Below are 57525 nucleotides of genomic sequence, written 5' to 3' on the forward strand. Positions count from 1 at the left end.
GGCTTACGGCCGCTTCAGCTCGACGGCGCGCAGGAGGGTCACGGCCTCTTCAGCTCGAACCACACCTGCTTGCCCGTGGCCGTCCGCTCCGCGTCCCACAGGTCGGCGACGGCCGCCAGCAGGACCAGCCCGCGCCCGTCCTCGTCCAGCAGGTCCCCGGTGACCCGGATGTAGGGCATATCCCGGCTTCTGTCGTGCACTTCGATTCGTACGGCGTCGGTCCCGAGGCACCGGAGGGTGACCGTGCAGGCCCGGTCCGGCACATGTCTCAGCACGTTGGACAGCAGCTCCGTCACGCCCAGTTCGGCCGCGTCCGACAGCTCGGGCAGCTCCCAGTGGTGCAGATGCGCTCGTACGATGCGCCGGACGTGCCGCAAGCTGTGCTCGCCGACGGTCGGTAGGTGCAGGCGGTAGAAGTCGAGAGTCTTGATGTCGGTTTTCATGGCTCAGCCTCCGGCCTGACGGCAACGCTGTGCTGTGGGAAGTGATGTGGCCCTGATGCGGCGAGGGCGCGCGCGGTGCGAGGCGTCGGCAGTTCGCGCGGCCGGCCCCGTGGTGCCACCCGGTGCCGGATATTCGATGCGGATGCCCCCGCGGGCACACGCGGCAGGGCAGACACACGCGGCAGGGCCGACCCGACGCGAAACGTGGCTGCCTTGGAGCACCGAGTCGACGAAGGCGTCCAAAACCGCCGACCCGCACTGGGGCCGCCCTGGCCTGGGTGTGGTGCCCTCACCGCCGTGTACGCCGCGAGCTGCGCCCAGGCCGTAGCCGCGCTGCCCCGGAGGGCGCGCGATCCTGGCACGTTTCGCGGATGTCTCGCCGGCCGTCAGTCCGGCGTACGACTCCTCGGGCGCGGCGACTTCACGGCGGGTGTTCCTCCGCCGACGAGCGCGGGCTGTCTCCCTGAGGGGCGCGGCATGTGGTCCAAGGAACTTCCTCTTCATGGGGGGTGAGCGATTGACGGGAGCATGTCCGGCATATACCGGAGAAACGTTTCGTCACTCGCATGTTGGATTATCCGGAGCCCGTTCACTCTTCAACAAGAGTCACTTTTCGGCCACATACCCGGATCTTCCGACCGCGACCAAACGGATTCACGGATGCCGACGGCGCACCAGCGCTTCCGCGCGGCGCTCCGGTTAGGCTCAAGTCGGACGACCTTGATCGAACGGGAGACCGCGAGATGAACGTGCCGCAGGGGCGGAGGAGCAGTACCTTCACACGGCTGCTGCGGCATGGTTTCACCGACCCGTCCGCCGCCGAGCGGCTGCTCGACAGCGCCGAACTGTCGCCCGTCCGCGCCGATCCCGTACTGCTGGACGCCCTCGGCGCGACCGCCGACCCCGATCAGGCGCTGCTCGGGCTCGTACGGCTGCTCGAGGCGCAGCCCGAGCGCACAGCCCGGCGGGAGCTGCTCGACACGCTGACAGCGGCGAAGCCGCTGCGTGACCGGTTGCTGGGGGTGCTCGGCGCCTCGGCGGCGCTCGGCGACCATCTGGCGCGGCATCCGGGGGACTGGCACGCCCTCGTCATGTACGAGCCGGAGGATCTGCACCCGGGCGTCGAGGAGTTCGAGCGGGGGCTCGCGGAGGCCGTCGATCCCGTGTCGCTGCGCGTCGCCTACCGGCGCTGTCTGCTGTCGATCGCCGCGCGCGACGTGTGCGGGACGACCGATGTCGCCGAGACGGCCGCCGAGCTCGCGGACCTGGCGACGGCCACGCTGCGCGCCGCGCTCGCCATCGCGCGCGCCGCGGCGCCCGAGGACGCGGCGCTGTGCCGGCTCGCCGTCATCGCGATGGGCAAGTGCGGCGGCCACGAGCTCAACTACGTCTCCGACGTGGACGTGATCTTCGTGGGCGAGGCCGCCAACGGCGCGGACGAGGGCAAGGCGCTGCAGGCCGCCACCCGGCTCGCCTCGCACCTGATGCGGATCTGCTCCGAGACGACCGTCGAGGGGACGATCTGGCCTGTCGACGCCAACCTGCGGCCCGAGGGGCGCAACGGGCCGCTCGTACGGACGCTCTCCTCGCACCTCGCGTACTACCAGCGCTGGGCCAAGACCTGGGAGTTCCAGGCACTGCTGAAGGCCCGGCCGGTCGCCGGGGACCTCGAACTGGGGGAGGCGTACGTCGCCACGCTCGCGCCCCTCGTCTGGCAGGCGGCCGAGCGCGAGAACTTCGTCCCCGACGTGCAGAAGATGCGGCGGCGGGTGGTCGCGAACATTCCGGTCGCCGAGATCGAACGGGAGCTGAAGCTCGGTCCCGGCGGGCTGCGGGACGTCGAATTCGCCGTCCAGTTGCTGCAGTTGGTGCACGGGCGGTCCGACACGACGCTGCGCAGCGGCACGACGCTCGACGCGCTGAAGGCCCTGGCCGCGGGAGGGTACGTCGGCCGGGCCGACGCCGCGCAGCTCGACGAGGCGTACCGTTTCCTCCGCTCCATGGAACACCGCATCCAGCTCCACCGGCTGCGCCGCACCCATCTCGTGCCGGAGGACGAGGCCGACCTGCGGCGCATCGGCCGCTCCCTTGGCCTGCGGACCGAGCCGGTCACCGAGCTGCACCGGGCCTGGCGGCGGCACGGCTCCGTCGTACGACGGCTCCATGAGAAGCTCTTCTACCGGCCGCTGCTCGACGCGGTCGCCCAACTCGCGCCCGGCGAGACCCGGTTGAGCGCCGACGCGGCGCGGGAGCGGCTGGTCGCGCTCGGCTACGCCGACCCGGCGGCCGCCCTGCGCCACCTGGAGGCCCTCGCCTCCGGCGTGACACGGAAGGCGGCCATCCAGCGCACGCTGCTGCCGGTGCTGCTGGGCTGGTTCGCGGACTCCGCCGACCCGGACGCGGGCCTGCTGGGCTTCCGCCAGGTGTCGGACGCACTCGGCAAGACGCCCTGGTACCTGCGGCTGCTGCGTGACGAGGGCGCGGCCGCCCAGAACCTCGCGCGGGTGCTGTCCGCCGGGCGCCTCGCCCCCGACCTGCTCATGCGCGCCCCCGAGGCCGTCGCCCTGCTGGGCGACCCCAGCGGGCTCGAACCGCGCGACCGAAGCCATCTGGAGCAGGAGATCCTCGCCGCGGTCGGCCGTGCCGACGACGGCGAGCAGGCGGTCACGGCGGCCCGCGGCGTACGGCGGCGTGAGCTGTTCCGCACCGCGGCCGCCGACATCGTCGCCTCCTACGGCACGGAGGAGAGCCCCGCCGAGGCCGACGCCGGGGCGCTGGTGGACAGGGTCGGCGACGCCGTCTCCGACCTCACAGCCGCGACGATCGCCGGTGCGCTGCGGGCGGTGGTGCGCGACAGCTGGGGGGACGAGCTGCCCACCCGCTTCGCCGTCATCGGCATGGGCCGCTTCGGCGGGCACGAACTGGGCTACGGCTCGGACGCGGACGTGGTGTTCGTGCACGAGCCGCGTGACGGCGTGGACGAACGGGAGGCCGCCGAGGCCGCGAACACCGTGGTCGCCGAGATGCGGCGGCTCCTCCAGCTGCCCAGCCTGGACCCGCCGCTGCTGATCGACGCCGACCTGCGCCCCGAGGGCAAGTCCGGGCCGCTGGTGCGCACCCTGAAGTCGTACGAGGCGTACTACCGCCGCTGGTCGCTGGTGTGGGAGTCGCAGGCGCTGCTGCGCGCCGAACAGGTCGCCGGGGACGAGGACCTGGGCCGCCGCTTCATCGAGCTGATCGACCCGCTGCGGTTCCCCGCCGAGGGGCTCGGCGAGGACGCCGTACGCGAGATCCGCCGTCTGAAGGCCCGCATGGAGTCGGAACGGCTGCCGCGCGGTGCCGATCGGACACTGCACACCAAGCTCGGGCGCGGCGGCCTGTCCGACGTCGAGTGGACGGTGCAGCTGCTGCAGCTTCGCCACGGCTGGGCGGAGCCGGGGCTGCGCACCACGCGCACCCGCGAGGCGCTGGCCGCGGCGTGCGCGGCCGAACTGATCTCCAGCGAGTACGCGGCGATCCTCGACGACGCCTGGGTCCTCGCCACGCGCGTACGCAATGCCGTGATGCTCGTCCGCGGCCGCGCCGGCGACACGTTCCCGTCGGACGGCCGTGAACTCGCCGCGGTCGGGCGGTACCTCGGCTTCGGGCCGGGGCCCACGCGGCGGGAGCCGCATATCGGGCAGAGCGGGGACATGCTGGACCACTACCGGCGTACGACTCGGAGGGCTCGGGCGGTGGTGGAGGAACTCTTCTACGGGGCGTAGCGCGGTTCCACGGGTCGCGGAACCGCGCGGGTGATTCTCCGGGCCGGGCGCGGCCCGTCAGCCGCTTGGCCCTGCGGAAGCCGATGGACCGCCGGTTGCGCCGGTTCGGCGCCGCCGGACTCCACCGTCGTGGTTGCGCGCCGCTGCGGCGGGACATTCCTTCCCGCCGTGGTAGCGGGCGGGGACTTGCGGGCGTTGCCGCCGGGCGCCCGCAGGCGGCGGACGGCCGCCGAAGCGGCGAGCGCCGACTACGGGCGGTTCGCACTCGGTAGCGCCTGGGTGCCCCAGCGTGGGGGCTCCCCGGTGCGGTGGGACACCCACCGCGGCAGTGCATGCGGAAGCGCCCCGTACCACGTGCGCGCCACCGCGTAACCGAACGCCAGGCAGCCGATGCCGCCCACCGCGTCCAGCCAGAAGTGGTTGGCCGTGGCGACGATGACGACCAGGGTGCCGACCGGGTAGAGCAGGCCCAGGACGCGGGCCCAGGGGACCGTGGCCAGGGCGAAGATGGTCAGCCCGCACCAGACGGACCAGCCGATGTGCATCGAGGGCATCGCGGCGTACTGGTTCGACATGTTCTTCAGGTCGCCGGACGCCATCGAACCCCACGTCTGATGGACCAGCACCGTGTCCACGAAGTGGCCGCCGTTCATCAGCCGGGGCGGCGCCAGCGGATACAGGTAGTAGCCGAGCAGGGCCACACCCGTGGTCGCGAACAGGGCCGTGCGCGCCCCCGCATACCGGCCGGGGTGGTGGCGGTAGAGCCACACCAGCACTCCCAGCGTCACCACGAAGTGCAGTGTGGCGTAGTAGTAGTTCATGCCGACGATCAGCCACTTCACCGAGTTCACGGCGTGGTTGACGGTCTGCTCGACCGCGATCCCGAGCTGCCGTTCCAGGCTCCAGATCCAGTCGGCGTTGCGCAGCGCCTGTGCCTTCTGCTCCGGTACGGCGTTGCGGACGAGCGAGTACGTCCAGTAACTCACCGCGATCAGCAGGATCTCGAACCAGAGCCGTGGCTGCCGAGGCGCTCGCGCCCGGTGCAGCAGGCCCTGCTCCGCACGGCTCTCGGCCTCGCCCGCGACGGGTGACGGAACGGCCGCCCGGCGGCCCTCCGAAGTCGTCACGGTCGTCTCACCCATAGGGACAGAGTCTGCCAGAAACGGCCCTCTGACCGATCATCCTCTGGTCGAGTTCCGTTCGTATTTTCTACGCCCTACGGACGACGGCGTGCCGTACGGGCTACTGCGTGCGTTGCGGCTGAACCGTGTGCCTCACCGGCGAGCCGCGTTCTCCGGGCGCCGAGGCGGTCGAGCCCCGCACCACCAGCTCCGGCATGAAGACGAACTCGCTGTGCGGAGCGGGCGTACCGCCGATCTCCTCGAGCAGGGTCCGGACCGCCGCCTGGCCCATCGCGGGTACCGGCTTGCGGATGGTGGTGAGCGGCGGGTCGGTGAAGGCGATGAGCGGCGAGTCGTCGAAGCCGACCACCGAGATGTCGTCGGGCACCTCCAGGCCGTGCTGCCGCGCCGCGCGGATGGCGCCGAGCGCCATCATGTCGCTCGCGCACACGATCGCCGTGCAGTCCCGGGAGATGAGCGCGGAGGCCGCGGCCTGGCCGCCCTCCAGCGTGTAGAGGGAGTGCTGGACGAGTCGCTCCTCGACGTCGTCGGGGCTGAGGCCCAGCAGGTCCTGCATGGTGCGGACGAATCCCTCGATCTTCCGCTGCACGGGCACGAACCGCTTCGGGCCCAGCGCGAGCCCGATCCCGGTGTGCCCGAGCGAGACGAGGTGCGTGACGGCGAGCTGCATGGCGGCCCGGTCGTCGGGCGAGATGAACGGCGCCTGCACCTTGGGCGAGAACCCGTCGACGAGCACGAACGGCACGCCCTGGGCGCGCAGCTGCTCGTAGCGCTGCATGTCGGCGGTGGTGTCGGCGTGCAGCCCGGAGACGTAGATGATGCCGGAGACGCCGCGGTCCACCAGCATCTCGGTGAGCTCGTCCTCCGTGGAGCCGCCCGGAGTCTGCGTCGCAAGCACCGGCGTATACCCCTGACGGGTCAGGGCCTGGCCGATGACCTGGGCCAGCGCCGGGAAGATCGGGTTCTCCAGCTCGGGGGTGATCAGCCCGACGAGGCCGGCGCTGCGCTGCCGCAGGCGCACGGGCCGTTCGTAGCCGAGGACGTCGAGCGCGGCCAGCACGGACTGGCGGGTGGTCGCCGCGACTCCCGGCTTTCCGTTGAGAACACGGCTCACCGTCGCCTCGCTGACCCCCGCCTGCGCTGCGATGTCGGCGAGCCGCGCGGTCACGGGAGTGGACCCTACCGGGCGGATGTCGGGCTGCCCACCAACCGGACGCCGTATCCGGGCACTTGGACCGCCCGCTCGGGGCTGCTGCGTCATCGTGCTCCCTCGTGTTCCTGGTGGGTGACCGGTGGCGGTGTGGCGGCCGGCGGCTGTGCGCCATCCGGAGGGGTGTCCGGTGGATGGGGTGAGGTGACCGCGGTGACCGGTGCCTGCGGTGACCGATGGGTGACCTCTGCAAGGACCGGACGGGGTGATGATTCCCGTATCGGACGATCCTGGCAAGGGCTTGCAGAGTCTTGCACAGCCCCGAGGGCCCCGCCGCAACCCCCTCGCCAGCTGCGCCGACCCACCCTCGTAGGGGCCGCGGAAGTTACGAAGCGGTAACTCGTCCTGCGTTCCTTGCACTTTTTTGCTGCAAGGTCTTTCGCAAGGCTTGCAGCGCTGTTACGTTCTGCGTCGCCCGGCGGCCGCAACGGAGCAGTCGGCAAGTCGGCCAGGGGAGCGGGCGGGACCGCATCCCCAACCACACGGGCATTCACCCTCAAGGAGATCTCATGCGGCGTGGCATAGCGGCCACCGCGCTCGCGGCGTCCCTCGCCCTCACGGCGACGGCCTGCGGCGGAAGCGACAGCGGCAGCGACAACTCGGACGGACCCGTCACCATCACCTGGTGGGACACGTCCAACGCCACCAACGAGGCCCCGACGTACAAGGCCCTGATCAAGCAGTTCGAGAAGGCCAACCCGGACATCAAGGTCAAGTACGTCAACGTCCCCTTCGACCAGGCGCAGAACAAGTTCGACACCGCCGCCGGTTCCAAGGGCGCCCCGGACGTGCTGCGCGCCGAGGTCGGCTGGACCCCCGCGTTCGCGAAGAAGAGCTACCTGCTGCCGCTCGACGGCACCGAGGCCCTCGCCGACCAGGACAAGTTCAAGTCGAACCTGATCGAGCAGGCCCAGTACGAGGGCAAGACCTACGGCGCCCCGCTGGTCACCGACACCCTCGCGCTGGTCTACAACAAGGAGCTCTTCGAGAAGGCCGGCATCGCCGAGGCGCCCGCCACCTGGGACGACCTGAAGTCCGCGGCCGCCAAGATCAAGTCGAAGACGGGCGTCGACGGCTACTGGGGCACCACGCAGGCGTACTACGCCCAGTCCTTCCTCTACGGCGAGGGCACCGACACCGTCGACGTGGACGCCAAGAAGATCACGGTCAAGAGCGACGCCGCGGTCAAGGCCTACAAGACCTGGCAGAGCCTGTTCGACGGCAAGGGCCTGCACAAGGCCGACACCACCGCCGACGCGTACGCCCACATCCAGGATGCCTTCGTCAGCGGCAAGGTCGCCGCGATCATCCAGGGCCCCTGGGAGATCACGAACTTCTACAAGGGCTCGGCCTTCAAGGACAAGTCCAACCTGGGCATCGCGACCGTCCCGGCCGGTTCCAGTGGCAAGGCGGGCGCCCCGACCGGCGGCCACAACCTCTCCGTGTACGCGGGCTCGGACAAGGCCCACCAGGAGGCCTCGCTGAAGTTCGTGAACTTCATGACGTCGGCGAAGTCCCAGGAGCAGATCGCCCTGAAGAACTCCACGCTGCCGACGCGTGACGACGCCTACACCGCCGAGGTCAAGGCCGACCCGGGCATCGCCGGCTTCCAGACGGTGCTCTCCGCCGCCCAGCCGCGCCCCGAGCTGCCCGAGTACAGCTCGCTGTGGGGCCCGCTCGACACCGAGCTGCTGAAGATCGCCGGCGGCAAGTCGTCGCTGGACAAGGGCCTGACCGACGCGGAGACCGCGATCGCCAAGCTGGTGCCCGACTTCAGCAAGTGACCTTGAGTGGCCGTCGGATCCTCCCGTCGAGGGGGCGGGAGGATCCGGCGGCCACCGGCACGCCCTCAGCAGCACCCGGTAGCACTCGCAGCACCGCATCACCCGCAGCACCGGGCAGTCAGCGAGCAGATCTCCCTCAGAAGGTGTCGAACCATGACAGTCGCCGTCGAGAGCGCGGCCTCCAAGAGCCGCGGTGACCGCGGGCCGCGCACCGGCCCGCTGCAGCGCATGAAGCGCTCGTACCAGAAGTACTGGTACGCGTACGCGATGATCGCCCCCGTCGCCGTCGTGCTCGGTGTGCTGGTGCTCTATCCCCTGGTGCGGGGCTTCTACCTCACGCTCACCGACGCCGACAGCCTCAACTCGGCGCGCACCATCGGCGTCAACCACATCGACGCCACGTACCAGTTCATCGGCCTGGACAACTACGCGGACATCCTGTGGGGCCCGACGTCCTACGACCGCTTCTGGTCCCACTTCATCTGGACCATCGTGTGGACGGCGCTCTGCGTCACCTTCCACTACGTCATCGGGCTCGGCCTCGCCCTGCTGCTCAACCAGAAGATGCGCGGCCGCACCTTCTACCGGATGCTGCTGATCCTGCCCTGGGCGGTGCCCACCTTCGTCACCGTCTTCTCCTGGCGGTTCATGCTCGCCGACTCCGGGGTCATCAACTCCATGCTCGGCTCGCTCCATCTGCCGCAGCCGCAGTGGCTGGAGGACACCTTCTTCCAGCGCTTCGCCGCGATCATGGTCAACACCTGGTGCGGTGTGCCGTTCATGATGGTCTCGCTGCTCGGCGGCCTGCAGTCGATCGACGCGTCCCTGTACGAGGCCGCGGAGATGGACGGCGCGACCCCCTGGCAGCGCTTCCGCCACGTCACGCTGCCCGGCCTCCGTGCCGTCAGCTCCACCGTCGTGCTGCTCGGCGTCATCTGGACCTTCAACCAGTTCGCCATCATCTTCCTGCTGTTCGGCGGCACCGCCCCGGAGGCCGACATCCTCGTCACCTGGGCCTACCAGCTGGGCTTCGGCCAGCAGCCGCGCGAGTACGCCGAGTCCGCCACGTACGGCGTACTGCTGCTGTCCATCCTGATCGTCTTCACCTCCGTCTACCGCCGCTGGCTGGCCCGCAATGAGCAGCTCGCCGTCTGAGGCAGGAGTCCCCATGAGCACCACGACCCTCGACACCCCGGCCGCGGCCACGGACAAGGCCCCCGCGGCGCCGGCACGCCGGGTGCGGCGGCGCGGCGAGCGCAGCACCGCCGCCTCCGTCCTCACACACGGCATACTGATCGTCGCGAGCCTGATCGCGCTGTTCCCGATCGCCTGGCTGATCTTCCTGTCGCTCGGCCCCGACAAGGACGACTATCTGCACCCGGGGCGGATCCTCGACACAGCGAGCCTGTCCAACTACTCGTTCGTGCTGCAGCACACCAACTTCTTCAAGTGGCTGGGCAGCACCCTGATCGTGTCGCTCGGCACGACGGTGATCGGCGTGCTCTTCGCCGCCACCACCGGCTACGCGGTCTCCCGCATGCGCTTCCCCGGCTACCGGAAGTTCATGTGGATCCTGCTGGTCACCCAGATGTTCCCGGTCGCCGTCCTGATGGTCCCGATGTACGAGATCCTCTCGGAGCTGGGCCTCATCGACAGCTACGGCGGCCTCATCCTCATCTACTGCACCACGGCCGTGCCGTACTGCGCATGGCTGCTCAAGGGCTACTTCGACACCATCCCCATCGAGATCGACGAGGCGGGCCGGGTCGACGGCCTCTCACCCTTCGGCACGTTCGTGCGGCTGATCCTGCCGCTGGCCCGTCCCGGCCTCGCGGTGGCCGCCTTCTACACTTGCATCACCGCATGGGGCGAGGTCGCCTTCGCGTCCGTCTTTCTGCTGGACGACACGAAGTACACCTTCGCCGTCGGTCTGCAGAGCTTCATCAGCGAACACGACGCGCAGCGCCACTACATGGCCGCCGCCGCGGTCCTGATCGCCGTCCCGATCTCGGCCCTCTTCTACCTCGTCCAGAAGAACCTGGTGACCGGCCTCACCGCGGGCGGCACCAAGGGCTGACGCACCCCCGGCTCCCGTGCGCACCGTCGCGCACGGGCAGGCGGCCGCGGCACTCATCAGACCCCGCCGCGCCGCGGCCGCCTCATTTTCCTCTTTCTCAAGCTTCTCAAGCTTCATGACCCGAACTCCGTTACGTATCAAGGACGCCATGAGCCAGCACTCCGCCGACCAGGCACCGACCGCCGCCCTCGCCACCGTCGCCCGGCACCGCGACTGGTGGCGCGACGCGGTGATCTACCAGGTCTATCCGCGCAGCTTCGCCGACAGCAACGGCGACGGCATGGGCGACCTGGAGGGCGTACGTTCCCGACTGCCCTATCTGCGTGACCTCGGCGTCGACGCCGTGTGGCTCAGCCCGTTCTACGCCTCGCCGCAGGCCGACGCCGGCTACGACGTCGCCGACTACCGGGCCGTCGACCCCATGTTCGGCAACCTGCTGGACGCCGACGCGCTGATCCGCGACGCCCACGAACTGTCCCTGCGGATCATCGTCGACCTGGTGCCCAACCACTCATCGGACCAGCACGAATGGTTCAAGCGCGCCCTGCAGGAGGGGCCGGGCTCGCCGCTGAGGGACCGATACCACTTCCGCCCCGGCAAGGGCGCCGACGGCGAACTCCCGCCGAACGACTGGGAGTCGATCTTCGGCGGCCCCGCCTGGACCCGGGTCACCGAGCCGGACGGCACCCCCGGCGAGTGGTACCTGCACCTCTTCGCGCCCGAGCAGCCGGACTTCAACTGGGAGCACCCGGCGGTCGGCGACGAGTTCCGCTCGATCCTGCGCTTCTGGCTCGACATGGGCGTCGACGGCTTCCGTATCGACGTGGCGCACGGCCTGGTGAAGGCCGAAGGCCTGCCCGACCTCGGCTCGCACGACCAGCTGAAGCTGCTCGGCAACGACGTCATGCCGTTCTTCGACCAGGACGGCGTGCACGACATCTACCGCAGCTGGCGCAAGATCCTCGACGAGTACGCGGGCGAGCGGGTCTTCGTCGCGGAGGCGTGGACGCCGACCATCGAGCGCACCGCCAACTACGTCCGCCCCGACGAGCTGCACCAGGCGTTCAACTTCCAGTATCTGAGCACTGCCTGGGAAGCCGGGGAGCTGCGCGAGGTCATCGACCGCTCCCTGGACTCCATGCGCCCGGTCGGCGCGCCCACCACCTGGGTGCTGTCCAACCACGACGTCACCCGGCACGCCACGCGGTTCGCGAACCCGCCGGGCCTGGGCACCCAGATCCGCCTCGCCGGCGACCGCGAGCTCGGCCTGCGGCGCGCCCGCGCGGCCTCCCTGCTGATGCTGGCGCTGCCCGGCTCCGCGTACATCTACCAGGGCGAGGAGCTCGGCCTGCCGGACGTCGTGGACCTGCCCGACGAGGTGCGCCAGGACCCCGCCTACTTCCGGGGCGCCGGACAGGACGGCTTCCGCGACGGCTGCCGCGTGCCGATCCCGTGGACCCGCACCGGCTCCTCGTACGGCTTCGGTGAGGGCGGCAGCTGGCTGCCGCAGCCCGACGGGTGGGGCGAGCTGAGTGTCGAGGCGCAGACCGGCGTCGCGGACTCCACGCTGGAGCTCTACCGCAGCGCGCTCGGCGCCCGCCGCGAGCACCCCGACCTCGGCGCCGGCGAATCCGTCACCTGGCTGGACGCGCCCGCGGGCGTACTGGCCTTCCGCCGCGGCGACTTCTTCTGCACGGCGAACACCACGGGCGAGACCGTGCGCGTGCCGGCGCCCGGGCGCGTCCTGCTCGCGAACGGCGATGTCACCGTCGTGGACGACGAGGCGCAGCTGCCGGCGGACACCACGGTGTGGTGGACCATCGGCTGACCCTCAGCGTCCGTAGCCGCTTGCAAGAGATTGCTGCGGTCTTTCAGAGGCCTGCCGCCTGATCAGGTGGCAGGCCTCTGCCATGCTCCAGGCCCGTCATCTCGGGGTCATGGCAGGTCATCGGGGTTTCAATGGCCGCTACCGCGGGGCGATTTCGTAAATGTGACGAGAGCATGTCCAAAGGGTTGACCTGGTGCCCCGGGGCTCATACCGTCTGCTCACTGCAATCCTCTGACTGCTTGCAGCAAGAACCTTCAAGCGCCCTCCGGGCAGTCGTGTCGCTCTCACCCCGAGGGCGGGTCGCCCCCCACGTACACGCAGAAGGAACCCGACATGGCCAGCAGAACCCTCTCCGGCGCGCTCGCCCTTGTGGCGGCCGCGACGGTCGCGGTCGCCGTTCCCGGCGCCACCGCGCAGGCCTCACCACCCGGCACCAAGGACGTCACCGCGGTGCTCTTCGAGTGGGACTTCGACTCCGTAGCGAAGGAGTGCACGAACCGTCTCGGCCCGGCCGGGTACGGTCTCGTCCAGGTGTCGCCGCCCGCCGAGCACATCCAGGGCTCGCAGTGGTGGACCTCGTACCAGCCGGTCAGCTACAAGATAGCCGGGCGCCTCGGTGACACCACCGACTTCCGTGACATGGTCGCCACCTGCCACAACGCGGGCGTCAAGGTCGTCGTCGACACGGTCATCAACCACATGTCGGCGGGCAGCGGCACCGGCACCGGCGGCTCCTCGTACACGAAGTACAACTACCCCGGCCTGTACTCGGCGCCCGACTTCGACGACTGCACCGCGCAGATCTCCAACTACCAGGACCGGTACAACGTCCAGCACTGCGAGCTCGTCGGTCTCGCCGACCTGGACACCGGCGAGGAGTACGTCCGCTCGGCCATCGCCGGCTATATGAACACGCTGCTCGGGTACGGCGTCGACGGCTTCCGGATCGACGCCGCCAAGCACATGCCCGCGGCCGACCTCGCGAACATCAAGTCGCGGCTCAGCAACCCGTCCGTGTACTGGAAGCAGGAGGTCATCCACGGGTCGGGGGAGGCCGTGCAGCCGACCGAGTACACGGGCAACGGGGACGTCCAGGAGTTCCGCTACGCGTACGACCTCAAGCGGGTCTTCAACAGCGAGAACCTCGCCTACCTCAAGAACTACGGCGAGGGCTGGGGCTATATGAGCAGCGGCGTCTCCGGTGTCTTCGTCGACAACCACGACACCGAGCGCAACGGCTCCACACTCAGCTACAAGGACAACGCCAACTACACCCTGGCCAATGTCTTCATGCTCGCCTGGCCGTACGGCGCCCCGGACGTCAACTCCGGCTACGAGTGGTCCAGCACGGACGCAGGGCCGCCCAACGACGGCACGGTGAACGCCTGCTGGCAGGACGGCTGGAAGTGCCAGCACGCCTGGCCCGAGATCGAGTCGATGGTGGCCTTCCGGAACGCGACCCGCGGTGAGTCGGTCACCAACTGGTGGGACAACGGTGCGGACGCCATCGCGTTCGGCCGCGGCAGCAAGGGCTTCGTGGCCATCAACCACGAGTCGTCGTCACTGACCCGGACCTACCAGACCTCGCTGCCGGCCGGCACTTACTGCGACGTCCAGAGCCGCTCGACCGTCACGGTGAACGGCTCGGGCCAGTTCACGGCGACGCTCGGCTCCAACACGGCGCTCGCGCTGTACTCCGGGAAGTCCACCTGCTGACCTCTGCGGTTCCGGTCGCCCGGCGCTCCTTCCCCGCTCGCGCCGGGCGGCCTTTTTTCCTGTATCTCCTCGTACATCCAAGGAGTTCTTGCCTTGCGCGCCTTGATACGCCCCTCCTCGCCGCGTCCGCGCCTCGCGCGAAGAACCGCGGCCGCCGTCGCGGCCGCGTTGTGCGCCGCGCTGGTGCCCGCTCTGCCGACGGCGGCTGCAGCGACTCCGCCGCCGCCGTCCGACGCGGCGCTCGCCGCCGAGCCCGCTCGCCACGACCTCACCCGTGAGCAGTTCTACTTCGTCCTGCCGGACCGTTTCGCCAACGGTGACCCCTCCAACGACCGTGGAGGGCTGACCGGTTCGCGCCTTGCGACCGGCTACGACCCGGCGGACAAGGGCTTCTACCAGGGCGGCGACCTCAAGGGCCTGACGAAGAAGCTCGACTACATCAAGGGCCTCGGCACCACCGCCATCTGGATGGCGCCGATCTTCAAGAACCAGCCCGTGCAGGGCGAGGGCAAGGACGCGTCTGCCGGCTACCACGGCTACTGGATCACCGACTTCACCCAGGTCGACCCGCACTTCGGCACCAACGAAGACCTTGAGAGACTGATCGACAAGGCCCACTCCAAGGGCATGAAGGTCTTCTTCGACGTCATCACGAACCACACCGCCGACGTCGTCGACTACAAGGAGAAGTCCTACAGCTACCTCTCCAAGGGCGCCTTCCCCTATCTGACGAAGGACGGCGAGCCCTTCGACGACGCGGACTACGCAGCTGGCGGCCAGGGCTTCCCCCGGACTGACGCGGGCACCTTCCCCCGCACGCCCGTCGTGCCGGACGCCAAGAAGGACCTCAAGGTCCCGTCGTGGCTCAACGACCCGTCGATGTACCACAACCGCGGCGACTCCACCTGGTCCGGCGAGAACGCCACGTACGGCGACTTCGTCGGCCTCGACGACCTGTGGACCGAGCGGCCCGAGGTCGTCACGGGCATGGAGAAGATCTACGAGCGGTGGGTCAGGGACTTCGATATCGACGGCTTCCGGATCGACACCGTGAAGCACGTCAACATGGAGTTCTGGACCCAGTGGGCCACGGCTCTCGACAAGTACGCAGCTCAGCAGGGCCGCGACGACTTCTTCATGTTCGGCGAGGTGTACTCCGCGGACACGTCCGTCACCTCTCCGTACGTCACCCAGGGCCGTCTCGACTCGACCCTCGACTTCCCGTTCCAGGACGCCGCCCGCGCGTACGCGTCCCAGGGCGGGAGCGCGAAGAAGCTGGCCGACGTCTTCGGCGACGACTACAAGTACGCGACGGACAAGGCCAACGCGTACGAGCAGGTCACCTTCCTCGGCAACCACGACATGGGCCGCATGGGGACCTTCCTGAAGCAGGACAACCCGGGCGCGAGCGACGCCGAGCTGGTGCGCAAGGACAAGCTCGCCAACGAGCTGATGTTCCTCAGCCGCGGCAATCCCGTCGTCTACTACGGCGACGAACAGGGCTTCACGGGCGCGGGCGGCGACAAGGACGCCCGCCAGACTCTCTTCGCCTCCAAGGTCGACGACTACCTCGACGACGACCAACTGGGCACTGACCGTACCCACGCCGACGACGCGTACGACACGAGTGCACCGCTCTACAAGGCGATCGCTGCTCTCTCCGAGCTGCGCAAGGACAACCCTGCGCTCGCGGACGGCGTCCAGACGGAGCGGTACGCGGCCGACGGCGCCGGTGTGTACGCCTTCTCGCGTACGGACGCGAAGAGCGGCACCGAGTACGTGGTCGCCGTGAACAACGCTGACGAGGCGAAGACGGCGACCTTCGCGACCGGCTCCGCGGACATGGCCTTCCGCGGGATCTACGGCACGGACGCCTCTGTGACCAGCGACGGAGACCAGAAGGTCACCGTCACCGTCCACGCCGGTTCCGCGGTCGTCTTCAAGGCGGCCGGCAAGGTCGCCGATCCTGCCGCCAAGCCGTCGATCACCCTGAAGGCCCCGGCCGATGGCGCCACCGGCACCGTCGAGCCCTCCGTCGACATCGACGGTGGGCAGCTCAACCGCGTGGTATTCGCCGCCCAGGTCGGCGACGGCAAGTGGCAGACCCTCGGTTCCGTCGACCACGCCCCGTACAAGGTCACCCAGATCCTCGACAAGGACCTGCCGGCCGGAACCGCCCTGCGCTACAAGGCGGTCGTCATCGACTCGGCGGGACGCACCGCGAGCGCCACGGCCGGCAGTACGACCGGGACGCCGCCCGCCGAGGAGATCCCGACGGCCTCCTCGCGCGACCACGCGATCGTCCACTACAAGCGCGCGGACGGCGACTACACCGACTGGCGCCTGTACGCCTGGGGCGACATCGCCGACGGCGAGGCGACCACCTGGCCGGACGGGCACGACTTCGTCGGCCGGGACGCGTACGGCGCCTTCGCCTGGGTGAAGCTGAAGCCGGGCGCCTCGAATGTGGGCTTCCTGGTCATCGACAAGGACGGCAACAAGGACGTCTCCGCCGACCGCTCGATCGACGTCACCAAGACGGGTGAGGTCTGGGTCGAGCAGGGCATGGAGGCCGTACGGACGGAACGGCCCGACGCCGAGTACCCGGCGCCGGACAAGACCAAGGCGACCCTGCACTACCACCGCGCCGACGGCGACTACGACGGCTGGGGCCTGCACGTCTGGACCGGTGCCGCGAACCCCACCGACTGGTCGAAGCCGCTGCAGCCGGTGAAGACTGATGCCTATGGCGCTGTCTTCGAGGTGCCGCTCGCCGAGGGTGCCACCAGCCTCAGCTACATCGTCCACAAGGGCGACGAGAAGGACCTGCCCACCGACCAGTCACTGGACATCGCGGCCAGCGGCTACGAGGTATGGCTCGTGAACGGCCAGGAGAAATACCTGCTGCCGGGGGCGGAGGGCTCCGCGGCCGCGCTCGACCTGACCACCTCCAAGGCGGTGTGGATCGACCGGAACACCGTCGCCTGGAACGGCAGCGATGCGGCCGCCTCCACCCAGCTGCTGTACTCCCGCACCGGTTCCATCGCCGCCGAACACGGGACGCTGACCAGCACCGACGAGCGCTGGCTGCGGCTCGACAAGACCACGCTCACCGACGCCCAGAAGGAGAGGTTCCCGCACCTCAAGGACTACACCGCCTGGTCCGTCGACCCGCGCGACCGCGACCGGGTGCGTGATGCGCTGCGCGGCCAGATCGTCGCCTCGCAGCGGGCGGCCAACGGTGCCGTGCTCGCGGCGACGGGCGTCCAGATCGCTGGCGTGCTCGACGACGTGTACGCCGATTCCGGAGCGACGAAGGCGGACCTCGGGCCGGTCTTCCACGACGGAAAGCCGACGCTGTCCGTGTGGGCGCCCACCGCCCAGAAGGTCGCCCTGGAGCTCGACGGCACCTCCGTGCCCATGAAGCGGGACGCCTCGACCGGGGTCTGGTCGGTCACCGGCCCGAAGTCCTGGAAGGGCAAGCCGTACCGGTACGTAGTCGATGTCTGGGCGCCTTCCGCCCAGAAGATCGTCACGAACAAGGTCACGGACCCGTACGCGGTGGCCCTCACCGCCGACTCCGAGCAGAGCCTCGTCGTCGACCTCGGCGACCCGTCCCTCGCCCCGTCCGGCTGGTCGTCCCTGCGGAAGCCGAAGGCCGTGGCGCTGAAGGACGCACAGATCCAGGAGCTGCACATCCGCGATTTCTCCGTCGAGGACAGCACCTCGGGGCACCCGGGCACGTATCTCGCCTTCACCGACAAGGACAGCAAGGGCTCGAAGCATCTGCGGAAGCTCGCCGAGGCCGGTACCTCGTACGTCCATCTGCTGCCGGCGTTCGACATCGCCACGATCCCCGAGAAGAAGTCCGACCAGGCGACGACCGACTGCGACCTCGCGTCGTACCCCGCGGACTCCGAGAAGCAGCAGGAGTGCGTGGCGAAGATCGCCGCCAAGGACGCCTACAACTGGGGCTACGACCCGTACCACTACACGGTGCCCGAGGGCTCGTACGCGACCGATCCGGACGGGACCGAGCGCACCGTCGAGTTCCGGAAGATGGTCGAGGCGCTGAACGATGACGGCCTGCGGGTCGTCATGGACGTCGTCTACAACCACACCGCCGCGAGCGGGCAGGCGAAGACCTCCGTCCTCGACCGGATCGTGCCGGGCTACTACCAGCGGCTGCTCGCCGACGGGTCCGTGGCCAACTCCACCTGCTGCGCCAACACCGCGCCCGAGAACGCCATGATGGGCAAGCTCGTCGTCGACTCGATCGTCACCTGGGCGAAGGAGTACAAGGTCGACGGGTTCCGCTTCGACCTCATGGGGCACCACCCGAAGGCCAACATCCTGGCGGTCCGCAAGGCCCTCGACGCGCTGACCCTCGAGAAGGACGGCGTCGACGGCAAGAAGATCATCCTCTACGGCGAGGGCTGGAACTTCGGCGAGATCGCCGACGACGCCCGCTTCGAGCAGGCCACGCAGAAGAACATGGCGGGCACGGGCATCGCGACCTTCTCGGACCGGGCGCGTGACGCCGTCCGCGGCGGCGGCCCGTTCGACGAGGACCCGGGTGTCCAGGGCTTCGCGTCCGGCCTGTACACCGAGCCCAACTCCTCCAAGGCCAACGGCACCGAGGCCGAGCAGAAGGCCCGCCTGCTGCATTACCAGGACCTGATCAAGGTCGGGCTCTCCGGCAACCTCGCCGACTACATGTTCACCGACTCCAGCGGCAAGGAGGTCAAGGGCTCCGAGGTCGACTACAACGGTTCGCCCGCCGGATACGCGGAAGCGCCCGGCGACGCCCTCGCGTACGCCGACGCGCACGACAACGAGACGCTGTACGACGCGCTCGCGTACAAGCTGCCCGCATCCGTGAGCGCAGCCGACCGGGCCCGCATGCAGGTGCTCGCCATGGCGACGGCCACCCTGTCGCAGGGCCCGGCGCTGTCCCAGGCCGGCTCCGACCTGCTGCGCTCCAAGTCCCTGGACCGCAACTCCTACGACAGCGGGGACTGGTTCAACGCCATCCACTGGGACTGCGCCGACGGCAACGGCTTCGGACGGGGACTGCCGCCCGCGGCCGACAACAAGTCCAAGTGGCCCTACGCCCAGCCGCTGCTCACCGCCTCCACGCTCACGGTGGGCTGCGCCCAGATCAACGGCGCGTCGGCCGCGTACCAGGATCTGCTGAAGATCCGTGCGACGGAGGACGTCTTCGGACTCTCCACGGCCGGTGAGGTGCAGTCCAAGCTCTCCTTCCCGCTGTCGGGGAAGGACGAGACGCCGGGCGTCGTCACGATGCGCCTCGGTGACCTGGTCGTCGTCTTCAACGCCACGCCTGAGCGGCAGTCCCAGCGCCTCGGCGCGCTGGCGGGGACGGAGTACGCGCTGCACCCCGTCCAGGCCGCGGGCGCGGACGATGTCGTCAAGAACGCCGCGTACGAGACGGGCTCGGGGACCTTCACGGTGCCGGGCCGTACGGTCGCCGTGTTCACCGCGGCGGGATAGCCGAGCCTTGTAGCCGGTGTGTCAGGAAGGGGGGCGGGTCCTGCGGGCCCGCCCCCTTTCTGCCGTTGTCGGTGGGATGCGCGAGGATGAACCCATGCCACAGATCACCGTTGACCATTCCGCGCAGCTGACCGACGTCTTCGACCGGCGGGGTTTCGGGCTCGCCCTGAATCCGCTGGTCGTCGAGGTGGCGGCCGCCAAGATCGAGAACTGCAAGATCGCCTTCCGTCCCGCCGACGAGACCGTGGTCGGGGACACGGCGGACGGCCACGCCGTCGTGCACGTCACCATCGGCCTGCTCGCGGGCCGCTCGGAGGAGACCAAGGCGCGGCTCACGGAGGGGGTGCTCGACCTCATACGGCAGTTCCTGAAGCCGGCCGAGGGGCTGGCGCTGCATGTCTCCGCCGAGGTGCGCGACCTCGACGACTCATACCGGAAGTACGAGGAAGGATGACTCAGGAGAGCTGAGGCGCCAGTGCGGTCAGCCGGCCGATCAGATCGCCGAACGGACCGTCGGCCGGTTCGTCCGCAAGAAGGCGCCGCAGCACGTCCGCCATCTCCGCGTCGTACGCGGCGCTCACCGCCGTCAGTGCCGCGAAGTCGTGCACGAGCTGCATCTCCAGCTCGGGGCGCGGGATGCGGCGGCCGTCCAGCCATATCAGTGCGGTCGCCTCGGCGAGCGAGATCCAGGAGCGTACGACCAGTTCGAGGCGCGCGGGCGGTTCGCTGATCCCGAGATGCTCGAGGATCTGCTCGTACGCCGCCTGCCGCACCGAGTCGATGAGTGCGGTGGTGGTCGACGCCGTGTTCACCGCGGAGGCTTCGCCTGCGGGGACGGCCGGCCCGCCGCGCATCAGTGCGGAGAAGCCGGGCCCGTGCTCGTCGACGAAGTCGAAGAAGCGGCCCATGACCTGGTGCAGCCGTGTCCCGAGGGGGCCTTCGTGGGGCTCCGAGAAGCGGTCGGCGAGGTCGTCGGCGGCACGCTTCAACGCCGCCTCGTACAGGCTGAGTTTGCCGGGGAAGTAGTGGTAGACGAGAGGGCGCGAAATGCCTGCCGCGGACGCGATCTCGTCGATCGAGACGTCGTCGGGCGAGCGCTGACTGAACAGTTCGAGTGCGACCCCGATCAACTGCCGTCGCCGCTCCTCGACTCCCATTCTGCGGCGCACCCCGGTTGTCATACGAACACCCTAGCGATCCGACCACCCTCATGTCCTCACGGGATCAGCCATGACTCCCCATGGTTCCGGCACGAGTTGTTCACTGTGCGACATTCGCACGCGTCAGCGCAGCAATGAGATGTCTCAGCGCAGCGCAGAGATGGCTCAGCGCAGCGCAGCGATGGTTAGCGCAGCGCTGAGATGCCCCTGCCGTTCGCGAGTTGTCCCCTCAGGCCGACCTGGGCTCCCTGCTGCGTCCGTACGGACAGCACATGGCCCCGGGCGCTGCCGCTCACCGCTCCCGTGGCTTGGACCGAGACCACCTGCCTGCTTCCTGCGGCCAGCAAATACCACGCCCCGGACTGCGACTTCCACAGCACGCCCGCCAGGACGTGCGGCTCGCGCATGCCGCAGTCGGTGGAGTCCTCGGCCTTCGCCGCGACCGCCCCGGCAGCCTGGCCCGGCTCCAGGAAGTGGGCGAGGACGCGGCTGCCGGTGCCGCGCCAGGTCTCGGCCCGGGTGCACATCCAGGTCGCGGCGCCGTTTCCCTCGGGCAGTTGCTGCCGGGCGTACTGCCAGAGGTTCACCGACCGCACGCCGTGGGAGCGCACCGCGGCGAGCGAGCAGGCGGTGCGCGCCCAGCCGGCGAGCGACAGGGGGCCGGTCGCCTCGCGCGGTGTCTCGGGGCGGCCGGAGGTGAGATGCGCGGGTACGAGTTCGCCGAGGTCGGTCATCAGTCGTGTCGACGCGTCGTGCTGCACCTGGAGCACGTTCCACGAGCGGCAGGCGCCGGCCCGCGTGGGACCGGCGAGCGGATCGGTGACGCCGTCGGGGGACCGGCCCAGTTCGAGCGGCTCGGCGTCGGGCTTCAGCAGGTCGCGCAGGGAGGTCGCGGACACCCAGGGCGCCGTGAGATAGCGGACGTTGCCGTCGGCCCTGGCGACCACCACGGCGTTCGCCTCCTGCGCGGTCGCCCCGTCGACCCGGGCGAAGTCCAGCGCGGCGCCGCTCGTGCCGTTCTTCGGCTCCGCGTACCGCACGATGCGCAGCCCGTCGTGCAGCAGCACCACGCGGGCCTCGTCCACCTCGCCCGCGTAGAGCAGTTGCGCAGGGCCCGGCGGTGCGCCCGCCGGGGTGCCGGGCGTTGCGGACACCTGGACGGACGGGCCGGGCCGCGCCCACACCGCGAGGGCGCGGCGCAGCAGCGTCCGGTCACCGGCGAGGTTGCCGCGCGCGGGCCACGCCGAGAAGTCCGTGCGCGCGGACCGCTTCCAGGCCGTGGGCGCGACCTTGGTGAGCTTGGCGGGATCGAGGGCGGCCTCGGCGGCGGGGTTCTGTGCGTACGGCGGAGCCGCCGCGCCGTCCGGGCCCCAGCCGCTGCCCGGCATCGCGAGCAGCGCCACGCACACCAGCACGGCGGCCGTGGCCGCGGCGGCCGCCTTCATATGGTGCCTGCGCCGCACGAGATCCGTCGGCCGGGCCTGCAGGGAACACGGGTCGAACTCCGAGGACTCCAGCAGTTCGTACCGGGCCTCCAGCCCGTCGGCCTCCCTGAGCGCGGCGCCCGGGTCGGCGGTCCCGGCCGAGGCGAGCACCGCGACCACGTCGGCGTCGGTGAGCCGCTCGAGTCCACGCAGCACATAGGCGGCGCGGGCGGGTGCGGAGAGCGCGGACAGGCGCTGGTCGAGGGCGAGTTCGGCGGCGCTGCCCGACCGGGGGAACAACCGCAGCCCCCACACCTGCGGCAGCAGCGGCGGCAGGTGGGCACGCCTGGGCCATGTCCGCCAGCTGAACGGCCGTCCTGCCCTGAGCGCGGTACGCAGAACCTGGAGCCTCAGGTAGGCGTAGCCCGGATCGCCGTTGCGGCCCGCGCCCGCGCCGGACCGCGCTGCCTGCGGGGGTACCTCCCAGGCCCTCAACGTACTGGGGGAGGCCGCGGGAGCGTCCGGCACGTCCGCGGCGCGGCCCCGGGGCAGCGCACGCTGGGTGACCGCGTGGGCCGTCAGCACCCGGCGGCCCGGGCCCAGGCTCGGCGGCAGCACCAGATAGGCGAGTCTGACGAGCCGCGCATAGTGCTCGACGAGCGCGGCCTCGGCCTGCTCCACCGCGACGGCCTGGCCGCGGGCGTGATCCGGGAGGGTGGCGACGTCCTGTGGCTGCACGTTCAGCAAAACGAGCGAATCGTCGGATGGTCACCTTGGCGGGTTAACCCGGGCGTGTCCCTTGCCGCCGTGGCGGGCTGTCGCGTTCTGCCGCGGCCCCATGGGCGGTGTGAGAGCCAATGCAGTCCGCACCGGCGGGACCAGATCGTCGTAGCGGCCAGCGTCGGCGCGGCTTGCGTCGTGTCGTCCGGCGCTGGTCCGGAGCGCTTCAGAGCACCAACTCGGGATCCGTGGTGACCTCGACGACGCTCCACGGTTCGTAGGGCAGGGCGGCGAGCCCGTCGCGCAGCGTCCGCCGCACGCGGTCCTCGTCCGCGACGTCCCAGCGGCCCGGCGGCACCAGGAAGCCGACCTCGACGTAGAGCTTGTGGCCGACCTTGCTGGTGCGCAGCACCGGCTCGGGAAGCCCTTCGGCGGCCCGCACCCGTTCGACGACGTCGCGGATCAGCTGCTGCACGGCCGGTTCCGGCGCGGACTCCAGCAGCTCGGACGCGGCCTGGCGGAGCATGCGCACGGGCAGCCGGGCGAGCATCACACAGCTCACCAGGACCAGCACCGAGTCGGCGTACGCCTCCGCGCCGCGCCACGCCGTCCTACCCAGCAGGAGCGCCACCACGCCGCCGACCGCGATGACAAGGCTGGTCACGGCGCCCGCGAGCCAGACCGCCGCCTCCGCCCGGATCAGGTCCGACCGCGGACCCCGCCGGACCAGGTAGCCATACCCGGCGAGGCATGCGAGTCCGCTCACCACTCCGTACGCGGCGAGGCCCCCGGCCGCCACGTCGGACCCGCCGTCGAGGATGACCCGGATGGCCTCCACGGCGGCGTAGACGAGCGTCCCGAGCAGTGCAAGACCCTGCACGCCCACGACCAGCGGCACGAGCGACTCCCGGCCGAACGGGAATCGCGGCGTCGGGCCGGCGGCGGAGAGACGGGAGGCGTGCAGCGAGAGCCACGACAGGCCCAGGCCGAGGATGGCGTAGACGCCGTCGAGCAGGATCACCTGCGAGCCGGCTGCGAGCCCCCACACCAGGGCCACGACCGAGAGTGCCACCGAGACTGCCATCGAGACCCTCAGCGCACGCTGCTCGTGCTGCGCCGACCGGGTCGGCTCTCCATCCGCCATCACACCATGCTCACGGGGTCTGGCTGCTCCGCCAACCGGAAGCTCGCACGAGCCTCCTCCGGCCGTGCCCGCGTTGTGCGCCCGTGCGCGCCGACTTTCGGCGTCAGGACTGGACCCACCAGTTCGATTACGCCCGCCTTCAAGCAGGCGGAGAACGCATCACCAGGGAACAGCGGCTGCCGTCCTGGGTGCTGCGGCGAGGCGCAGGCCGACCTCCACGAGGGTCTTTTGCCGACCGCGCCGGGGGAGATCTACGCGGCCGTCAGTCGCTGTCCGGTTCCACCAGCAGGCGCGCGTAGTTCGCCATCGAACGCTGGTAGCGGGGCAGATGCGGGGCCAGTGCGCCGAGCACGAGCGAGAGGCCCTCGCGCTCGCGGCCGAGGTTGGCGAGGCACAGCGCCAGGGTCGCGCGTACGGCGTCGTCCAGTTCGTCCGACTCGGCGTCGAGTTCGGGTGTGAGCAGTCGTACGCCCTCCTCCGGCCGGCCGATGTTCCGTAGGGAACTGGACAGCTGGATCGTGGCGCGGCGCCTGCGGATGCTGGTGAGACCGCGCTCCAGGGCCTCCTGGTACAGCGGTACGGCCTTGTCGGAGTGCCCGGTCGAGTCGAAGGCGCAGGCCCGTTCGAAGGCGCCGATCGCGCTGTCCGCGGGCAGTTCGGCGACGAGCTTGTCGATCAGGTCGCGGAACTCCGCCTCGTCCAGCTCGTCGAGACGGGTCCAGGCTGCGGCCGTTCGCTGTTCCCAGTCCGTGCTCGGGGGCTCGGGGGTCGGGCTCGCGGCGGGGGCGGGGCAAGCGGACTCGGGGGCCGCCGGGTCCACTGGTTCTGCGGTCATGGGCTCACACTCGCACGCGTCTGTCCGCGAGTTCACCGGATTTACGCGCTCACGACGACCTGCTCACCGTCGTCATGCCCGGGAGACGGTCGCCGATTGAGCGCGCAGCGCGCGGGAGCCGTATCGAAGGCGGGACCCTCGACGAGGGTCCCGGCGGCGTGGGCCGGTTCGGCCGCCCACGTTCATGTCGCCGGACGGAAGTCGCCGGACGGAGAGACGCCGGACGGAAGTCGCCGGACGGAAAGTCGCCGGACGGAACCGGAGGGAACGTATGAGGCTGACGCGGGAGAGGCTTGCGGCTGCCGGAGCCGTGGTACTGCTGGCGCTGACCGGCTGCGGCGCGGGCGAAGACCCAGACGGCGCCCCGAAGACCGCGACCGGGAGCCTGGAGCACCTGGCCGGCGAGGTGGACTGCAAGCCGGACATCCAGACGGACGCGGACGAGCTGCGCCAGGCCATCTGCAGGAACGGCGACGGCCGGTTCGTCCTCGCCACCTTCGCCACCGACCGGGGCCAGCGCGAGTGGCTCAACCAGGCGAAGGACTACGGCGGTTCGTATCTCGTCGGCCCCAAGTGGGTCGCCGTCGGTGAAGCGAAGGTGGTCACAGCGCTGCGCGGCCGGCTCGGGGGGACCGTGGAGACCGGGACCTCGCACCACTCGGGGAGCAGCGGTGGTGGGGGGAGCGAGGACGGGCACTCCGGTCACCACATGGGCTGACCGCGCAGGATCGGGGGGTGCGGCGGGCGGGAACTCGGGAAGCCCGCCCGCCGTCACCTCGCAGCAGGTGCCGGATCAGCGGCAACTCCTGCCACTGTTGATGCAGTTGACCATCTTGTTCATCAGGCTCTCGTCGAAGACGTTGATGAAGTCGTCGTGGTCCGTGATCGGCTTGTGGAGCTGCTCGGGGAAACCGTCCACGGCGAACGGGTTCTGCACCTGCCCGTTCTCGATCACCGGCCGCTGCACGTCGTACACCAGGCGCATCGTCAGCTGCGGGATGGCCTTGAAGTTCGCCGGGCAGGCCCCGGTGGCCGCGTCCGCGAAGGCCACGTGCCTACGGTGGTTGGCGCTGTCGATGTTCTGACCGTCCCAGCAGCTCTGGAAGTCGAAGGTCCGCACGACCTTGCTGCCGTCGGGGCAGAGCGGGTACTTGTCCGTGAGCTGACGGTCCTCGAAGCCGGTGCAGCTCCACGAGGCGTTGGCGTTCGCGTCGCCGTTGGTGAAGGCCTTGGCGTCACCGGTGATGATGCGCAGGAACTTCGGCATGGCCACGACCTTGCTCTGCGGGTTGCCGGCGAACTTGATCTGCGCCTGCTCGGCACGCAGTACCCGGCCGACGTTCCCCTCCTTGCCACCGCCGTCCGCGTTGGCGTCGAACTCGTTCGTCCCGTCCTGCACGCGCAGCACCGGCCAGTAGTACGAGGACTTGTCGCCCTGGTTGGCGCAGGTGGTCTCGCCGTTCGCGAACGTGTCGTTGTTGGCGAAGGCGTCGTTCGCCTGGTTGCCGACGTAGTCGTGGAGGTGGTGCGCGCCGTTGCTGACGCCGGGCGCCACGATCACGTTGTCGGTGTTGAACTTGCCGTTCTCGTTGGTGCCGCAGGAACTCGTGAAGGAACCCCGCGACGCGTTCTGACCCCGCTGGGGCTTCTGGACGTTGGGCTGGACGGTGGTGATGTCGACGAAGTCGTCGGCGACGGGTCCGTTCCCGGCCTGACCGCCGTTGCCCTGGTTCTGGTCGCCGTTGTCCTGGCCCTGTTCGCCGTCGCCCTGGTTCTGGCCGTCGCCGTCCTGGTTGCCGCCGTCCTGGTTCTGGCCGTCGCCGTTCTGGTCCTGGCCGTCGCCGGCCTGCCCGTCGTTGGTCTCCGGCTGGTCCGCCGCGCGTCCCGTGCAGGGGGCGAGGGAGTCCAGATTGGCGGGCGGAGTGCCGCCGACGCGGCTGATGATGAGTTCGAGGCGGTCGATGACCGCCGCCCGCTTGTCCTTCAGCGGACCGAGAATGGCGTTCTGGACGAAGTTCGGGTCCCGGGACGCCGCGTCACGGGTCGTGGCGAGGCGGTTGTAGGCCTCGGTGATCTGGCGGTCGAGGTTGGCCAGTTCGCCGTCGACCCCTTCGCGTGCACCGTCCGGTACGTCGGTCAGCTGGTTGCCGACGTCCGGGCAGTCGATGGTGGCCACCTGTGCGGCCGTGGTCTGGCTTCTCCGTGTCGAGTTCTCCTCGTGTGCGGAGGCGTAGAAATTCGCCGCGATCAGTCCGCCACCGCCCAGCACGAGAGCCGCCGAGGCGGCAATCGCACGGTTGGCGAGGGTGGAGCGGCGTTTTCGCGATGTGCGTCCCATGGAACTCCTCTGACTTCCTTGCGGGGGCATCGAGGCGCCCGACAGGAGTGAAGCGGCTCCGTTCCATACGGACGACATCCCTCGGGTGTTCAGCCGTCACAGAAATCGGCGGAGGAACGGTGGTTGCCCGCCGCCCGTTGTGGGCAGAGGTCGCCGCCCGCCGCTGTTGGCAGCCGTGCCTACCCCAGTGCAGGTACCCCCAGCGGTGGCACGGCGGCACAGCGGCACCCCCGACGGCGGGCAACGCCTCCGTCGGCGTCAGTTACCCAGTACCTTCGCCTCCACCACCGGATCCAGCCCCACCGCGGGGCGGTCCGGTCGCTGCGGAGCCGTGCCCCCGACGGACCGCAGCCACTCCCACGTGTCGCCGACCGTCTCCACGACCCCACGGCACCGCAACCCCGCACCCAGCGCCTTGGAGACATCGATGCCGTGCAGCGCGTCATGGAGTTCGCTGCCCGGCGGAACCCAGACCGGCAGCTGAGTCCACGGCTCGATCCCGGCACCGAGGATCACCTCGGGATCCGTCCAGCGCAGCTCCGCCGCGGCCCCCGTGACCCGTACGCAGGTGTCGAGCAGTTCACCCATCGTGGTGTGCCCCTGCGGGCTCGCCAGGTTGTACGGGCCGCTCAACCCGGCCGCCGCCGCGTCGAGGATCCACTCGGCGAGGTCCCGGACGTCGACGTACTGCAGAGGCAGCGAGCGCGGGCCCGGCGCCAAAACCGGCCCGCCCCGGGCGATTCGGGCCAGCCACCACGGGAGACGGCCGATGTTCTCGTGCGGACCGAGGATCAGCCCGGACCGGACCAGCAGCGACCGGTCCTCGCCGAAGGCCGCCACCGCGGCCAGCTCGCCGCCCCGTTTGTCCTGCGCATAGTCGGTCTGCCCGGCGTCGGGCGAGCCGGCGGCCAGCGGAGCGTCCTCCGCGTAACCGGCCGCCGGCGGCCATGTGTACACCGAGCAGCTCGACACGTAGACGTAGGCCCCGGCACGGTCCGCGAGCAGCGTCGCGCTGTCCCGCACGGCGCTCGGCGCGGCCGACCAGGTGTCGACGACCACGTCCCACTCGCCCCCGGCGAGCGCCGCGAGGCCGCCTGGCTGCGTGCGGTCGCCGTGCAGGACGCGCGCCCCGAGGGAGCCGCATGGCGGCCGCGGTGAAAGGCGGTCACCTCCCAGCCCCGCGCCAGCGCCGCCTCCGTGACGGCGCGCCCCGCGAACTCCGTACCACCCAGCATCAGAAGCCTCATGCCGGTGACTCTGCCCCGGCACCCGCCACGGGACATCGGATTCCGCCCGCAGGGAAACCATTCCGCTGAGGGACGAATCCGCCAGGCGCAGCCGAAGCGGCGGCTCAACCCGCCGTGGGCGGCGTGTACTTGTAGCCGACGCGCCGCACCGTCTGGATCGCCTGACGGTGCTGGGCACCCAGCTTGCGCCGGAGCCGCGCGATGTGGACGTCGACGGTGCGGCCGTCGCCCACGTGCCCGTAGCCCCACACGGTGGTCACCAACTGGTCGCGGGTGTGCACCCGGTGCGGGTGCGCGACGAGATGGGCCAGCAGCTCGAACTCGAGATACGTCAGGTCGAGCGGCCGTCCGTCGACCTCGGCGGTGCGCTGGGCGGTGTCGATCCGCACGAGCTCCTCGCTCTGCTCGTGCGTGCCGGGCTCGGGCGTCTCCTGCGCGTCGTGCGGGTCCTGTGCGCCGGCCACCGCGGGCTGACCGACGAGGCGTCGGCTTGGCTGCTCGGCCTGGCCCTCCGGTACCGGAAACGGCAGGACGCCCTGCTGGTCGGCCGGTACGAGGACCAGGTAACCGATCATCGGCGGGCGGCCCGGCAGCGTGGGCAGGGTGTGCTGAGGCGCGGGCAGCCATGTGGCGCCCGGCGGCAGGAAGTCGGCCACGTCCACCACCTCGTCCCGGTCGACGGCTCGCAGCCGGTGGCGGGCGGGGTGCTGTGCGGCGGCCGGAGCGGCGGCCGCGGTGACCGCGGTGGCCGTGGTCGCGTTGGCAGTGGAGAAGGAACGGGTGTTCGCCATGGGAGGTCAGCTCTTTCGCGCGAGAAGTCGTCTTGGGGGCCCCTCCCAGGCCCTTAGGGCACTGGGGGAGTCGAGGACTGCGCGTCCGTGGCAGCAGTCGTCGAGGGACGTACGTCGTGCGCGCTGGCCGAAGGCCGGGTGAACGGCTTTAGAGGGCCTGCGCGTTCACGCGCGGCAACACACCCGGTCGAAGTCGTGGTGCTGACGGGAAGGCCAGAAGGGCTCGAGGTCGCGATGACCCGTCGCGGTGTTCTGGAAGCCGTCCATGCCCCCATTGAAGCAGACGACGGGTGAGGGCAGCAGCCCTCCGGCCGGGGTTCTCGTCCTTTGATACGGACCCCGCCCACAGGCGGACCTCGCCCACAAACTGACCCCACAAGGGAAACGGACCTTGCCCACAAAGGGAAAAGGGACAGGGGCACCCGCCGATTCGGCGGGTGCCCCTGTCCGGAAGAGCTGTGGGATCAGACCTGGCCGGCCTTCTCCAGAGCGGTGCAGCAGGTGTCGACGATCAGACGCGTCACCGTGTACGGGTCGACGTTCGCGTTCGGGCGGCGGTCCTCGATGTAACCCTTGCCGTCCTTCTCGACCTGCCACGGGATACGGACCGAGGCGCCACGGTTGGAGACGCCGTAGCTGTACTTGTCCCACGGGGCGGTCTCGTGCAGACCGGTCAGGCGGTCGTCGATGCCGGCGCCGTAGTTCTTGACGTGGTCGAGCGGCTTAGAGCCCTCGCCCAGGGACTCGCACGCGGTGATGATCGCGTCGTAGCCCTCGCGCATCGCCTTCGTGGAGAAGTTGGTGTGCGCGCCGGCGCCGTTCCAGTCGCCCTTGACCGGCTTGGGGTCGAGGGTGGCGGCGACGCCGAAGTCCTCGGCGGTGCGGTAGAGCAGCCAGCGGGCCACCCACAGCTGGTCGGAGACCTCCAGCGGGGACAGCGGGCCGACCTGGAACTCCCACTGACCCGGCATGACCTCGGCGTTGATGCCGGAGATGCCCAGGCCCGCCTTCAGGCAGTTCTCGAGGTGGGCCTCGACGATGTCGCGGCCGAAGATCTCGTCGGAACCGACGCCGCAGTAGTAGCCGCCCTGCGGGGCCGGGAAGCCGCCCTTCGGGAAGCCGAGCGGGTAGCCGTCCTTGAAGAACGTGTACTCCTGCTCGATGCCGAAGATCGGCTCCTGCGCGGCGAACTTCTCCGCGACCTCGGTCAGCTGGGCGCGCGTGTTGGACGCGTGCGGCGTGAAGTCGATGTTGAGGACCTCGCACAGGACGAGGACGTCGTCACCGCCGCGGATCGGGTCCGGGCAGGAGAAGACCGGCTTGAGCACGCAGTCCGACGCGTGGCCCTCGGCCTGGTTGGTGCTGGACCCGTCGAAGCCCCAGATGGGGAGCTCGGCACCCTTGGCGTCGTCCGCCAGGATCTTCGTCTTGGAACGAAGCTTGGCCGTCGGCTCGGTGCCGTCGATCCAGATGTACTCAGCCTTGAACGTCACGGGCCACATCCTCATTCGGGTCTTCTACGGCGCAGACATAACGTGCTGCGGGTGCTGCGGTGTACTCGGCAGCCTGTCAACCGGCGATTTCCCGATCATTGCCCGATTGTGAACCCCGTGTTACCGGGTTCACCTGTGATCTGTGCGGTGCGGTGAGTCACCTCGCGATCGCGTATGCGCCACCTGTGAGCGGGGCAGGCTGGGCTCGCCGACCGCTCGTATGCGATGGGCGCAGGTTCGTACCGGTCAGTCCGTAAGGCAGCCGGACGGCCCGCACGAAATGTCCCGTGGCCGCGCGAACCGGACGTGCCGGCCCTGCCGCCTCTCGCCCGGAGCGGCGGCGAGCGGCGGGCCGGCACGTCCGGCGGTCAGCCCACCTTCTCGATCCGGGCGTTGCGGATCAGGAACTTTCCGGGCTCGCGGACCTGCTCGAAGGCCGCGTTGTTCAGGAGCGCGCAGCTGCCGGACACGGAGGTGACCTCGACGGTCGTGGACTTGTCGTTGTCCAGGTTCGTCACCTTCAGTTGCGTACCGACCGGGAACTGGTTGCTGGACGCGGCGGGCGCCCCGCCTTCACCGGAGAGCGTCACGGTGGAACCGGCGCAGACGACCTCGCCGACGGCTCCGGCCCCTGCCTCTTCGCCGCCACCGGGTTCCTCAGTGGCGGCGGTCTCCTGAGGAGCGCCCGGCTCCGCGGGGGCGGCGGTCTCCTCCGACGATCCGGCGCCCGCACCTGCACCCGTGCCCGTGCCGGCGCCCGCACCGGCATCCGCACCGGCGCCCGCGCCCGTCTCCGAACCGGCCGCCCCTCCCCCTGCCTCCGTCTCGCATCCTGAGGCCGCCTGCTTGCGCTTGATCTCCTCGATCACCGCGAGCCGGTTGGCGATCCGCGCCTCCGACTGCGCATCGGGGTCGGCCCGTTGACCGTCGATAAACTTCTGGTTGTTGGCGAGCGCCGTGGCCAGTCCGTCGCAGACCACCGACGTCGGTGCCGCGTTGCTGGTGCTCGCCATGGCGAAGGCCCCGCCGCCGGCGACGGCGGCGGCGCTCACCAGGAGCGCGATCTTCTTCCTCGGGCTGAGCGTCTTCCTGCGCGACATACGTGCCTCCTGTCCCCGGCCGCCCCTGACGGCGGCCGGACGCGGGTACGTTCGGCATTACGTACGAGTAACCCGACCAGGATGCTCAACAGTCACATCAGAAACAGCAACAACGGTCCAGCTGCTAGCGCGACAGCGCGTCCCGTACCGCCTCCTCCGTCCGCGCCACCACCGCCGTCCCGTCGTCGGCCGTGATGATCGGACGCTGGATGAGCTTGGGATGCTCGGCCAGCGCCTTGATCCACCGGTCGCGGCCGGAGGCGTCACGCGGCCAGGCCTCACGGTCCTTGAGGTTCAGCTCCTTGGCGATCGCCTCCTGGGTGCGGGTGATGTCCCAGGGTTCGAGGCCGAGCTTGCCGAGCACATCGCGGATCTCGTCCTCGGTCGGTACGTCCTCGAGGTAGCGGCGCACCGTGTAGTCGGCGCCCTCCGCGTCGAGCAGGGTGAGCGCACTGCGGCATTTCGAGCAGGCCGGATTGATCCAGATCTCCATGCCGCACACGGTACGTGAGCCTCATCGGCACCACCCGGAGCACCATCCGCCGCAGCATCCTACGAACCGTCATATCCCTTGTGGCCAGCGGCTTTTGTCAGTAGTGGGCGGTAGAATTGAAGAAGTGTTCGAGGGTGCCCGCCAGGGGCCCCGACGGCGACAGGAGGATGCCCGTGCCCGCTGCCGCACTCATGCAGACGACCCTGCCGATCGACCTTCCGTACGCACCGCTACAGAAGAGGCCGCTGCCCGCCGGACGCCCGCGGGAGTGGTACATCACGCACAACCGCCGGCTCAAGGCCATGCGCCTCGCCATCGCCCTGCTCGACTCGGGCGTCTACATGCCGAACCAGGCGCACAACCAGCGGATCCGGAACACGGCGGAGCGCATAGGAATCCACCCGCCGTCGGACACCACGTGCCACATGGTGCGTGCGCTGATGCGTTACAGCCGCTGATCCGGCTCTGACGCACAGTGTCACAAGGTCCCGTGCGCCCGGAGCCGAGTACGAGGGGGCACGGGACCTGCCGCGTCGTGACCTGCGACATGGTCTGTGATCTCCCGGACAAGGCGCCTAGGCCCTGTCGTCAAACTCCCTCCCCCAGCTACCGCTGGGAGGTGCCCCCAGCCCCGCGACGCCTGGCACGCACTCCCCCAGCTAACGCTGGGAGGTGCCCCCACGCCGCGTTGCCGAAAAGCCCTAGTAGCTCCTCCCCCATAGCCTTAAGGGCATGGGGGTACCCCCATCGAGGACTTTCCGGCGCCTTGCGATCGCACGCACCAGACGCCGCGGGGCCCGCCCTTCGGGCGGACGGCGGGAGTTTGACGACAGGGCCTAGCCTGGGAGAATGCCCCGGACACATGGGGACGGCCCGGTCACCCTGTTCCTCTGCGGCGACGTGATGCTCGGTCGCGGCGTCGACCAGGTCCTTCCGTACCCCGGAGACCCGGCTCTGCGGGAGAGCTACATCCGGGATGCCCGCGGTTATGTCGAGCTGGCCGTGGAGCAGAACGGCCCGATTCCCCGTCCGGTCGGCTTTCCCTGGCCCTGGGGCGACGCCCTGCCGGTGCTCGAAGAGGCCGCTCCGGACGTCCGGTTGGTCAATCTGGAGACCAGCGTCACGCGGGACGGCACGTTCGCCCCCGGCAAGGCCGTGCACTACCGGATGAGCCCGGAGAACCTGCCGTGCCTGGCCGCCGCCCGCCCCGACGTGTGCGCCCTGGCCAACAACCACGTACTGGACTTCGGGCGCCGCGGTCTGGAGGAGACACTCAGCAGTCTCGCGGGCGCGGGGCTGCCGACAGCGGGCGCCGGGCGGAACGCGGCCGAGGCCCGGCTACCCGCGGTCGTCCCGCTGGCCGGGGGCGGCCGCGTCCTGGTCTTCTCCTTCGGCATGCCGTCCAGCGGCATACCGCGGAGCTGGGCGGCGGGCGAGGGCAGGCCCGGCGTGGAGCTGGTGGCCGATCCTTCGGAGGCCGCCGCGGACCTGATCACCAGCCGTGTACGGCAGATGAAGCGGCCCGGGGACATCGCGGTCGCCTCGATCCACTGGGGCCCCAACTGGGGCTACGAGGTCTCGGCAGGTGAGACGCGCTTCGCGCACGCACTCGTCGACGGCGGCGTCGACCTCGTGCACGGCCACTCGTCGCACCATCCCCGCCCGGTGGAGATGTACCGGGGGAAGCTCGTCCTCTACGGCTGCGGCGACTTCATCGACGACTACGAGGGCATCAGCGGCTACGAGCGCTACCGGGACGATCTCCGGCTGCTCTTCCTGGTCTCGCTGGAGCCGGAGACCGGGAGGCCGGCGGAGGTGCGGATGGTGCCGCTGCAGGCCCGGCAGATGCGGCTGCGGCGTGCTTCGAGCAAGGACTCGGAGTGGCTGCGGGCCGTACTCGACCGGATCAGCGAGGGCTTCGGCCTGCGTGTGGACCGCGAGCCGGACGGGGCGCTCGCGCTGCGGTGGTAATCAGTGCCGGGCAGGGCAGGGTCCGTCTCAGTGCCGGGCAGGGCGGGGTCCGTCTCACGCCGACCGCCCGCCGCGCAGGAACTTGCGCAGCCGCCCGAGCGGCCAGGTGTTGATCACGTCATCCCCGGTGAGCCAGCCGCGCTGTGCCGTGCCCACCCCGTAGCGCAGAAACGCCAGGTGGAGGACGGAGTGGGCGTCGGTGTCGATCACGAACTTCGCGCCGTACTCCTTGGCGCGCAGGATGTCCTCGTCGCACAGGTCCAGGCGGTCGGGCTGGGCGTTGACCTCCAGCGCGGTGCCGGTGCGGGCGCAGGCGGCGAACACCTCGTCGAGGTCCGCGTCGATGCCCGGCCGTTTGCCGATCAGCCGGGTTGTCGGATGGCCGATGACGTTGACGTGCGGGTTCTCGCAGGCGCGCACGAGGCGCCGGGTCATCTCCTTCCGGCTCAGGTTGAAGTGCGAGTGCACCGAGGCCACGCACAGGTCGAAGCCCGCGAGGAACTCGTCGGGCCAGTCCAGCTCGCCTTCGGGCCCGATGTTGAGCTCGGTGCCGTGCAGCAGCCGCATGCGGTGGTGCTTGCCGTCGAGCTCCCGGACCTGTTCGCGCTGGGCGAGGATCTTCTCGTCGGTCATGCGTTGCATGTACAGGTTGGGGGCGTGATCGGTGATCGCGTAGTACGCGTAGCCGCGCTGGGCTGCGGCCTCGACCATCTCCTCCAGCGGGGCGAGGCCGTCGGTGAGGTCGGTGTGGGTGTGCAGGTCACCGCGGATGTCCCGCTCCGTCACCAGGTCGGGCAGCTCGCCGCGCAGCCCCGCCTGGACCTCGCCCCGGTCCTCGCGCAGGGTGGGCGGGATCCAGGGCAGGCCGAGCCTGGCGTACACGTCCTCCTCGGACCGGGAGGCGACGCTCTTGCCGCTCTCCGTCTCGAACAGGCCGTACTCCGAGAGCTTCAGTCCCTGGCGGACGGCGATCGTGCGGGTGCGGATGTTGTGCGCCTTGGAGCCGGTGAAGTACTGCAGTCCGGCGCCCCACGAGTCAGGCGGCAGCACCCGTAGATCGATCTGGAGCCCCTTCGTGGTGCGGATCGAGGTCTTCTTCTCGCCGTGGGCGATGACCTCGGCGGTGGCGGGAAGCTCGCTGAGCGCGTCCATGAAGGGGGCCGAGCGACCAGCGGCGACCAGGATGTCGATGTCGCCGATCGTCTCCTTCATCCGGCGCAGGGATCCCGCGTAGGTGCAGCTCTGGCAGCCCGTCACCCCGGAGAGCTCGGCCACGACCTCCTCCGCCTGCTCCATGGCCATGCTCAGCAGGATGCGGTCGCCCGCCTGCTGCAGGAGGGCGATGCCGTGCAGGATGTTCTGCTCGGTCTTCTCGCCGAAGCCCTTCAGATCGCGCAGCTTCTCCGCGTGGATGGCGTCGGCCAGCTCGCTGACTGACGAGATGTGCAGGTCCTCGTAGAGCGTCATGGCCTTCTTGGGGCCGAGCGTGGGGATCGTGATGAGCTCCCGTACGCCGGCGGGGATCTTCGCCCGGGTCTCCTCGACCGCCGTGATCCTGCCGGTGCGGAAGTACTCGACGATCTTCTCGGCGATCGACTTGCCCACGCCCGGGATGTCCCGCAGCTCGGCGGCGTCCAGCTGGGAGACGTCTCGGGGGTGGCCGCCGATCGCACGTGCCGCCTTCTCGTAGACGCGTGCCTTGAACGCGTCTCCGTGGGTGATCGCGATGAGGTCCGCGTACTCCTTGAGGAGCGCCTCGACCTCTTCGTTGGGCCGTGCCACGTCTCCAGTCTAAGAGCGCGAGGCGCCCAGCAGATCGAACTGATGTGCAAAGCGGGCTTCTGTGCGGGAGTTCTGGACAAATCCCCGGGAATTTTGGCACCGTGAGGGGCGCCGGGCCGTAATCGAACACACGGCCGATATTTTTCCGGGGGTCTCCTTCATGCCATCCGCCCGCCTCGCACCGGACGTCGCCGCCTTCTACGCCACACAGAGCGCATTCTCCGACCCGGGCACGCTCGCCTCGCTCTACGCCGACCTGCCGGCCGATCCGCGGCAACTCGCCCGTATCGCCCGTGACCTGACGATCCATCGAGTCGAAGGGGAGCTCTACCGCTACGACATCCCGCAGGACCGCCTGCACAACGACGCCGAGACGCGCTACATCGACGACATCCTGCGCATCATCACCGAGCGGAACGACGCCCCGCTGACGCGGCGGCGCGAGACCGGCGACCGCTTCGTCGGCGTCTGCCGCGACTTCACGCTGCTGCACTGCTCGTTCCTGCGCCACGCGGGCATCCCCGCGCGACTGCGGTCCGGGTTCGCCGATTACTGGGGCTTCGATGGCGGCTTCCACGTCGACCATGTGGTCACCGAGTACTGGGACGACGAGCGGGGGTGGCTGCTCGCCGATGCGCAGCTGGCCGACCCGCTGGTCACCGACAACTTCAAGATCGAGTTCGACCCCATGGACGTGCCCCGCGACCGCTTCCTCGTCGCGGGCTCGGCCTGGCGGACGATCCGCGCGGGCGAGGCGGACCCGAAGACGTTCGGGCTCCACCTCCCGGACGGGCCGCTGGTGGGGGAGTGGTTCGTGGCGGGCAACATCCGGCTCGACCTGGCGGCGCTGAACAAGATCGAGACGCTGCTGTGGGACGTCTGGGGGGTGGGTGCGGGCGGCGACGGTGAGATGACGGACGAGATTCACGAGCTGTACGACCAGGCCTCGCTGGTGGCGTGCGACGACGTGCCGTTCGAGGAGGCGCGGAAGCTGTTCGCGGAGAACGACGGGCTGCGGACGCCGAAGACGGTGCTGTCGATGGCACCGTTCAACGGCCACAGCCACGTGACGCTGAGGTGATACGGGTGGCCTGAGGCCCAGCCCGCCGCCGGGGGAGCGGAACGTGTGCTCCTGGCCGCCCACGCTGCCCGGGCAGCGTGGGCGGCCAGGCAGGCCCAGGGCCGCGGCCCAGCGTGCCGCTGTCGAGCGGACATGTGTCCTCTGCAGCGGGTGGTCGCCGGATCCGTCGGCGGACACGCCTCCCCTCGCCGCTCCCGGCGGCCCGCGTAGGCCCGGAGGGCTCGGCGCCGTCGGCAGACAGGCAGGGCCGACGCCCAGACGGCCGCCGACGAGCGGACATGCGTCTCGGCAACGGAAGTGGCCCGCGACCGTGGCCGGACACCACGGCCCGGGGCCCGGCCCAGGTGCCGTGGACGAGTGGGTACGGAAGGCCTGTTACGAGGGTCATCCCGCGCCGTTGCCGGCGTTGCTGTTGCCGCACCCGCAGGCGCAGGGCGAGAGCAGCAATAGATAAGGCCGTGGGCCGTGCCCCTCCCGAAGGAAGAACACGGCCCACGACCGAGACAGACGGCCCAGGAGAGCGGAAACCCGCTCTGACCTGTGGCGATCTTAGATGGTAGAGGTGGAGGAACGCTCTGACCTGCGCAGATCGGTAGTGGAGGAGGGTGGCGGTGCACAACCGGTGCACATGATGGGGGAGGGAGCGACTGGTGCGCATTCTGGTGCGGTGTTCCTGCCGGGCGGTCCGGCGCTGATACTTGCCGCCATGACTTCGCCATCTCAGGACGAGATCGAGAGCGCGGTACGGAGCGTCGGGGATCTGCACATCTCGACGGTGCCTGCCGAACACTCTCGCGCCGCCGGCCATGCCGCCGCCAACCTGTGCTCGGGCGCCGGGCTCCTGGCCGCATCGACCGAGCTGCAGCAGATGATCACCCAAGCCATTGAGATCGGTTACGCGGCGGCTCTTCGGGACGTACGTGACGGGGACTTCGACGGCGACATCCAGGAGTGGCGGCCAGACCTGTTTTTTTCGAGGGGTGATCCGTACCCATGGGCGCCCTGACGGATCGCAGGCCCGTCGGGGCTCCGCGTGACGCCGGGCCCCCTCACGCTGCCAGCCGGTAGCGCTTCCCGATCGCCTTGCGTGCCTTCTCCACCGCGCCCTGGACGCGGTGTACGTAGCGCCGCAGCGTGAATGCCGGGTCCTCGTGGCCGAGCAGATCGGCGAGCGTGTAGACGTCGACGCCCTCGTTGATCGCCTCCGAGGCGAACAGGTGCCGCAGGGCGTGCATCATCTTGTCGCGGCAGGCTTCCCACTTGCGGCCCTTGCCGACGGGTGCGTCGTTCACCGCCTTGATGACACCGATGGCCTCAAGGGACGCCTTCCAGAGGTAGTTGAAGTAGTTCTTGTTGAGCGCATTGTGCTCGCGGGTGGTGAACGTCAGGCGCACAGTGACCAGTTCGCCATCCTTCTCCAGCCACGGCAGGGTGACCGTGACCGGAGGGAACCGCCGCATGTGCTCGCGCAGGCGCGAGGCCAACTCGCTGTCGACGGGGACGTACCGGTCCTTCGGATCGTCCTTGGTGCCGCCCTTCGGCGGTGCGAAGACAAGCGTGCCCCGGTGATGCGTGATCTGACGACAGATGTGGACGGTCTTGTCGTTCTGCGACCAGTCGACGTCGTCCGGGCTGAACCCGAATATCTCGCCCTGCCGCATCCCGAGCCCACGACCGCAGTCGACCGTGGCCTGGTAGCGGTCGGGGAGGTGCTTGCGCAGGTCGTCCGTCTGCTCCCAGGAGAGCGGCACGTCCTTGGCCGCCTTCTTCGACCGCCTGGGCTTCACACGCTTGACCGACCCGGTCTCGCAAGGGTTCTTCGGGATCAAGCCGTCGTCCACCGCCATGGCGAGGATGGACGACAGGTGGGTGAAGATCAGGCCGACGGTGGTCTCGTCGAGCATCTGTAGCCGGCGCTTGATCCACGTCTGGACCGTGGATGCCTTGACCTGCCTCAGCTTGAGGTCTCCCAGGGGCCCGATGATGTGGTTCCGGACTCGGGACTCGTACTGGTGATACGTGCGCGGGTTGTCGAACGTCTGGTTCGCCAGCCACTGCTCGGCGACCGACTTCAGCAGGGTGTCGCCCTTCTTCGGCGCGATGTACGTGCCGTCGTCGACTGCTCCGAGCATCCGCGTCAGATGCTGGCGCGCGTCCTCGTACCGCTCGAAGGACTCGCTCTGCTGCTGCCCCTCGGGATCACGCCAGCGCGCCAACCAGCGCTTGCCGCGTCCGTGTTCGCCGGACGGCACCTTGTTGTGGGTCTTGCACTTCTCCTCGCCGGACTGCGGTCGCTTCTTGTGCCAGCGGTCGTACGGCTCAGCCACGCAGGTCTCCCAGGAGGGTCGGGAGCAGGGAGCTGGGGGACATCCCGAGGGCGGCGGCGATGGTGACGAGGTCGTCGATGTCGCAGCGACGGCGGGCGCGTTCGGTGCGGCTGAGGGCTGTGTTGGTCAGAGGGCGGCCGAGGGCGGTGCAACGCTCGGCGAGGTGATGTTGGGTGAGTCCGCGCAGCAGGCGCAGACGCTCGATATTGCGCGCGGTTTGGATTCCAGCGGGGCCTATTTCTATGGATCGGGTTGCCATGACAGATAGCTGTAACTCGAAATGACCGGTCGTGGCAAGAGGTCACTCATAAAGTCTAGAAAACTTGCTGGCGCTGGCTATATAGGGTGCTGCGCGGGCGGTTCGGCGAAGCCGGAATTTCGTGGTACGGTCCTGCGCCGTCATGGCGGGGGCGGATCCGGCGGCTTCCGTCTCGCGAGTCACGTGGCGGTCCTGGCCTGGCGCTTTGGCTCGGTCTGGCGTGCCGCATGGGGCGGGATGATCCAGGAAGAAACCGGACAGATTCATCTCGATTGACAGTGCGATTTCGGCAACCGGGGATTCTCCCTTACGGTTTTGGAAACCATAAGGCATCGCTGTTTGGTGCGGCCGCAGGAAATCCGCACAATGCTGCTGGACGCGGCTGAAATTCTGTGGCCATCTTGTCCCATGCCCTAATCCCGTCGAGGAGCCCCATGCCCCGAACCTCACACCCCGCAGCCGCCTCCGGCCGTGCCGAGCGTGCGCCGCTGGCCACGCCAGAGGAGGTCGCCGCCTACCTCGGCGTACCGGTGAAGACCCTCTACCAGTGGCGGCACCGCCGTATCGGCCCCAACGCCCTCAAGGTCGGCCGGCACCTGCGCTACCGCTGGCCGGAGGTGGACGAGTGGCTCGCCGCTCAGTCCGCGCACGAGTACGGCCTCACGGCATGAGGGCCGTGGCCGTGGCAGCAAGCGGCCCCCGGCGTTGGCGCGCCGAGGGCCGGAGATTCCCCCGCTGACTGCCCATCGCTGAACGAACGAGCTGGTGAGGGGCGGGACCTTGCCCGTCCTGCCTCTCACCGGAGAGGAACGTCTATGGAGGACTCTACGTCCCCCACCACTACGAACACACCCCCCGCTGGCTGGCCCACACCTGCGGTTCCCGGTGAGGGCATCCCCTGGCGCCGCGAGGACCAGGCGGACACACGATCCCCTGCGTCGGAGGCCGCAGAGCAATCGACGAACGCGGAGGCACGCGGGGACCAGCGCCCCGCTGACGCGGCGGCTGGGGACCGTCCCCACGATGTGCCCGATCCCCTGCCCCCGATATCCACATGCGGTGGAAACGTGCAGGCCGACGGCGCGATAACGGGGACCGGTCCCCAAGATACGGGCGTTGCACCAGGGGACCGCAATGGGGACGGTGATCGCGGTCCCCGCCGGTCACTGGGGACCGACGGTCCCGCGGAGGGGACCATGCAGCACGACGCCCCGGTCCCCTATGACGGGTCGGGCACCGGAAACCACGACGGCACCGGCATCGAGGCGGCTGGTGACGGAGCCGCACTGCTGGACGAGCTTCGGGCGGCGATCGGCAAGTACGTGGTGCTGCCCAGCGACGAGGCGCTCACCGCGGTCACCTTGTGGGTGGCTGCCACACATATCCAGACCGCTCTGCAGCACGCGCCGCGGCTGGCTGTGATGAGTCCGACGAAGGGCTGCGGCAAGTCCCGGGTTTTGGACGTGCTCCACGAGACCGTGCACCAGCCGATGATGACGGTGAACACCTCCCCGGCGGTGATCTTCCGGGTCATCGGCAAGAACCCGCGCACGCTCCTTGTGGACGAGGCCGACACCATCTTCGGCCCCAAGGCAAGTGGCGACAGTGAGATCCTGCGCGGCCTGCTGAATGCCGGGCACCAGCGCAACCGCCCCGCCTGGCGGATCTCCGGCCCGGAGCACAAGCCGACCCCGTATCCGACCTTCGCCATGGCCGCGATCGCGGGGATCGGTGAACTCCCGGATACAATCACGGACCGGGCGGTCGTGCTGCGGATGCAGAAGCGCAAGCCCGGCGAGAAGGTCGCCCCGTTCCGCTCGCGCTACGCCGCGCCCGAACTCAACGCGCTGCGCGACCGGCTGGCCGACTGGCTAGGTCCGCTGCGCGCTACGGCTGCCCGCTTGGTGCCGAAGATGCCGGTCGAGGACCGGGCGGCGGACACCTGGGAACCGCTGGTCATCGTCGCCGACCTGGCCGGCGGCCACTGGCCCGCCCAGGCCCGTGTCGCCTGCCTGGCCATGACCCGCCACGAGGCGGTCCAGGATCAGCAGAGCAGCCTGAGGACGCGGCTGCTGCGCGACATCCACCGCATCTTCGAGCGGGAGAACAACCCCGAGGCCCTGACCACCCAGGACTTGGTCGCCGCGCTGATCCAGGACGCCGATGCCCCGTGGGCGGAGTACGGCACCAAGGGTCTGAACGCCTACCACCTGGGCAACCTGCTGCGGGACTTCAACATCGGCTCGGCCAACTACCGGTTCGACAAGGGCAGGCAGGCCAAGGCGTATATGCGCAACCGGTTCCTCGACGCCTGGGCGCGCAACTGCCCCGACCTCGTCGAGACGGCACCCGATCTCGCACGCGAGGCCGCGCCCGCGCGCCCAGCCCCCAGGCTGCCGCCCGCCGCCCCGACGGGATCGCTGCCCATCAGCCCGTCCGGCGGCGCCACCGGGCCCAAGCGCACCCGCTGAGCCGCCTGCCCCGGGTCCGTATCACTCCGTCGCGTCCGTCCCTGCGCAGGTCAGCGCGGGGACGGACGTCCTCACCGGGACGGACTTCTCCGTACCAGCCTCCGTGTCCGTACCTGCCCTGACCAGCCCTGCAACGGATGCGATGGACGTGACGACGTCCCGCCCACACACCACTGGAGCACCCTCATGCACGACACTGACACCAACGACCCCAACCCCGCTCCCCGCCGCAGGCGATGGTTCGGCCTGGCCCACCGAACAGCAGCAAGCTGGAGCGAACGAGCCCCTAACGGGGCTTCGTCCGCGCTTGCCCCCGCCCCTGGGGTGGAGGAGGAGGGGGCCGGGCGCCAGCGGGCACCCGAGCCTGGGGAGGGGGTGGGCGAGCCCAGCACCGCGCCTGCCGCTGACAGTGCCGAGCACCCCGTCGCCGCCGCTGTCCTGCACAGCGATCCGCTCGCCGATGATCGCCCGCCCGTCGAGCAACCCTCGTGGCGTGAGCCTGACGCCCCGGCCCTGCCCGCGCGGATGAACCGCAAGCGCACCACCGAGAACCGCGACCAAGAGAAGAAGATCCGCTTCACCCCGACCGCCGTCCGCATCATCGACGCGGAAGCCCAGCGGCGTCACCAGAAGTTCGCCAGCTTCGTCGGCGACGCCGCCCTCGCGGTCGCGCTCGGCAAGGCGAACATGGCTGGCAGCCCGGAAGACGACCCGATCCGTCCACTGGTGGAAACCGTAGAGGCACACACCAAGGCGTTGAACCGGATCGGCACCAACCTCAACCAGATCATGGGCGCCCTCCACTCCGGCGCGATACCCGAGCGCACCGAGGCCATCCTCGACTACATCGAGCAGGCCGCGAAGGCCAGTTACGGGCTGATGGACCAGCTCCTGGCGGAAGGGGACGCGCATGGTGCCTGATGTCTCCAGCGGCTCCGACACCCTCGGCCTGATCAACTACCTCTTCGGGCCGGGTCGGCGCGACGAGCACACCGATGCGCACATCGTCGCCGCCTGGGACATGGCAGGCGCCCCCGACCCCGGCCGCGACCCCGCCGCCACCTACACCCAGCTCGCCCGGCGCCTCGACCACCACGTCGACCTGCGCACCCGCGAACTCGGCACCAAGCCCCCGAAGCACGTGTGGCACTGCCCGGTACGCACCGCGCCCGGTGACCGCTACCTGACCGACGCCGAGTGGGCCGAGGTCGCCCGCCGCGTCGTGGCCGCCACCGGCATCGCCCCCGAGGGCGACGAGAGGGCGTGCCGGTGGATCGCGGTGCGTCACGCGGACGATCACATCCACATCCTGGCCACCACCGTCCGCGCCGATGGCCGCCGCCCACGAACCAATCGTGACGGTTGGCGGGCGCAGAAGGAATGCCGCAAGATCGAGGCCGAGTTCGGGCTGCGCCACCTCAAGTCCGGCGATCTCACCGCGCCCAAGACACCCACCGGCGCCGAGCGCGCCAAGGCCGAACGCCTCGGCCAGAAGCAGGCGGCGCGGGAGTGGCTGCGCGAGCAGGCATATGCGGTCGCCGCCGCTGTACGCGGCATCGACGACTACTTCACCGTCCTCACGTCGCTCGGCATCCAGGCCAAACCCCGTATCAGCGCCAAGACCGGTGAGGTGGACGGCTACAGCCTGGCCGCCCCTGGCGACACCATCTTCTTCGGCGGCTCCAGCCTCGCCCCCGACCTGTCCTACAACCGCCTGCGCGAACGCCTCCCCACCCAGGAGATTGCTGACCGCCCACAACCGGTGGCGGATCCGGCGGACACATGGCGCCGCGCCGAAACCGCCGTGCGCACCGCCCGCACGGTTCTCGATGCGGACGACGACGCCGTGGCCCAAGGCCACCTGGACGCCTTCGCCGACACCCTCCACAACCTGGCCCGCGCCACACCCGGCCCGCACCAGGCCGAACTCCAAGCAGCGGCACAGGCGTTCAACCGGGCACGTCGCTCGGCAGTCCGGGCCGACCACCAGGCCGCCAGCGAACTGCGCCAGGCCGCCAAGGAACTCGCCTACGCCCCCAACATTCCAGGCGGACTCGCCATCGCCTTGCTCTTCACCGCCGTGCACCTGGCTCGCGCCGCCGCCAGGTGGCACGAGCAGCGCGGCCACGAACAGCAGGCCGCCGCAGCCGAGCAAGCCTTCCGCCACCTGCAGGCGACCTACCGCGAAGCCGCCGAGCCGGTCCTGGTGGACCTCACCCGCCGAGCACCCCGCCCCCAGACCGTCCACCGCTTCGAGGCCACCGTGCGCCAGGCCATCCCCGACCACGCCGACCGCATCCTCACCGACCCCGCCTGGCCCGCCCTGGCCACAACCCTCGCCCGCGCCGAAACCGCCGGCCACAACCCCCGCCATGTCCTGGCCAAGGCCGCCGCCGAACGCGAACTCGACGGCGCCGGAGACGCTGCCCAGGTCCTCCTCTGGCGTATCACCGCGGAGCCCAACAAGCGCGCACAAGCAGCACGACGCCGCAGCAGTCACGGTGGCACGCCTGTCGCGCACGCACCCCAGCCCGACTCCGTGCCGATGCCAGAGCACCCCTCGGAACGCAGCCGTCGCCGCTAACGGCGGCAGACGAGGACGCCGCCAAGGCAGTGGATCTCGAACACCCCATGCCGGGCGATGTGTTCGTCCAGGATGGTGCGGGCCCGCTCGATCGTGGCCTCGAAGGGCACGTCGTGCTGGTCTGCCCATGCCTGGTACGAAGCCATGTGCGCTACCACGGGTTCGGGGTCGCGGACGGTGATGGTGCCGGGCAGCTCGATCGTCTCGACGCGGCTGAACTCCTCGCCGAGGAAGGCCGGCGCCTTCTCCAGGGAGAACCGGGCGCTGAGCGAGATCCGTGCCGGGCCGCGGCCGGTGCCGAGGACGTCACCGGCCGCGCGGACCCACAACTCGTCCAGCTCGGCCTTGTCGCTATCGCTGTTGGTGGAGGCGACCAGCAGGCCGTCACCGGTCACAACGCGGGACAGCTCGTGTACCGCCTGCGCGATGTCCGGGGCGTGGTAGAGCATGTGCATTGCCAGAGCGGCGTCAACGCTCGCCGACGCCAGCGGAAGCCTCGCCACATCCGCCACCGCGACTGCACCGGGCACGTCGCCGAGGATGCCGGGTGCGATGTCCAGGCCCAGAATCTCCAGATCGGACCGCTCCTGGCGAAGCCGCTTGATGAACTTGCCGTTCCCGCAGCCGACATCGACAATGCGACCCCGTACCGCGCCGAGGTGTTCGGTGACGATGCCGGGCAGGTCGTAGCGCGGCGTCTGCCACTGATAGAGGGACTGTCGGGCGGCGAGGTCCCGGTCACCGTTGTAGGCACTTCCGGCCAGGCGGTCGCGGTCGGTCACAGCGGCATCGTGGGCGGCGGAGAGTTCGGTCACGTCGGCAGCTCCGGAGGACGGGCGGCGGGAGGGGCCGCGAGGACGGCCGTGTGCTGGATACGTTCGCGCAGTTGGGTCACCTGCGCAGCTCCACCGTACTGCCGCCCACTCAACTCCCGACCGAGATCAACCAGCCTCCGTACGATGCTCGCCGACACCCGTTCCACAGGCGCCTCGAGCACGAAGCCGACCATCGCCTCGGTGCCGTCGAGGTCGCCCAGGAGCATGTGGCCACGGGCAAGGTCGAGATGGGCGGCGAAGAGGTCACCGACCGACCGGTCGTCGTCATCAGCACCGCGGTAGAGCCGGATCGCCGTGTCCGCACTGGCAATGGCCTGCTGAACGTGGTCACGACCACCGATGGCCAGGTGCGTCGTCCCGACGTACGCAAACTGCTTGGCGGCTGGGAAGGCGAAGACTCCCGGTGCGTCGTCGTGCCCGAGCATCCCATCGCGCGAGCGTTCTGCGTCCGCCAGCGCGGCAGCCGCGCCCACCTCGTCGCCCGCTATGGCGAGTGAACGCGCCTCCAGGCTCGCGAGGCGGGCGCCGATGCTTCCCCCTGCTCGGTGATGGCGTCCCGCCTGCGCGAGCCGCGCCGCCTGCTCGTACCGCCCTGTCCAGTAGGCGATCAGGGATTCCACTGCCCGTACCCAGGCCAGCATCCCCTCGTGCCCAGCGGCCTCGGCGCACGCACGGGCCGTACGGGCATGGGTGGCTGCCGAGTCGTAGTGGCCCAGGTCCAGGCAGACATGGGCGCAGAGCCCGCACAACCGCGAGGCCGAGACGTACAAGTCGCTGGTCTGCCTTGGTCGTTGGCGCCCGCGGAGCAGCTCGAAGACTCCGTCCCGTAGCTGCTTGATCTCGACGTACAGCTCCAGCAGGGGGTGGCTGACATACGATCGGGCAAGCCGCGCGACGTCGGCCTCCAACTGCTCGACGACCAGCTCGTCGACGTTGCGCTGCGTGATGAACCTGGCGAACTCGGCCGACAGCGAGGCATCCGCCGACACGGCGCCGGCCACTGACCGCTCAGCCGGGGGCGGCGGGGCCAAACCATCCGGACCCTCCGCAGCATCGCCATCGTCACGGCGTCGCTTGCTGACCGCGACAGCGCGGTCGAGGAGGGCGACCTCGACTTCGAAAACCAGAGCCAAGTGCCTTCGAGTGTACGGGACCGGGGTGCGCGCCTCACGCTCGTAGCGCCCGATCTCCTTGCCAGTCATGGCGGCACGCCCTTCAAGGGCGTTGTACTCGTCGGCGGCCTTCTGCTGGGTCCAGCCACGCTCCGTGCGCAGGCGGAGGAGCAAGGCACCGATACCCGTGTCGCCCATCCTGTCTCCCCGGAGCATGTGGATCCTGGCCCCCATAGTGGCCCCCGGCTTGGCCCCCGCGCTGGCTCCCGACTCAAACGAGCGACAGCGGTTGGCTGTTGGACATGCTCAGCAGACCACGCGACGAGCCGCAGACAGCCGAGTCGGATCGCACCGCAGGCGCCGCAAGGCAGCGCACGACGCTCTTCGCCCGCCGCGATCTGTCCGCACGCGACGCGCGTGAATTCGTCGCCGAGACCCTTACCCAGTGGGGCTGTCGCGAACGCCTCGACGACGTCCGGCTATGTGCGTCGGAGCTCGTGACCAACGCCCTGCGGCATGGGGCACCCGCCGACCGCTTGATCCTCGTACGCCTCGAACTTCACGGCGTCGAGTTGCTCATCGAGGTACACGACGGCGGCAAAGGCACCCCCAGGCAACGCGAAGCCCAGGACACCAGCGACGACGGCCGTGGCCTGTTCCTCGTCTCCGCCGTCGCCGACGACTGGGGCGTCGCAGCCCGCCAAGGCCCCGGCAAACGCGTCTGGGCGTCATTCATGCTCCCGGCGGAGACCGCATGCTGAGCCCCGCCCAGGCCGCCGAACCGCTGGCTCTGTCCGCCGGGCTGATCGCCTCCCTGGCAACTGTCACCTGGCTCGACACCGACCCGACCGGCGCCACCATGTGCTGTCTGCTCCTTGTGCCGCAGCCGCCACGAGGCCCGTACGAGGCGCCCACAGTCATCGAGCGGCGAATGCGTACCCTCGCGACCGCACTCAGCCTTGGCCCGGCCACGGCGCCACCGCCCGACATCGGGCCGCGTCTGCGCCCTCTCAGCCCGACCGATGTCGCCCTGCGCTTCGACGGCACTCCGTACCGCAAGCGCATACCCGCAGGCAGGCCCTGGACTCTGCTCCTCCGCCAACGGACACCGGCCGCCCTCGTCCTGGGCCTCGACCCGCTCTCCCGCACGGCCAGCCCTGCCGAGATCGACGCCTACCTCGACCGCACCACGCTCCAGCAACGGCTGTTCTTCGGCCACACCCGGACCGAGTGACGTACCGCCCGACACAAGGGGACTCCTCGTGACCATCCACCCCGTCTCGCCGAACACTGTGCTCGCCAACGCCCTCCATCATGCCGAGGACGTCCTCACCCCGCGTATCCTGGCCGAACCACCGGAGCGGATCGTGCTGGTCGTCGGCACGCGGATCAACGGCGCTCCGCACATCGGCACCTCGCTCGTGCAGTCGATGGCCTTCGCCATGGCCGCTCGCCTCCGCGCCCGCTTCGGACTGCCCGCCGAAGTCCACTTCGGCGCGCTGGACAACGCCCCCTACGACCTGGCCACCGACCCGGCGACCGGTCACCGCTATCAACGCGCCTATGCCCAAGCCCTCGGCAAGCAGGCCCTCCATGACCTCGTGAGCGCCCTGTACGAGCCTCTGTTCACGGAGCTGTCCAGGCGCCTGGGCATCCCGTACCGCGTCACGACCTACAGCCAGCAGCAGGCCGGCGAGCATTTCCGCCGCACCTGGTTACGGCTACTGCCCCGCATCGCCGCCGCCCGCTGGTGGCTCGCCCCCTCCACCGGCATCCCGCATGTCCGCGTTCCGTGCCCGCACCTCGGCTGCGGCTGGGCCGAGAAGTACGCCGAACGCACCCAGGCCCGCCTCACCGACACAGAGACCGCCACCGTGAGCGCCGTCTGCCTCCACCATGGCCCGTACGAGGTGACCGTCACACCAACCAGTGGCGCCTATCTCGACCTGGCCACCTTGTACCGCAACCTCGTCAAGGAACTGGCCCTCGTCGGCCCCCAGCGCGGCACTCTCCACGTCATGGTCAAGGGCGGCGACTGGGTCTTCGGCTCCCACCTCGTCGACGAGGCCCACCAGGCCGTCGGCCTCACCCGCGCCCAGCTCCCCGCCCGCCTGTTCTGCTCCCAGATCGTCACCGACACCGGAGCCAAGCTGTCCAAATCCCTGATAGGCGAGGGCCACGCGCCATTGCCCGACGGCGCCGCCGACTGGATGCTCGACACCCGGCAGTGGCCTGGCTCGTTGCCCCAGTACGCCGACCAACTGCTCAACCTCACCGACACCCTGCTCGCCGACCCCCGCCACTTCTTCCGCTCGTACTCGGTCGCCGAGATCGGCCGCATGATGACCACCCCAGCACCCAGGAGTGTCCCCACCTCATGACCGACACCACCGCCCACGTCCGCGAACTCAACCTCTACCGCAAGTACTTCGACCTCGTGGCCGCGGGCACCAAGACAATCGAGGTACGGGTGAAGTACCCCCACCTCGAAGACCTCGCCACCGGCGACACCATCCGTTTCCGCATCAAAGGCACCGACGAAACCTGCGACGTCCGGGTGCTCCGGGTGACCGAGTACAAGACCTTCGAGGAGCTCCTGGACGGCGAGGGCCCTTCCAACATCAACCCCCAGGCCAGCCGCGAAGAGCAACTCGCCAACATCCGTGCCATTTATGGGGCCGAGAAGGAGGCCCTTGGTGCCCTCGCCATCGAGATCGCACGCTCTTAGGACTCGATCAAAGCGGGCTGGAGGCTGCCCTCCGTGCAGCTCAGCAAGATTCCGCCGATGCGGGCTCCCTACCGGAAAGATGTTTCTCTGAGCCCGCCTTGATCGGCGAGATCTTGGAAGCACTTTCGGCCGGAATCCGCCTACCCTCCCCTCCCATAGCGATGGATCCGGGGACTCCGACATGGAGCCTCGAGAGCACGTCCGGAGGACGACCATGACTGAACAGGCTGCACCGTACGGTGGCGCCCTGACAGCCGCACCGCCCCGTAAGCGGGTCCGTATCGGCCATCTGCGCGAGATGAAGCAGCGCGGGGAGAAGTGGGCGATGCTGACGGCGTACGACATGTACACCGCGGCGACCTTCGACGAGGCCGGCATCCCGGTGCTGCTCGTCGGTGATTCCGCGTCGAACAACGTCTACGGCAATGAGACTTCGTTGCCGGTCTCCGTGGACGAGCTGTTGCCGCTGGTCCGGGCGGTGACCCGGTCAGCCCGGCGTGCGCTGGTGATCGCGGATCTGCCGTTCGGCTCCTACCAGGCATCAGCCGAGCAGTGTTTCCACACGGCGGTGCGCTTCATGAAGGAAGCGGGCGCGCACGCGGTGAAACTGGAGGGCGGCGCGGAGATGGCCGAGCAGGTTGAGCTGCTCACCCGGTCCGGGATCCCGGTGATGGCGCACATCGGCTTCACCCCGCAGCGGGAGCACAGCCTCGGCGGCTACCGCGTACAGGGGCGTGGCGAGGACTCACAGCGGTTGATCGCCGAGGCGAAGGCGCTGGAAGCTGCCGGGGCGTTCGCGCTGCTGATCGAGATGGTGCCCGGCGAGGTCGCCGCCGAGATCACAAGGTCGGTGGCGATTCCCACGGTGGGTATCGGGGCCGGGAACGGCTGCGACGCGCAGGTGCTCGTCTGGCAGGACATGGCGGGGCTGCGCACCGGGCGGCTGCCAAGGTTCGTGAAGCAGTACGCCGACGTGCATGCCGTCCTGCTCAACGCTGCCCAGGACTACGCGGCGGACGTGGCGGCGGGAACCTTCCCGGGACCGGAGCACACCTTCTAGCGGTCGGCGCCGCTGCCGGCCACGCACGGGGGTAGGGCACCCGCAGCGATGGCGCCGCGACCGGGGTGTGCTCGGCAGCGGCGCGCAACCGCCCGTCGCGCAGGACGACAGCGCCGCTGCGGAGCATCGTGTCGACCAGCTCGGCGGCGAGTGCCTCGGGCGCCTGTCCCAACTGCCGTGCCGCGTCGGTCAGCCACGCCCGCGCGTGCAGGTAGCGCTCGACCTCGCCGGCCGGTATCCCGTCGCGGATCATCAGAGCGAAGGCGAAGATCCGTCGCGCGCCGTACCAGACGGCTCCGGCCGGATCGTCGACGAGGCGTTGAGCGCGACGCAGTGCGGCGGCGAACGCGGCACCGGGATCGGCGGGGATCGGACCATGTGAGGGCAGCAGCATGCGTGGGGCGAGGTCGGCCATCCGCTTCAGGGAGTCGAGCGCGGTGGCCGCCGCGCCGGGACCGTCGAGGGCGAGGTTCACCCAGCCGACGTCGTAGTCCGACAGCGCATCCCCGACTACGAGGAGGCGCTCCTCCGGCTGCCACAGAGCGAGGTGGCCGGGGGTGTGGCCCGGCGTGCGGATGATCTCCCAGTCGGCGTCCCCGAGCGGCAGGATCTGCCCGTCGTCGAGCGGCACGTCGACCGTGTACGGGGCGACCGGCTGGTCGAGGTACTCCGCCGCGCAACAGCCCGGGTCCCGGCGGGCGACGGCCTCGGCTTCCGGCGTCCCGGCCGCGATGCCCGCACCACTCGCCTGCAGTAACGCGTTCCCGCCGACATGGTCGGAGTGCCAGTGGGTGTTCACGACCAGGTCGATGTGCCCGGCGCGTGCGCGTGCCCAACCAGCCGTCTGTTCGGCGTGGCCGACGAACCCGCTGTCTACCAGGGCCGGTTGCCGCCCGTGTAGTAGGAGCAGGTTGGCGTCGGGAAACGGCCTCTGCTGCCAGGTAACCCAGGACGGCAACGACAGCACCGTGCTCACTGCTCGGGCCCGTTCACGCGGATCAGCGTCTGCTGCCCGTTGGCGACGAGCCTCCGCCGCCCGTCCTGGACACCGAACACCTCCAACCGGCAGACGGTCAGGGTGCGTCCGGCCTTCAGGACGGTTCCGATCGCCTCGATGTGGTCGCCGACGGCGGGTGCGATGAGGTTGATCTTGTACTCGACGGTGAGCACGTCGGTGCCCTCGGGGAACAGCGTGAAGGCCGCGTAGCCGCCGGCGCTGTCCGCGATGGCGCTGGTGGCACCGGCGTGGACGTAGCCGTGCTGCTGGGTGACTTCGGGGCGGCTGGGGAGCACGATGTGCACGCGGCCCGGCGCGATGTGGGATATGCGCGCGCCGAGGTGGCTCATCAGCCCCTGACGGTCGAAGCTCGCCTGGATGCGCTTCTGTACCTCGGGGCTCGCCTCTTCGTCCTGCGTCTGGTCTGCCACGTGCTCTCCTTCGACGGACTTCACGGTGTGCGAACGGGGGCGGGGCGGGTTCGTCAGCCGACCAGGCGTTCCACCAGCAGGAACCCGCCGATGACGATCATCATGGCACCGGAGGCCCGGGTCACCGCACGGGCTGCCGAGGGCCGGGTCTTCAGCACGGTGCGGGCGAGCACGCCGACGCCGAGGTAGACGACGGCGCAGGCGGCCATGTGGAGCGTGCCGAGCAGCCCGGTCTGCGCGGCGATGGGCCAGCCCGCTGCGGAGTCGATGAACTGTGGGAACAGCGAAAAGTACAGCAGCAGCGCCTTCGGGTTCAGGCCGCTGATACCGGCGCCCTTGAGCGCGATCTGCCAGCGAGAGGAGGCCAAGGTCTCCGTGGACGCGGCCAGAGCGGCGGGCTGCCGCAGCACGCCCCAGCCGAGCCACATCAGGTAGGCGGCCCCGGCGACGGTCAGTGCGGTGAGCACGGTCGCCGAGCTCGCCACGATCACCACCAGGCCGGCCACGGCGAGCAAGGTGTATCCCGCGTATCCGGCTATCAGCCCGGCGACCGCTGGAACGACCGACCGGTCCCGCAGCCCTGCGGCAATCGCGTAGGCCCAGTCCGCGCCGGGGGTGAACACCAGCAGCAGATCCACTGCCAGGAAAGCCGCCACTGTCGTCGTGTCCATGGATCGATCCCTCTCGCATTCCTTGCTCTGAGAGGGAAGATTAGGCGCAATATGCCCGAAAATGTTTCTCTCTTTACCTCATGATCGCGGTCTTTGGGGGAGAATTATCTCCATGGATGCCCTGGACCGGAAGATTCTTACCGAGCTGCAGTTGGACGGGCGGCTGACGGTCACCGAGCTCGCCGCCCGCGTGGGGCTGAGCGTCTCGCCCTGCCACCGGCGCCTGCGCGATCTCGAACGAGAGGGCGCGATCCGCGGCTACCGCGCCGTCGTGGAGCCGTCCGCCGTCGGCCTGGACTTCGAGGCCCTGGTCTTCGCCACTCTGCGCTGGGAGGACCCCGACACCGTCGACTCTTTCGAGGAGGCCGTGGCCGCGGTCCCGCATGTGATCCAGGCCCAGCGATTGTTCGGCGAACCCGACTACCTCCTGCGCGTCGCCACCGCCGACCTCGCGGCCTACCAGCAGCTCTACGACCAGCGGCTGGCCAAGCTGCCAGGCGTCCAGCGCCTGACCTCCACCCTGGTCATGAAGAACGTCGTCCATGACCGCCCGCTGCCCGAGTAGCGGCCCCGCCGGCGAGATGCCGCGTGCAACGAGAGAACGAGAGAGGGCCGCTACCCCGTATCAGGGGTAGCGGCCCTCTCCACCGTTACTGACGCCTGGTCAGACATCTGTCCGGCCGGTGCACACCCGGTGCACAAGCCCCCGGAAAACAGCCGGGACCAGTGAGAAACAGCGAGCACTGTTTCCGCAGATCACAGCGGGTCTCCAGGGCCTCGGCCCAGGTAGCCCGACTGTGCGCTTTAGATGTCGAAGTACAGCTCGAACTCGTGCGGGTGCGGCCGCAGCTGGATCGGGGCGATCTCGTTGGCGCGCTTGTAGTCGATCCAGGTCTCGATCAGGTCGGAGGTGAAGACACCGCCGGCCTGCAGGTACTCGTTGTCCTCCTCGAGCGCGTCGAGGACGGCGGGCAGCGAGGTCGGGACCTGCGGGACGCCCGCGTGCTCCTCGGGAGCGAGCTCGTAGAGGTCCTTGTCGATCGGCTCGGCCGGCTCGATCTTGTTCTTGACGCCGTCGAGGCCCGCGAGAAGCAGCGCCGAGAACGCCAGGTACGGGTTCGAGGACGGGTCCGGGGCGCGGAACTCGACGCGCTTGGCCTTCGGGTTCGAGCCCGTGATCGGGATACGCATGGCCGCGGAGCGGTTGCGCTGCGAGTAGACCAGGTTGACCGGGGCCTCGAAGCCGGGGACCAGACGGTGGTACGAGTTCACCGTCGGGTTGGTGAAGGCCAGCAGCGACGGTGCGTGCTTCAGGATGCCGCCGATGTAGTAGCGGGCGGTGTCCGAGAGGCCCGCGTAGCCCTGCTCGTCGTAGAACAGCGGCTCGCCGCCGGTCCACAGGGACTGGTGTACGTGCATGCCCGAGCCGTTGTCACCGAAGATCGGCTTCGGCATGAAGGTCGCGGTCTTGCCGTTGCGCCAGGCGACGTTCTTCACGATGTACTTGAAGAGCATCAGGTCGTCGGCGGCGGCCAGCAGCGTGTTGAACTTGTAGTTGATCTCGGCCTGGCCGGCGGTGCCCACCTCGTGGTGCTGGCGCTCGACCTGCAGACCGGCCTTGTTCAGCTCGAGGGAGATCTCGGCGCGCAGGTCGGCGAAGTGGTCGACCGGCGGGGCCGGGAAGTAGCCGCCCTTGTAGCGGACCTTGTAGCCGCGGTTGTCCTCCAGCGCACCGGTGTTCCAGGCGCCCGCCTCCGAGTCGATGTGGTAGAAGGACTCGTTCGACTTGGTCTCGAAGCGCACGGAGTCGAAGACGTAGAACTCCGCCTCCGGGCCGAAGTACGCGGTGTCGGCGATGCCGGTCGAGGCGAGGTAGGCCTCGGCCTTCTTCGCGACGTTGCGCGGGTCACGGCTGTACTGCTCGCCGGTGATCGGGTCGTGGATGAAGAAGTTGATGTTGAGGTGCTTGTCCTTGCGGAACGGGTCCAGGCGAGCCGTCGACAGGTCCGCGCGCAGCGCCATGTCCGACTCGTGGATGGCCTGGAAACCACGGATCGACGAACCGTCGAACGCAAGCTCCTCGGCCGGGTCGAACGCCTCAACCGGCACCGTGAAGTGCTGCATCACGCCCGGCAGGTCGCAGAACCGGACGTCGACGAACTTGACGTCCTCGTCTGCGATGAACTTCTTGGCCTCGTCGGCGTTCTGGAACATCCAGCTCCTCCTATCCCGGCCCGGACGGGGGACGCGGGTTTGTAGCTCGTTCGTGCAGCCAGTGCGGTGGCACACGCTGCACCCGACCATAGGGACGCCGAGTTTCTCTGGCGTGACCCATTTGTTTCGTCGAAGTTAACCGCCCCCGTCGTCTCCTCCCTCTCTACCACCCCGGCCCCCCGGGTGCATATAGGGGCCCAGTACCGTGGACGGGTGAACAACAGGCAAGCAATCGGATCGTGGCTCTCGGGACCGCGCCAGGCGGCCGAGGACATGGGCGTCGACCTTGGTTACCGGGGCGAGCAGCTGGGTCTGCCGAAGGAGGGGCCGGGCTCCGTGGCGCCGCTCGGCCGGCGCGTCGGCGCGATCGCCGTCGACTGGGGGCTGTGCGTGCTGATTGCATCCAGCCTGATCACGGGCAGCTATGACCAGGCCACAAGCTCCTGGGCCCTGCTGATCCTCTTCGTGCTGAACGTGCTCACCCTCGGCACCCTCGGTTTCACCCCGGGTAAGCGTTTCTTCCGGCTGCGCGTCGTGGCAGTGGACGGCGGCAGGCTCGGCGTCGGCCGCGTCATCGCCCGCAGCGTGCTGCTGTGCCTGGCGATCCCGGCCCTGATCTGGGACCGCGACAGCCGCGGCCTGCACGACCGCCTGGCACGCGCCGTCCAGGTCCGGATCTGACCCCGCTCCCCGTAGGCGATACGACGACGGGGCACCCGGAACACGACGATGGGGGCCCGGAACCAGTTGGTTCCGGGCCCCCATCCACGTAGTAGGGCGGGCGACAGCGTCACCGCATCTTCGGGCCGCCGCGAGGCATCCGCATGCCCTTGGGCATGGGGCCCTTCGGCAGCGGCATGTTGCTCATCAGGTCGCCCATCGCGCGCAGCCGGTCGTTGGTCGTGGTGACCTGCGGGCCGGTGAGGACGCGGGGGAACTTCAGCAGGGTCGTGCGGAGCTTCTTGAGCGGGACCTCGCCCTCGCCGTTGCCGACGATCACGTCGTGCACCGGCACGTCCGCGAAGATGCGGTTCATCTTCTTCTTCTCGGCGGCCAGCAGGCTCTTCAGCCGGTTCGGGTTGCCCTCCGCGACCAGGACGATGCCGGCCTTGCCGACGGCCCGGTGCACGACGTCCTGGCTGCGGTTCATGGCCACCGCCGGGGTCGTCGTCCAGCCGCGTCCGATGTTGTCCAGGACCGCGGCGGCCGCGCCCGGCTGTCCCTCCATCTGCCCGAAGGCGGCACGCTCGGCCCGGCGTCCGAAGACGATCGCCGTCGCGAGGAAGGCGAGCAGGACACCGAGGATGCCGAGATAGATGGGGTGACCGATCAAGAAGCCGATGGCGAGGAAGACACCGAAGGTGACGATTCCCACAGCCGAAAGAACAAGGCCGATCTTTTTGTCGGCCCTGCGGGTCATCTTGTAGGTCAGGGCGATCTGCTTGAGCCGCCCGGGGTTCGCAGCGTCCGCTGCGGTTTCCTTCCTCGCCATGTCGTGAAGTCTACGTGGCCCGGGAAGTACCTACGACGTGCGGGTTGCCACGGCCTCCTCGAGCACGCGCTGGGCCTCGACCCGGTCCTTGGCGCGGCGCCGGTCCTCGAGGACCGAGGTCCAGGCGTTGCGGCGGGCGGTGCGCTGTCCGCCGCTCATGAGCAGGGACTCGACGGCGCGCAGTGCGGTGGTGAAGGACGGAATGGCGGTGGCGCGTACGGGCGCGGCCTGCATGGTGTGGGTCCCCCTCGGTAGGCGGCGTGGAAGCGGGTGCGAGCAAGGCTGCACAAGCGTTGGGGGGCGCGAGTGCACGGTGCGTAGACCTAGCGTCACTGATTGGTGTTACCAGGGCATGACCGACCGGTCAAACGCGAATGAAGCCCTGATTTTGTGGCCCGGAACGACGACGCGGCCCCGGCTGTGCCCCCCATCTGCGGGGACTGCCGGGACCGCGTCGAATCGGCCACTACCGGTCGGTAGCCTCTTGTGCTCAGATTCACACAGCCGCCTGATTCCGTGTCAGGCGGCCGCGCGCTCCGCCTGTCTCAACCGGGCCTTGCGAGCCACGCCTTCCGTGCGTGTCAGACGGCCTGCGACGCCACGTACGCGCCCCGCCTCTCGACGGCCATCTGGTACAGCCGGCCGGCGCGGTACGAGGAGCGCACCAGCGGGCCGGACATCACGCCGGAGAAGCCGATCTCCTCGGCCTCCTCCTTCAGCTCCACGAACTCCTGCGGCTTGACCCAGCGCTCCACCGGGTGGTGGCGGACGCTCGGGCGGAGGTACTGCGTGATGGTGATGAGCTCGCAGCCCGCGTCGTGCAGCTGCTGCAGCGCCTCGCTGATCTCGGCGCGCTCCTCGCCCATGCCGAGGATCAGGTTCGACTTGGTGACCAGGCCGGCCGCGCGGGCCTCCGTGATCACCTTCAGGGAGCGCTCGTAACGGAAACCGGGGCGGATGCGCTTGAAGATCCGCGGCACCGTCTCGACGTTGTGCGCCAGCACCTCGGGACGGGACGAGAAGACCTCGGCCAGCTGCTCCGGGACCGCGTTGAAGTCGGGGATCAGCAGCTCGACCTTGGTGCGGCCCGCCTCGCGGTCGGCGGTCATGGCGTGAATCTGCCGCACCGTCTCCGCGTACAGCCAGGCGCCGCCGTCCTCCAGGTCGTCGCGCGCGACGCCGGTGATCGTGGCGTAGTTCAGGTCCATCGTGACGACCGACTCGCCGACGCGGCGCGGCTCGTCACGGTCGAGCGCCTGGGGCTTGCCGGTGTCGATCTGGCAGAA

At 69.7% G+C, this 57525-nt stretch carries 49 protein-coding genes and 1 pseudogene (1 of these 50 only partly in view); 25 read left to right on the forward strand and 25 right to left on the reverse strand.

Features of this window, described 5'->3' with window-relative positions; translation table 11 throughout:
- Nucleotides 1–38 precede the first annotated feature (38 nt).
- The gene (locus H1D24_RS22320; protein WP_181659425.1) at nucleotides 39–443 is read right to left on the reverse strand and encodes an ATP-binding protein; all 405 of its coding nucleotides are present in this window, start codon (nucleotides 441–443) and stop codon (nucleotides 39–41) included.
- 743 nt (nucleotides 444–1186) lie between these two features.
- Between H1D24_RS22320 and H1D24_RS22325 the strand changes: the two genes are divergently transcribed.
- Nucleotides 1187–4207 carry a bifunctional [glutamine synthetase] adenylyltransferase/[glutamine synthetase]-adenylyl-L-tyrosine phosphorylase gene (locus H1D24_RS22325; protein ID WP_181659426.1) on the forward strand — a complete coding sequence of 1007 codons (3021 nt, stop codon included), beginning with the start codon at nucleotides 1187–1189 and terminating at the stop codon, nucleotides 4205–4207.
- A gap of 248 nt (nucleotides 4208–4455) precedes the next feature.
- Here H1D24_RS22325 and H1D24_RS22330 read toward each other — a convergent pair whose 3' ends face one another.
- Together H1D24_RS22330 and H1D24_RS22335 are read right to left on the reverse strand one after the other, a co-directional pair.
- Nucleotides 4456–5349, reverse strand: coding sequence for a phosphatase PAP2 family protein (locus H1D24_RS22330; protein ID WP_181659427.1), 894 nt, complete (start codon nucleotides 5347–5349; stop codon nucleotides 4456–4458).
- Between the two features lie 100 nt (nucleotides 5350–5449).
- Nucleotides 5450–6517, reverse strand: coding sequence for a LacI family DNA-binding transcriptional regulator (locus H1D24_RS22335; protein ID WP_309484408.1), 1068 nt, complete (start codon nucleotides 6515–6517; stop codon nucleotides 5450–5452).
- Nucleotides 6518–7068: 551 nt separating this feature from the next.
- Here H1D24_RS22335 and H1D24_RS22340 point away from each other — a divergent pair.
- The 7 genes from H1D24_RS22340 (at nucleotide 7069) to H1D24_RS22370 (ending at nucleotide 19932) form a co-directional block, all read left to right on the forward strand.
- Nucleotides 7069–8343 (forward strand): extracellular solute-binding protein, encoded by a 1275-nt coding sequence (locus tag H1D24_RS22340; RefSeq protein WP_181659429.1) that lies wholly within the window; start codon nucleotides 7069–7071, stop codon nucleotides 8341–8343.
- Nucleotides 8344–8496: 153 nt separating this feature from the next.
- Nucleotides 8497–9498, forward strand: coding sequence for a carbohydrate ABC transporter permease (locus H1D24_RS22345; RefSeq protein ID WP_181659430.1), 1002 nt, complete (start codon nucleotides 8497–8499; stop codon nucleotides 9496–9498).
- Nucleotides 9499–9511: 13 nt separating this feature from the next.
- Nucleotides 9512–10420 (forward strand): sugar ABC transporter permease, encoded by a 909-nt coding sequence (locus H1D24_RS22350; RefSeq protein ID WP_181659431.1) that lies wholly within the window; start codon nucleotides 9512–9514, stop codon nucleotides 10418–10420.
- 148 nt (nucleotides 10421–10568) lie between these two features.
- Nucleotides 10569–12248, forward strand: a complete 1680-nt coding sequence (locus H1D24_RS22355) for a glycoside hydrolase family 13 protein (RefSeq protein WP_258564245.1) — start codon at nucleotides 10569–10571, stop codon at nucleotides 12246–12248.
- Between the two features lie 333 nt (nucleotides 12249–12581).
- Nucleotides 12582–13964: an alpha-amylase gene (locus H1D24_RS22360; RefSeq protein ID WP_181659433.1), complete on the forward strand. Its 1383-nt coding sequence runs from the start codon at nucleotides 12582–12584 to the stop codon at nucleotides 13962–13964.
- 93 nt (nucleotides 13965–14057) lie between these two features.
- Complete coding sequence (gene pulA, locus H1D24_RS22365; RefSeq protein WP_181659434.1) at nucleotides 14058–19478, forward strand: pullulanase-type alpha-1,6-glucosidase; 5421 nt, start codon at nucleotides 14058–14060, stop codon at nucleotides 19476–19478.
- A gap of 94 nt (nucleotides 19479–19572) precedes the next feature.
- Complete coding sequence (locus H1D24_RS22370; protein ID WP_181659435.1) at nucleotides 19573–19932, forward strand: 5-carboxymethyl-2-hydroxymuconate Delta-isomerase; 360 nt, start codon at nucleotides 19573–19575, stop codon at nucleotides 19930–19932.
- Nucleotide 19933: 1 nt separating this feature from the next.
- On the opposite strand, the gene H1D24_RS22375 is transcribed toward H1D24_RS22370, so the two are convergent.
- The 4 genes from H1D24_RS22375 to H1D24_RS22390 all read right to left on the reverse strand — a co-directional run bounded on the left by H1D24_RS22375 (nucleotide 19934) and on the right by H1D24_RS22390 (nucleotide 24761).
- Nucleotides 19934–20659 (reverse strand): TetR/AcrR family transcriptional regulator, encoded by a 726-nt coding sequence (locus tag H1D24_RS22375; RefSeq protein ID WP_181659436.1) that lies wholly within the window; start codon nucleotides 20657–20659, stop codon nucleotides 19934–19936.
- 164 nt (nucleotides 20660–20823) lie between these two features.
- On the reverse strand, nucleotides 20824–22800 hold the full coding sequence (locus H1D24_RS22380; RefSeq protein ID WP_309484409.1) for a hypothetical protein: 1977 nt from the start codon (nucleotides 22798–22800) through the stop codon (nucleotides 20824–20826).
- A 208-nt stretch (nucleotides 22801–23008) separates the two neighbouring features.
- Nucleotides 23009–23926, reverse strand: coding sequence for a cation efflux transmembrane domain-containing protein (locus tag H1D24_RS22385; protein ID WP_181659438.1), 918 nt, complete (start codon nucleotides 23924–23926; stop codon nucleotides 23009–23011).
- A 262-nt stretch (nucleotides 23927–24188) separates the two neighbouring features.
- Nucleotides 24189–24761, reverse strand: coding sequence for a tetratricopeptide repeat protein (locus tag H1D24_RS22390; RefSeq protein WP_181659439.1), 573 nt, complete (start codon nucleotides 24759–24761; stop codon nucleotides 24189–24191).
- 271 nt (nucleotides 24762–25032) lie between these two features.
- Between H1D24_RS22390 and H1D24_RS22395 the strand changes: the two genes are divergently transcribed.
- Nucleotides 25033–25479 carry a phage major capsid protein gene (locus H1D24_RS22395; RefSeq protein ID WP_181659440.1) on the forward strand — a complete coding sequence of 149 codons (447 nt, stop codon included), beginning with the start codon at nucleotides 25033–25035 and terminating at the stop codon, nucleotides 25477–25479.
- A gap of 75 nt (nucleotides 25480–25554) precedes the next feature.
- On the opposite strand, the gene H1D24_RS22400 is transcribed toward H1D24_RS22395, so the two are convergent.
- The 3 genes and pseudogenes from H1D24_RS22400 to H1D24_RS22410 all read right to left on the reverse strand — a co-directional run bounded on the left by H1D24_RS22400 (nucleotide 25555) and on the right by H1D24_RS22410 (nucleotide 29137).
- On the reverse strand, nucleotides 25555–27099 hold the full coding sequence (locus tag H1D24_RS22400) for a DUF1996 domain-containing protein (RefSeq protein WP_181659441.1): 1545 nt from the start codon (nucleotides 27097–27099) through the stop codon (nucleotides 25555–25557).
- A gap of 258 nt (nucleotides 27100–27357) precedes the next feature.
- A pseudogene (locus H1D24_RS22405) lies at nucleotides 27358–28346 on the reverse strand (NAD-dependent epimerase/dehydratase family protein).
- Nucleotides 28347–28450: 104 nt separating this feature from the next.
- Nucleotides 28451–29137, reverse strand: coding sequence for a winged helix-turn-helix domain-containing protein (locus H1D24_RS22410; protein WP_181659442.1), 687 nt, complete (start codon nucleotides 29135–29137; stop codon nucleotides 28451–28453).
- An 87-nt stretch (nucleotides 29138–29224) separates the two neighbouring features.
- Between H1D24_RS22410 and H1D24_RS22415 the strand changes: the two genes are divergently transcribed.
- Nucleotides 29225–29431, forward strand: coding sequence for a hypothetical protein (locus tag H1D24_RS22415; RefSeq protein ID WP_181659443.1), 207 nt, complete (start codon nucleotides 29225–29227; stop codon nucleotides 29429–29431).
- Between the two features lie 170 nt (nucleotides 29432–29601).
- Here H1D24_RS22415 and glnII read toward each other — a convergent pair whose 3' ends face one another.
- From glnII to H1D24_RS22430, 3 genes are all read right to left on the reverse strand, one after another.
- The gene (gene glnII / locus H1D24_RS22420; RefSeq protein ID WP_181659444.1) at nucleotides 29602–30630 is read right to left on the reverse strand and encodes a glutamine synthetase; all 1029 of its coding nucleotides are present in this window, start codon (nucleotides 30628–30630) and stop codon (nucleotides 29602–29604) included.
- A gap of 368 nt (nucleotides 30631–30998) precedes the next feature.
- Nucleotides 30999–31730: an SCO2207 family protein gene (locus H1D24_RS22425; protein WP_181659445.1), complete on the reverse strand. Its 732-nt coding sequence runs from the start codon at nucleotides 31728–31730 to the stop codon at nucleotides 30999–31001.
- Between the two features lie 124 nt (nucleotides 31731–31854).
- Nucleotides 31855–32223, reverse strand: coding sequence for an arsenate reductase family protein (locus H1D24_RS22430; RefSeq protein WP_181659446.1), 369 nt, complete (start codon nucleotides 32221–32223; stop codon nucleotides 31855–31857).
- Nucleotides 32224–32390: 167 nt separating this feature from the next.
- On the opposite strand from H1D24_RS22430, the gene H1D24_RS22435 reads away from it, so the two are divergent.
- Both H1D24_RS22435 and H1D24_RS22440 read left to right on the forward strand, forming a co-directional pair.
- Entirely contained in the window at nucleotides 32391–32681 is a 291-nt protein-coding gene (locus H1D24_RS22435; protein WP_181659447.1) for a hypothetical protein, read from the forward strand.
- A gap of 391 nt (nucleotides 32682–33072) precedes the next feature.
- Nucleotides 33073–34194, forward strand: coding sequence for a CapA family protein (locus tag H1D24_RS22440; RefSeq protein ID WP_181659448.1), 1122 nt, complete (start codon nucleotides 33073–33075; stop codon nucleotides 34192–34194).
- A 54-nt stretch (nucleotides 34195–34248) separates the two neighbouring features.
- On the opposite strand, the gene polX is transcribed toward H1D24_RS22440, so the two are convergent.
- On the reverse strand, nucleotides 34249–35976 hold the full coding sequence (gene polX / locus H1D24_RS22445; protein ID WP_181659449.1) for a DNA polymerase/3'-5' exonuclease PolX: 1728 nt from the start codon (nucleotides 35974–35976) through the stop codon (nucleotides 34249–34251).
- A 160-nt stretch (nucleotides 35977–36136) separates the two neighbouring features.
- Here polX and H1D24_RS22450 point away from each other — a divergent pair, with 160 nt between their 5' ends.
- Nucleotides 36137–37057, forward strand: a complete 921-nt coding sequence (locus tag H1D24_RS22450; protein ID WP_181659450.1) for a transglutaminase-like domain-containing protein — start codon at nucleotides 36137–36139, stop codon at nucleotides 37055–37057.
- A 706-nt stretch (nucleotides 37058–37763) separates the two neighbouring features.
- A complete protein-coding gene (locus tag H1D24_RS22455; RefSeq protein ID WP_181659451.1) occupies nucleotides 37764–38063 on the forward strand; it encodes a hypothetical protein in 300 nt (99 codons plus the stop codon).
- 43 nt (nucleotides 38064–38106) lie between these two features.
- On the opposite strand, the gene H1D24_RS22460 is transcribed toward H1D24_RS22455, so the two are convergent.
- Together H1D24_RS22460 and H1D24_RS22465 are read right to left on the reverse strand one after the other, a co-directional pair.
- Nucleotides 38107–39384, reverse strand: a complete 1278-nt coding sequence (locus tag H1D24_RS22460) for a tyrosine-type recombinase/integrase (protein ID WP_181659452.1) — start codon at nucleotides 39382–39384, stop codon at nucleotides 38107–38109.
- Nucleotides 39377–39643: a helix-turn-helix domain-containing protein gene (locus tag H1D24_RS22465; protein ID WP_181659453.1), complete on the reverse strand. Its 267-nt coding sequence runs from the start codon at nucleotides 39641–39643 to the stop codon at nucleotides 39377–39379. The genes H1D24_RS22460 and H1D24_RS22465 overlap by 8 nt, the downstream gene beginning before the upstream one ends.
- Nucleotides 39644–40077: 434 nt before the next feature.
- On the opposite strand from H1D24_RS22465, the gene H1D24_RS22470 reads away from it, so the two are divergent.
- The 4 genes from H1D24_RS22470 to H1D24_RS22485 all read left to right on the forward strand — a co-directional run bounded on the left by H1D24_RS22470 (nucleotide 40078) and on the right by H1D24_RS22485 (nucleotide 44698).
- A complete protein-coding gene (locus H1D24_RS22470; protein WP_181659454.1) occupies nucleotides 40078–40314 on the forward strand; it encodes a helix-turn-helix transcriptional regulator in 237 nt (78 codons plus the stop codon).
- A 525-nt stretch (nucleotides 40315–40839) separates the two neighbouring features.
- Nucleotides 40840–42114, forward strand: coding sequence for a DUF3631 domain-containing protein (locus tag H1D24_RS22475; protein WP_181659455.1), 1275 nt, complete (start codon nucleotides 40840–40842; stop codon nucleotides 42112–42114).
- A 324-nt stretch (nucleotides 42115–42438) separates the two neighbouring features.
- Nucleotides 42439–43035 carry a hypothetical protein gene (locus H1D24_RS22480; RefSeq protein WP_181659621.1) on the forward strand — a complete coding sequence of 199 codons (597 nt, stop codon included), beginning with the start codon at nucleotides 42439–42441 and terminating at the stop codon, nucleotides 43033–43035.
- Complete coding sequence (locus H1D24_RS22485) at nucleotides 43025–44698, forward strand: relaxase/mobilization nuclease domain-containing protein (protein ID WP_181659456.1); 1674 nt, start codon at nucleotides 43025–43027, stop codon at nucleotides 44696–44698. Before H1D24_RS22480 ends, H1D24_RS22485 begins: the two co-directional genes overlap by 11 nt.
- On the opposite strand, the gene H1D24_RS22490 is transcribed toward H1D24_RS22485, so the two are convergent.
- A complete protein-coding gene (locus H1D24_RS22490) occupies nucleotides 44695–45513 on the reverse strand; it encodes a class I SAM-dependent methyltransferase (RefSeq protein WP_181659457.1) in 819 nt (272 codons plus the stop codon). The genes H1D24_RS22485 and H1D24_RS22490 overlap by 4 nt on opposite strands.
- Nucleotides 45510–46844: an NsdA family TPR-like regulatory protein gene (locus H1D24_RS22495; protein WP_181659458.1), complete on the reverse strand. Its 1335-nt coding sequence runs from the start codon at nucleotides 46842–46844 to the stop codon at nucleotides 45510–45512. Before H1D24_RS22495 ends, H1D24_RS22490 begins: the two co-directional genes overlap by 4 nt.
- 104 nt (nucleotides 46845–46948) lie before the next feature.
- Here H1D24_RS22495 and H1D24_RS22500 point away from each other — a divergent pair, with 104 nt between their 5' ends.
- The 5 genes from H1D24_RS22500 to panB all read left to right on the forward strand — a co-directional run bounded on the left by H1D24_RS22500 (nucleotide 46949) and on the right by panB (nucleotide 50434).
- A complete protein-coding gene (locus tag H1D24_RS22500) occupies nucleotides 46949–47407 on the forward strand; it encodes an ATP-binding protein (RefSeq protein ID WP_181659459.1) in 459 nt (152 codons plus the stop codon).
- Entirely contained in the window at nucleotides 47401–47880 is a 480-nt protein-coding gene (locus tag H1D24_RS22505) for a hypothetical protein (protein WP_181659460.1), read from the forward strand. The genes H1D24_RS22500 and H1D24_RS22505 overlap by 7 nt, the downstream gene beginning before the upstream one ends.
- Before the next feature lie 28 nt (nucleotides 47881–47908).
- Complete coding sequence (locus tag H1D24_RS22510; RefSeq protein ID WP_181659461.1) at nucleotides 47909–49027, forward strand: hypothetical protein; 1119 nt, start codon at nucleotides 47909–47911, stop codon at nucleotides 49025–49027.
- Nucleotides 49024–49374: an ASCH domain-containing protein gene (locus H1D24_RS22515; protein ID WP_181659462.1), complete on the forward strand. Its 351-nt coding sequence runs from the start codon at nucleotides 49024–49026 to the stop codon at nucleotides 49372–49374. Before H1D24_RS22510 ends, H1D24_RS22515 begins: the two co-directional genes overlap by 4 nt.
- A gap of 214 nt (nucleotides 49375–49588) precedes the next feature.
- Entirely contained in the window at nucleotides 49589–50434 is an 846-nt protein-coding gene (panB, locus tag H1D24_RS22520) for a 3-methyl-2-oxobutanoate hydroxymethyltransferase (protein ID WP_181659463.1), read from the forward strand.
- Here the strand turns inward: panB and H1D24_RS22525 are convergent.
- From H1D24_RS22525 to H1D24_RS22535, 3 genes are read right to left on the reverse strand one after another with little or no spacing between them, the layout of a single operon-like run.
- On the reverse strand, nucleotides 50364–51401 hold the full coding sequence (locus H1D24_RS22525; protein WP_181659622.1) for an MBL fold metallo-hydrolase: 1038 nt from the start codon (nucleotides 51399–51401) through the stop codon (nucleotides 50364–50366). The two genes, panB and H1D24_RS22525, sit on opposite strands and share 71 nt — an antisense overlap.
- 5 nt (nucleotides 51402–51406) lie before the next feature.
- The gene (locus H1D24_RS22530) at nucleotides 51407–51862 is read right to left on the reverse strand and encodes a PaaI family thioesterase (protein WP_181659464.1); all 456 of its coding nucleotides are present in this window, start codon (nucleotides 51860–51862) and stop codon (nucleotides 51407–51409) included.
- A 53-nt stretch (nucleotides 51863–51915) separates the two neighbouring features.
- On the reverse strand, nucleotides 51916–52533 hold the full coding sequence (locus H1D24_RS22535; protein ID WP_181659465.1) for a LysE family translocator: 618 nt from the start codon (nucleotides 52531–52533) through the stop codon (nucleotides 51916–51918).
- Nucleotides 52534–52645: 112 nt separating this feature from the next.
- Here H1D24_RS22535 and H1D24_RS22540 point away from each other — a divergent pair, with 112 nt between their 5' ends.
- Entirely contained in the window at nucleotides 52646–53098 is a 453-nt protein-coding gene (locus H1D24_RS22540; protein WP_181659466.1) for an Lrp/AsnC family transcriptional regulator, read from the forward strand.
- A gap of 239 nt (nucleotides 53099–53337) precedes the next feature.
- On the opposite strand, the gene glnA is transcribed toward H1D24_RS22540, so the two are convergent.
- The gene (glnA, locus tag H1D24_RS22545) at nucleotides 53338–54747 is read right to left on the reverse strand and encodes a type I glutamate--ammonia ligase (protein ID WP_181659467.1); all 1410 of its coding nucleotides are present in this window, start codon (nucleotides 54745–54747) and stop codon (nucleotides 53338–53340) included.
- A 213-nt stretch (nucleotides 54748–54960) separates the two neighbouring features.
- Here glnA and H1D24_RS22550 point away from each other — a divergent pair, with 213 nt between their 5' ends.
- Nucleotides 54961–55428 carry an RDD family protein gene (locus tag H1D24_RS22550; RefSeq protein ID WP_181659468.1) on the forward strand — a complete coding sequence of 156 codons (468 nt, stop codon included), beginning with the start codon at nucleotides 54961–54963 and terminating at the stop codon, nucleotides 55426–55428.
- A gap of 109 nt (nucleotides 55429–55537) precedes the next feature.
- Here the strand turns inward: H1D24_RS22550 and H1D24_RS22555 are convergent, their stop codons facing one another.
- From H1D24_RS22555 to lipA, 3 genes are all read right to left on the reverse strand, one after another.
- A complete protein-coding gene (locus H1D24_RS22555) occupies nucleotides 55538–56239 on the reverse strand; it encodes a DUF4191 domain-containing protein (RefSeq protein WP_181659469.1) in 702 nt (233 codons plus the stop codon).
- A 30-nt stretch (nucleotides 56240–56269) separates the two neighbouring features.
- Entirely contained in the window at nucleotides 56270–56473 is a 204-nt protein-coding gene (locus tag H1D24_RS22560) for an SCO2195 family GlnR-regulated protein (protein WP_181659470.1), read from the reverse strand.
- Between the two features lie 347 nt (nucleotides 56474–56820).
- Nucleotides 56821–57525, reverse strand: partial view of a lipoyl synthase gene (gene lipA / locus H1D24_RS22565; RefSeq protein WP_181659471.1) — the 3' portion only. Its footprint extends 261 nt past the window's final position; 705 of the gene's 966 nt are visible here — the last part of the coding sequence; its start codon lies beyond the right edge, outside the window; it ends in the stop codon at nucleotides 56821–56823.

Origin of the sequence: Streptomyces himalayensis subsp. himalayensis (genome assembly GCF_013778455.1) — a bacterium.
Classification (GTDB): domain Bacteria; phylum Actinomycetota; class Actinomycetes; order Streptomycetales; family Streptomycetaceae; genus Streptomyces; species Streptomyces himalayensis.

Coding starts and splice junctions, on each gene's coding strand:
- H1D24_RS22320 (WP_181659425.1), bottom strand. CDS start 443: ATGAAAACCGACATCAAGACTCTCGACTTCTACCGCCTGCACCTACCG.
- H1D24_RS22325 (WP_181659426.1), top strand. CDS start 1,187: ATGAACGTGCCGCAGGGGCGGAGGAGCAGTACCTTCACACGGCTGCTG.
- H1D24_RS22330 (WP_181659427.1), bottom strand. CDS start 5,349: ATGGGTGAGACGACCGTGACGACTTCGGAGGGCCGCCGGGCGGCCGTT.
- H1D24_RS22340 (WP_181659429.1), top strand. CDS start 7,069: ATGCGGCGTGGCATAGCGGCCACCGCGCTCGCGGCGTCCCTCGCCCTC.
- H1D24_RS22345 (WP_181659430.1), top strand. CDS start 8,497: ATGACAGTCGCCGTCGAGAGCGCGGCCTCCAAGAGCCGCGGTGACCGC.
- H1D24_RS22350 (WP_181659431.1), top strand. CDS start 9,512: ATGAGCACCACGACCCTCGACACCCCGGCCGCGGCCACGGACAAGGCC.
- H1D24_RS22355 (WP_258564245.1), top strand. CDS start 10,569: ATGAGCCAGCACTCCGCCGACCAGGCACCGACCGCCGCCCTCGCCACC.
- H1D24_RS22360 (WP_181659433.1), top strand. CDS start 12,582: ATGGCCAGCAGAACCCTCTCCGGCGCGCTCGCCCTTGTGGCGGCCGCG.
- H1D24_RS22370 (WP_181659435.1), top strand. CDS start 19,573: ATGCCACAGATCACCGTTGACCATTCCGCGCAGCTGACCGACGTCTTC.
- H1D24_RS22375 (WP_181659436.1), bottom strand. CDS start 20,659: ATGACAACCGGGGTGCGCCGCAGAATGGGAGTCGAGGAGCGGCGACGG.
- H1D24_RS22385 (WP_181659438.1), bottom strand. CDS start 23,926: ATGGCGGATGGAGAGCCGACCCGGTCGGCGCAGCACGAGCAGCGTGCG.
- H1D24_RS22390 (WP_181659439.1), bottom strand. CDS start 24,761: ATGACCGCAGAACCAGTGGACCCGGCGGCCCCCGAGTCCGCTTGCCCC.
- H1D24_RS22395 (WP_181659440.1), top strand. CDS start 25,033: ATGAGGCTGACGCGGGAGAGGCTTGCGGCTGCCGGAGCCGTGGTACTG.
- H1D24_RS22400 (WP_181659441.1), bottom strand. CDS start 27,099: ATGGGACGCACATCGCGAAAACGCCGCTCCACCCTCGCCAACCGTGCG.
- H1D24_RS22410 (WP_181659442.1), bottom strand. CDS start 29,137: ATGGCGAACACCCGTTCCTTCTCCACTGCCAACGCGACCACGGCCACC.
- H1D24_RS22425 (WP_181659445.1), bottom strand. CDS start 31,730: ATGTCGCGCAGGAAGACGCTCAGCCCGAGGAAGAAGATCGCGCTCCTG.
- H1D24_RS22430 (WP_181659446.1), bottom strand. CDS start 32,223: ATGGAGATCTGGATCAATCCGGCCTGCTCGAAATGCCGCAGTGCGCTC.
- H1D24_RS22435 (WP_181659447.1), top strand. CDS start 32,391: ATGCCCGTGCCCGCTGCCGCACTCATGCAGACGACCCTGCCGATCGAC.
- H1D24_RS22440 (WP_181659448.1), top strand. CDS start 33,073: ATGCCCCGGACACATGGGGACGGCCCGGTCACCCTGTTCCTCTGCGGC.
- H1D24_RS22450 (WP_181659450.1), top strand. CDS start 36,137: ATGCCATCCGCCCGCCTCGCACCGGACGTCGCCGCCTTCTACGCCACA.
- H1D24_RS22455 (WP_181659451.1), top strand. CDS start 37,764: ATGACTTCGCCATCTCAGGACGAGATCGAGAGCGCGGTACGGAGCGTC.
- H1D24_RS22465 (WP_181659453.1), bottom strand. CDS start 39,643: ATGGCAACCCGATCCATAGAAATAGGCCCCGCTGGAATCCAAACCGCG.
- H1D24_RS22470 (WP_181659454.1), top strand. CDS start 40,078: ATGCCCCGAACCTCACACCCCGCAGCCGCCTCCGGCCGTGCCGAGCGT.
- H1D24_RS22475 (WP_181659455.1), top strand. CDS start 40,840: ATGCAGCACGACGCCCCGGTCCCCTATGACGGGTCGGGCACCGGAAAC.
- H1D24_RS22485 (WP_181659456.1), top strand. CDS start 43,025: ATGGTGCCTGATGTCTCCAGCGGCTCCGACACCCTCGGCCTGATCAAC.
- H1D24_RS22495 (WP_181659458.1), bottom strand. CDS start 46,844: ATGGGCGACACGGGTATCGGTGCCTTGCTCCTCCGCCTGCGCACGGAG.
- H1D24_RS22500 (WP_181659459.1), top strand. CDS start 46,949: ATGCTCAGCAGACCACGCGACGAGCCGCAGACAGCCGAGTCGGATCGC.
- H1D24_RS22505 (WP_181659460.1), top strand. CDS start 47,401: ATGCTGAGCCCCGCCCAGGCCGCCGAACCGCTGGCTCTGTCCGCCGGG.
- H1D24_RS22515 (WP_181659462.1), top strand. CDS start 49,024: ATGACCGACACCACCGCCCACGTCCGCGAACTCAACCTCTACCGCAAG.
- panB (WP_181659463.1), top strand. CDS start 49,589: ATGACTGAACAGGCTGCACCGTACGGTGGCGCCCTGACAGCCGCACCG.
- H1D24_RS22535 (WP_181659465.1), bottom strand. CDS start 52,533: ATGGACACGACGACAGTGGCGGCTTTCCTGGCAGTGGATCTGCTGCTG.
- H1D24_RS22540 (WP_181659466.1), top strand. CDS start 52,646: ATGGATGCCCTGGACCGGAAGATTCTTACCGAGCTGCAGTTGGACGGG.
- glnA (WP_181659467.1), bottom strand. CDS start 54,747: ATGTTCCAGAACGCCGACGAGGCCAAGAAGTTCATCGCAGACGAGGAC.
- H1D24_RS22555 (WP_181659469.1), bottom strand. CDS start 56,239: ATGGCGAGGAAGGAAACCGCAGCGGACGCTGCGAACCCCGGGCGGCTC.
- H1D24_RS22560 (WP_181659470.1), bottom strand. CDS start 56,473: ATGCAGGCCGCGCCCGTACGCGCCACCGCCATTCCGTCCTTCACCACC.